General features: G+C 65.6%; 55 protein-coding genes and 6 pseudogenes (1 of these 61 only partly in view). 34 read left to right on the top strand and 27 right to left on the bottom strand.

All coding sequences use genetic code 11. The annotated features are described in order from the left end of the window. Together BST40_RS09060 and BST40_RS09055 are read left to right on the top strand one after the other, a co-directional pair. On the top strand, nucleotides 1-342 hold the final stretch of the coding sequence (locus tag BST40_RS09060) for a sensor histidine kinase (protein ID WP_183155003.1). The gene continues 1344 nt to the left of window position 1, outside the view; the window shows 342 of its 1686 coding nt (coding positions 1345-1686); the start codon falls outside the window, past its left edge; the stop codon is at nucleotides 340-342. Beyond that, nucleotides 324-989, top strand: a complete 666-nt coding sequence (locus BST40_RS09055; RefSeq protein WP_075546756.1) for a response regulator — start codon at nucleotides 324-326, stop codon at nucleotides 987-989. Before BST40_RS09060 ends, BST40_RS09055 begins: the two co-directional genes overlap by 19 nt. A gap of 89 nt (nucleotides 990-1078) precedes the next feature. Here the strand turns inward: BST40_RS09055 and BST40_RS09050 are convergent. Then, nucleotides 1079-1468, bottom strand: a pseudogene (locus BST40_RS09050) (hypothetical protein); the annotation flags it as partial. 152 nt (nucleotides 1469-1620) lie between these two features. Next, nucleotides 1621-1932 (bottom strand): PE family protein, encoded by a 312-nt coding sequence (locus BST40_RS09045; RefSeq protein ID WP_241780228.1) that lies wholly within the window; start codon nucleotides 1930-1932, stop codon nucleotides 1621-1623. Nucleotides 1933-2489: 557 nt separating this feature from the next. Between BST40_RS09045 and BST40_RS33160 the strand changes: the two genes are divergently transcribed. From BST40_RS33160 to BST40_RS09030, 3 genes are all read left to right on the top strand, one after another. Then, on the top strand, nucleotides 2490-3134 hold the full coding sequence (locus BST40_RS33160; RefSeq protein ID WP_075546753.1) for a PE family protein: 645 nt from the start codon (nucleotides 2490-2492) through the stop codon (nucleotides 3132-3134). Nucleotides 3135-3304: 170 nt separating this feature from the next. Then, the gene (locus tag BST40_RS09035; protein WP_075546752.1) at nucleotides 3305-3586 is read left to right on the top strand and encodes a hypothetical protein; all 282 of its coding nucleotides are present in this window, start codon (nucleotides 3305-3307) and stop codon (nucleotides 3584-3586) included. Between the two features lie 27 nt (nucleotides 3587-3613). After that, nucleotides 3614-4033: an NYN domain-containing protein gene (locus BST40_RS09030; RefSeq protein ID WP_075546751.1), complete on the top strand. Its 420-nt coding sequence runs from the start codon at nucleotides 3614-3616 to the stop codon at nucleotides 4031-4033. 136 nt (nucleotides 4034-4169) lie between these two features. Here BST40_RS09030 and BST40_RS09025 read toward each other — a convergent pair whose 3' ends face one another. The 3 genes from BST40_RS09025 to pcaDC form a co-directional block, all read right to left on the bottom strand. Then, a complete protein-coding gene (locus tag BST40_RS09025; RefSeq protein ID WP_075546750.1) occupies nucleotides 4170-5360 on the bottom strand; it encodes a 4-hydroxybenzoate 3-monooxygenase in 1191 nt (396 codons plus the stop codon). A gap of 306 nt (nucleotides 5361-5666) precedes the next feature. Further along, entirely contained in the window at nucleotides 5667-6224 is a 558-nt protein-coding gene (locus BST40_RS09020; RefSeq protein WP_075546749.1) for a chorismate--pyruvate lyase family protein, read from the bottom strand. A 337-nt stretch (nucleotides 6225-6561) separates the two neighbouring features. Next, complete coding sequence (gene pcaDC, locus BST40_RS09015) at nucleotides 6562-7725, bottom strand: bifunctional 3-oxoadipate enol-lactonase/4-carboxymuconolactone decarboxylase PcaDC (protein ID WP_075546748.1); 1164 nt, start codon at nucleotides 7723-7725, stop codon at nucleotides 6562-6564. A 158-nt stretch (nucleotides 7726-7883) separates the two neighbouring features. Here pcaDC and BST40_RS29340 point away from each other — a divergent pair, with 158 nt between their 5' ends. Further along, the gene (locus BST40_RS29340) at nucleotides 7884-8756 is read left to right on the top strand and encodes a DMT family transporter (RefSeq protein WP_075546747.1); all 873 of its coding nucleotides are present in this window, start codon (nucleotides 7884-7886) and stop codon (nucleotides 8754-8756) included. A gap of 139 nt (nucleotides 8757-8895) precedes the next feature. Here BST40_RS29340 and tpx read toward each other — a convergent pair whose 3' ends face one another. Beyond that, on the bottom strand, nucleotides 8896-9393 hold the full coding sequence (gene tpx, locus BST40_RS09000; protein WP_075546746.1) for a thiol peroxidase: 498 nt from the start codon (nucleotides 9391-9393) through the stop codon (nucleotides 8896-8898). 119 nt (nucleotides 9394-9512) lie between these two features. On the opposite strand from tpx, the gene BST40_RS08995 reads away from it, so the two are divergent. From BST40_RS08995 to BST40_RS08975, 5 genes and pseudogenes are all read left to right on the top strand, one after another. Further along, nucleotides 9513-10463 (top strand): GlxA family transcriptional regulator, encoded by a 951-nt coding sequence (locus BST40_RS08995; RefSeq protein WP_083154050.1) that lies wholly within the window; start codon nucleotides 9513-9515, stop codon nucleotides 10461-10463. A gap of 19 nt (nucleotides 10464-10482) precedes the next feature. After that, complete coding sequence (locus BST40_RS08990; protein ID WP_075546744.1) at nucleotides 10483-11226, top strand: DJ-1/PfpI family protein; 744 nt, start codon at nucleotides 10483-10485, stop codon at nucleotides 11224-11226. A gap of 805 nt (nucleotides 11227-12031) precedes the next feature. Further along, a complete protein-coding gene (locus BST40_RS08985) occupies nucleotides 12032-13003 on the top strand; it encodes a hypothetical protein (protein ID WP_131808283.1) in 972 nt (323 codons plus the stop codon). Between the two features lie 340 nt (nucleotides 13004-13343). After that, nucleotides 13344-13484: pseudogene (locus tag BST40_RS31060) on the top strand (SDR family oxidoreductase); the annotation flags it as partial. Continuing rightward, nucleotides 13465-13890 carry a hypothetical protein gene (locus tag BST40_RS08975; protein WP_131808282.1) on the top strand — a complete coding sequence of 142 codons (426 nt, stop codon included), beginning with the start codon at nucleotides 13465-13467 and terminating at the stop codon, nucleotides 13888-13890. The pseudogene BST40_RS31060 and the gene BST40_RS08975, both read left to right, overlap by 20 nt. Nucleotides 13891-13893: 3 nt before the next feature. On the opposite strand, the gene BST40_RS08970 is transcribed toward BST40_RS08975, so the two are convergent. Both BST40_RS08970 and BST40_RS08965 read right to left on the bottom strand, forming a co-directional pair. Next, on the bottom strand, nucleotides 13894-14667 hold the full coding sequence (locus BST40_RS08970; protein WP_075546741.1) for a YqjF family protein: 774 nt from the start codon (nucleotides 14665-14667) through the stop codon (nucleotides 13894-13896). A gap of 95 nt (nucleotides 14668-14762) precedes the next feature. Further along, nucleotides 14763-15131: a SpoIIAA family protein gene (locus BST40_RS08965; RefSeq protein ID WP_075546740.1), complete on the bottom strand. Its 369-nt coding sequence runs from the start codon at nucleotides 15129-15131 to the stop codon at nucleotides 14763-14765. 128 nt (nucleotides 15132-15259) lie between these two features. Here BST40_RS08965 and BST40_RS08960 point away from each other — a divergent pair, with 128 nt between their 5' ends. From BST40_RS08960 to BST40_RS08950, 3 genes are all read left to right on the top strand, one after another. After that, a complete protein-coding gene (locus tag BST40_RS08960) occupies nucleotides 15260-15787 on the top strand; it encodes a hypothetical protein (RefSeq protein ID WP_240316410.1) in 528 nt (175 codons plus the stop codon). An 83-nt stretch (nucleotides 15788-15870) separates the two neighbouring features. After that, nucleotides 15871-16602: a peroxiredoxin gene (locus BST40_RS08955; RefSeq protein WP_075546739.1), complete on the top strand. Its 732-nt coding sequence runs from the start codon at nucleotides 15871-15873 to the stop codon at nucleotides 16600-16602. 255 nt (nucleotides 16603-16857) lie between these two features. Further along, the gene (locus tag BST40_RS08950) at nucleotides 16858-17709 is read left to right on the top strand and encodes a bile acid:sodium symporter family protein (protein WP_241780230.1); all 852 of its coding nucleotides are present in this window, start codon (nucleotides 16858-16860) and stop codon (nucleotides 17707-17709) included. Here BST40_RS08950 and BST40_RS08945 read toward each other — a convergent pair. Together BST40_RS08945 and BST40_RS08940 are read right to left on the bottom strand one after the other, a co-directional pair. Continuing rightward, nucleotides 17706-18383, bottom strand: coding sequence for a GAP family protein (locus tag BST40_RS08945; RefSeq protein WP_075546775.1), 678 nt, complete (start codon nucleotides 18381-18383; stop codon nucleotides 17706-17708). The genes BST40_RS08950 and BST40_RS08945 overlap by 4 nt on opposite strands. 43 nt (nucleotides 18384-18426) lie before the next feature. Next, nucleotides 18427-20754 (bottom strand): arylsulfatase, encoded by a 2328-nt coding sequence (locus BST40_RS08940; RefSeq protein WP_075546737.1) that lies wholly within the window; start codon nucleotides 20752-20754, stop codon nucleotides 18427-18429. A 145-nt stretch (nucleotides 20755-20899) separates the two neighbouring features. On the opposite strand from BST40_RS08940, the pseudogene BST40_RS33155 reads away from it, so the two are divergent. Further along, nucleotides 20900-21055 (top strand): annotated as a pseudogene (locus tag BST40_RS33155) (HNH endonuclease signature motif containing protein); the annotation flags it as partial. A 295-nt stretch (nucleotides 21056-21350) separates the two neighbouring features. Here BST40_RS33155 and BST40_RS08935 read toward each other — a convergent pair. Further along, nucleotides 21351-23219, bottom strand: coding sequence for a fatty acyl-AMP ligase (locus tag BST40_RS08935; protein WP_083154048.1), 1869 nt, complete (start codon nucleotides 23217-23219; stop codon nucleotides 21351-21353). Nucleotides 23220-23373: 154 nt separating this feature from the next. Between BST40_RS08935 and BST40_RS08930 the strand changes: the two genes are divergently transcribed. The 5 genes from BST40_RS08930 (at nucleotide 23374) to BST40_RS08910 (ending at nucleotide 28869) form a co-directional block, all read left to right on the top strand. Then, nucleotides 23374-23757, top strand: a complete 384-nt coding sequence (locus BST40_RS08930) for a hypothetical protein (protein WP_075546735.1) — start codon at nucleotides 23374-23376, stop codon at nucleotides 23755-23757. A 34-nt stretch (nucleotides 23758-23791) separates the two neighbouring features. Beyond that, nucleotides 23792-25201 (top strand): TIGR00366 family protein, encoded by a 1410-nt coding sequence (locus BST40_RS08925; protein ID WP_075546734.1) that lies wholly within the window; start codon nucleotides 23792-23794, stop codon nucleotides 25199-25201. Then, complete coding sequence (locus BST40_RS08920; RefSeq protein ID WP_075546733.1) at nucleotides 25191-26105, top strand: aminoglycoside phosphotransferase family protein; 915 nt, start codon at nucleotides 25191-25193, stop codon at nucleotides 26103-26105. Before BST40_RS08925 ends, BST40_RS08920 begins: the two co-directional genes overlap by 11 nt. Before the next feature lie 97 nt (nucleotides 26106-26202). Beyond that, the gene (locus BST40_RS08915) at nucleotides 26203-26562 is read left to right on the top strand and encodes a hypothetical protein (protein WP_075546732.1); all 360 of its coding nucleotides are present in this window, start codon (nucleotides 26203-26205) and stop codon (nucleotides 26560-26562) included. 3 nt (nucleotides 26563-26565) lie between these two features. Continuing rightward, entirely contained in the window at nucleotides 26566-28869 is a 2304-nt protein-coding gene (locus BST40_RS08910) for a hypothetical protein (protein WP_075546731.1), read from the top strand. A gap of 7 nt (nucleotides 28870-28876) precedes the next feature. Here the strand turns inward: BST40_RS08910 and lipD are convergent, their stop codons facing one another. From lipD to BST40_RS08895, 3 genes are all read right to left on the bottom strand, one after another. After that, entirely contained in the window at nucleotides 28877-30148 is a 1272-nt protein-coding gene (lipD, locus tag BST40_RS08905) for a lipase LipD (protein WP_075546730.1), read from the bottom strand. Nucleotides 30149-30223: 75 nt separating this feature from the next. Next, a complete protein-coding gene (locus BST40_RS08900) occupies nucleotides 30224-31393 on the bottom strand; it encodes a serine hydrolase domain-containing protein (RefSeq protein WP_082275362.1) in 1170 nt (389 codons plus the stop codon). 136 nt (nucleotides 31394-31529) lie between these two features. Beyond that, on the bottom strand, nucleotides 31530-32282 hold the full coding sequence (locus tag BST40_RS08895; protein ID WP_240316651.1) for a lysophospholipid acyltransferase family protein: 753 nt from the start codon (nucleotides 32280-32282) through the stop codon (nucleotides 31530-31532). A gap of 215 nt (nucleotides 32283-32497) precedes the next feature. Between BST40_RS08895 and BST40_RS08890 the strand changes: the two genes are divergently transcribed. Continuing rightward, nucleotides 32498-32965, top strand: coding sequence for an SRPBCC family protein (locus tag BST40_RS08890; protein WP_075546728.1), 468 nt, complete (start codon nucleotides 32498-32500; stop codon nucleotides 32963-32965). A gap of 15 nt (nucleotides 32966-32980) precedes the next feature. On the opposite strand, the gene BST40_RS08885 is transcribed toward BST40_RS08890, so the two are convergent. From BST40_RS08885 to BST40_RS08870, 4 genes are all read right to left on the bottom strand, one after another. Then, nucleotides 32981-34162, bottom strand: coding sequence for an LLM class flavin-dependent oxidoreductase (locus BST40_RS08885; protein WP_075546727.1), 1182 nt, complete (start codon nucleotides 34160-34162; stop codon nucleotides 32981-32983). Between the two features lie 107 nt (nucleotides 34163-34269). Beyond that, nucleotides 34270-34680, bottom strand: coding sequence for a hypothetical protein (locus BST40_RS30035; RefSeq protein WP_158083999.1), 411 nt, complete (start codon nucleotides 34678-34680; stop codon nucleotides 34270-34272). Nucleotides 34681-35190: 510 nt separating this feature from the next. Beyond that, nucleotides 35191-37491 carry an isocitrate lyase ICL2 gene (gene aceA, locus BST40_RS08875; RefSeq protein ID WP_083154046.1) on the bottom strand — a complete coding sequence of 767 codons (2301 nt, stop codon included), beginning with the start codon at nucleotides 37489-37491 and terminating at the stop codon, nucleotides 35191-35193. A gap of 158 nt (nucleotides 37492-37649) precedes the next feature. Then, a complete protein-coding gene (locus BST40_RS08870; protein WP_075546725.1) occupies nucleotides 37650-38372 on the bottom strand; it encodes an MBL fold metallo-hydrolase in 723 nt (240 codons plus the stop codon). 164 nt (nucleotides 38373-38536) lie between these two features. On the opposite strand from BST40_RS08870, the gene BST40_RS08865 reads away from it, so the two are divergent. From BST40_RS08865 to BST40_RS31535, 4 genes and pseudogenes are all read left to right on the top strand, one after another. After that, nucleotides 38537-39541 carry a synaptic vesicle VAT-1 family membrane protein gene (locus BST40_RS08865; RefSeq protein ID WP_075546724.1) on the top strand — a complete coding sequence of 335 codons (1005 nt, stop codon included), beginning with the start codon at nucleotides 38537-38539 and terminating at the stop codon, nucleotides 39539-39541. A gap of 72 nt (nucleotides 39542-39613) precedes the next feature. Beyond that, complete coding sequence (locus tag BST40_RS08860; RefSeq protein WP_075546773.1) at nucleotides 39614-40060, top strand: SRPBCC family protein; 447 nt, start codon at nucleotides 39614-39616, stop codon at nucleotides 40058-40060. 91 nt (nucleotides 40061-40151) lie between these two features. Continuing rightward, complete coding sequence (locus BST40_RS08855; RefSeq protein ID WP_075546723.1) at nucleotides 40152-40754, top strand: YbhB/YbcL family Raf kinase inhibitor-like protein; 603 nt, start codon at nucleotides 40152-40154, stop codon at nucleotides 40752-40754. Between the two features lie 153 nt (nucleotides 40755-40907). Continuing rightward, nucleotides 40908-41095, top strand: a pseudogene (locus tag BST40_RS31535) (TetR family transcriptional regulator); the annotation flags it as partial. A gap of 8 nt (nucleotides 41096-41103) precedes the next feature. Here BST40_RS31535 and BST40_RS08850 read toward each other — a convergent pair. After that, nucleotides 41104-42072 carry a DUF732 domain-containing protein gene (locus BST40_RS08850; RefSeq protein ID WP_083154054.1) on the bottom strand — a complete coding sequence of 323 codons (969 nt, stop codon included), beginning with the start codon at nucleotides 42070-42072 and terminating at the stop codon, nucleotides 41104-41106. A gap of 392 nt (nucleotides 42073-42464) precedes the next feature. On the opposite strand from BST40_RS08850, the gene BST40_RS08845 reads away from it, so the two are divergent. Continuing rightward, nucleotides 42465-43424, top strand: a complete 960-nt coding sequence (locus BST40_RS08845) for an NAD(P)H-dependent flavin oxidoreductase (RefSeq protein ID WP_083154044.1) — start codon at nucleotides 42465-42467, stop codon at nucleotides 43422-43424. 50 nt (nucleotides 43425-43474) lie between these two features. Here BST40_RS08845 and BST40_RS08840 read toward each other — a convergent pair whose 3' ends face one another. Continuing rightward, nucleotides 43475-43813: a hypothetical protein gene (locus BST40_RS08840; RefSeq protein ID WP_241780226.1), complete on the bottom strand. Its 339-nt coding sequence runs from the start codon at nucleotides 43811-43813 to the stop codon at nucleotides 43475-43477. A gap of 179 nt (nucleotides 43814-43992) precedes the next feature. Further along, on the bottom strand, nucleotides 43993-44205 hold the full coding sequence (locus BST40_RS08835; RefSeq protein ID WP_075546719.1) for a hypothetical protein: 213 nt from the start codon (nucleotides 44203-44205) through the stop codon (nucleotides 43993-43995). A 224-nt stretch (nucleotides 44206-44429) separates the two neighbouring features. Between BST40_RS08835 and BST40_RS08830 the strand changes: the two genes are divergently transcribed. From BST40_RS08830 to BST40_RS08820, 3 genes are read left to right on the top strand one after another with little or no spacing between them, the layout of a single operon-like run. Continuing rightward, the gene (locus BST40_RS08830; protein WP_075546718.1) at nucleotides 44430-44921 is read left to right on the top strand and encodes a carboxymuconolactone decarboxylase family protein; all 492 of its coding nucleotides are present in this window, start codon (nucleotides 44430-44432) and stop codon (nucleotides 44919-44921) included. An 18-nt stretch (nucleotides 44922-44939) separates the two neighbouring features. Next, nucleotides 44940-45581 (top strand): nitroreductase family protein, encoded by a 642-nt coding sequence (locus BST40_RS08825; protein ID WP_075546717.1) that lies wholly within the window; start codon nucleotides 44940-44942, stop codon nucleotides 45579-45581. Next, the gene (locus BST40_RS08820; RefSeq protein ID WP_075546716.1) at nucleotides 45581-46075 is read left to right on the top strand and encodes an SRPBCC family protein; all 495 of its coding nucleotides are present in this window, start codon (nucleotides 45581-45583) and stop codon (nucleotides 46073-46075) included. Before BST40_RS08825 ends, BST40_RS08820 begins: the two co-directional genes overlap by 1 nt. A 54-nt stretch (nucleotides 46076-46129) precedes the next feature. Here BST40_RS08820 and BST40_RS08815 read toward each other — a convergent pair whose 3' ends face one another. After that, nucleotides 46130-46441, bottom strand: a complete 312-nt coding sequence (locus BST40_RS08815; RefSeq protein WP_131808281.1) for a hypothetical protein — start codon at nucleotides 46439-46441, stop codon at nucleotides 46130-46132. Nucleotides 46442-46784: 343 nt separating this feature from the next. Between BST40_RS08815 and BST40_RS08810 the strand changes: the two genes are divergently transcribed. Then, complete coding sequence (locus tag BST40_RS08810; protein ID WP_083154042.1) at nucleotides 46785-47249, top strand: Rv1352/Rv1906c domain-containing protein; 465 nt, start codon at nucleotides 46785-46787, stop codon at nucleotides 47247-47249. An 18-nt stretch (nucleotides 47250-47267) separates the two neighbouring features. Continuing rightward, the gene (locus BST40_RS08805) at nucleotides 47268-48230 is read left to right on the top strand and encodes an FAD-dependent oxidoreductase (RefSeq protein ID WP_075546713.1); all 963 of its coding nucleotides are present in this window, start codon (nucleotides 47268-47270) and stop codon (nucleotides 48228-48230) included. On the opposite strand, the pseudogene BST40_RS08800 reads toward BST40_RS08805, so the two are convergent. Further along, nucleotides 48227-48653, bottom strand: a pseudogene (locus tag BST40_RS08800) (anti-sigma factor antagonist); the annotation flags it as partial. The gene BST40_RS08805 and the pseudogene BST40_RS08800 overlap by 4 nt on opposite strands. 274 nt (nucleotides 48654-48927) lie before the next feature. Here BST40_RS08800 and BST40_RS08795 point away from each other — a divergent pair. After that, nucleotides 48928-49719: an enoyl-CoA hydratase/isomerase family protein gene (locus BST40_RS08795; protein WP_075546711.1), complete on the top strand. Its 792-nt coding sequence runs from the start codon at nucleotides 48928-48930 to the stop codon at nucleotides 49717-49719. A gap of 4 nt (nucleotides 49720-49723) precedes the next feature. Here the strand turns inward: BST40_RS08795 and BST40_RS08790 are convergent, their stop codons facing one another. Next, the gene (locus BST40_RS08790; protein ID WP_075546710.1) at nucleotides 49724-50125 is read right to left on the bottom strand and encodes a phage holin family protein; all 402 of its coding nucleotides are present in this window, start codon (nucleotides 50123-50125) and stop codon (nucleotides 49724-49726) included. Nucleotides 50126-50140: 15 nt separating this feature from the next. Then, nucleotides 50141-51208 carry an amidohydrolase family protein gene (locus BST40_RS08785; RefSeq protein WP_075546709.1) on the bottom strand — a complete coding sequence of 356 codons (1068 nt, stop codon included), beginning with the start codon at nucleotides 51206-51208 and terminating at the stop codon, nucleotides 50141-50143. 73 nt (nucleotides 51209-51281) lie between these two features. Here BST40_RS08785 and BST40_RS08780 point away from each other — a divergent pair, with 73 nt between their 5' ends. Then, the gene (locus BST40_RS08780) at nucleotides 51282-52544 is read left to right on the top strand and encodes a sialate:H+ symport family MFS transporter (protein WP_089025074.1); all 1263 of its coding nucleotides are present in this window, start codon (nucleotides 51282-51284) and stop codon (nucleotides 52542-52544) included. Here BST40_RS08780 and BST40_RS08775 read toward each other — a convergent pair. Both BST40_RS08775 and BST40_RS08770 read right to left on the bottom strand, forming a co-directional pair. After that, on the bottom strand, nucleotides 52541-53809 hold the full coding sequence (locus tag BST40_RS08775) for a competence/damage-inducible protein A (RefSeq protein WP_449288812.1): 1269 nt from the start codon (nucleotides 53807-53809) through the stop codon (nucleotides 52541-52543). The two genes, BST40_RS08780 and BST40_RS08775, sit on opposite strands and share 4 nt — an antisense overlap. A 201-nt stretch (nucleotides 53810-54010) precedes the next feature. Next, nucleotides 54011-55282 (bottom strand): annotated as a pseudogene (locus BST40_RS08770) (PE family protein); the annotation flags it as partial. Between the two features lie 74 nt (nucleotides 55283-55356). On the opposite strand from BST40_RS08770, the gene BST40_RS08765 reads away from it, so the two are divergent. Beyond that, nucleotides 55357-55647 (top strand): hypothetical protein, encoded by a 291-nt coding sequence (locus BST40_RS08765; protein ID WP_083154040.1) that lies wholly within the window; start codon nucleotides 55357-55359, stop codon nucleotides 55645-55647. Nucleotides 55648-55707: the final 60 nt, after the last annotated feature.

The following is a 55707-nucleotide window of genomic DNA, read 5'->3' as shown; positions in this document are numbered from 1 at the left end:
GACGCCGCCCGCGTGAGCCAAAACGCTCCCAGAGAAGTGGAAATCGAGCTCCTGCAAGAGGGTTCGACGTTGCACGTCACGGTGGCCGACAGTGGCGACGGTGTGGCGCCCGAATTCGTCGAGCAGCTGTTCACCGAGGGCACCACGACGAAGCGGGACTCCGGAATACCGGGCGGGCGGGGCATCGGGCTTGCGTTGTCACGCCAGATCAGCCGTTCCCGGGGCGGCGATCTTTGGCTGTCGAGCCGGGGCGACCCGGCATCACCGCTGCGAGGCGCAGAGTTCATCGCCCGGCTGCCGGGCGTGCTGGCCGAGGAGGGGCAATGGGTGGCTCAGACCTGACCGTGCTGGTGATCGACGACGACTTCCGCGTCGCCAACATGCATGCCGGAGTCGTTGCCGCGATGCCGGGTTTCGCGGTGACCGGTACCGCCAACACCGTTGCGGCCGCGCGCGAGGCACCTGCCGTCGACCTGGCGCTGGTAGACGTCTACCTGCCCGACGGCTCCGGAATCGATTTCGTTCGCGAACTGCGTTCCGACAGCATGATTTTGACCGCGGCGACCGAAGCCGAGACCGTCCGCGCAGCCATGGCCGCGGGCGCGTTGAGCTACCTCGTCAAGCCGTTCTCGACCACCGAGCTTGCCGCCCGGCTGTCCGGCTACGCTCGCTACCGCAAGATCCTGGCGGGCGCCAACCTCAGTGCCCGCGACGTCGACGCGGCGCTGGATGCGCTTCGCCCCCGCCTGGCCCAGGCCCAGTCCTCGGCAACCGCGGCCTCCCCCACCAAACAGCTTGTGCTGCAGGCGTTGAAGAAGTCACAGACACCCATGTCGGCGGCCGAAGTATCAGCAGCCATCGGCATATCCAGGGCCACCGCACAACGCTATCTGGCGGCGATGAACTCCAGCGGCGACGTGAGCGTTGGGCTGCGCTACGGCGCCACCGGCCGGCCCGAGCAGGAATTCGCGGCGATCGTCTCGCGCTGAGCGGGTCAACAGACCAATACGGCGGCGGCCTACGCGGCCCGTCCAGCGGTTCGGAGGCCGGCCAGCCCGTGGTTGCGGCCCGGCTGGTGGGCGAAGTAGTCGGCGTCCGTGCCGTCGGGCCGGGCCGCGGCCGGATCGATCGCACCGAGATTGGATGCCACGACGGTGCCCGGGCCGCCGGCCGCCACCGTGACCAATCGCTTGGCCAGTCCCTTGGGCAGTAGCGGCACTAGCGGCATGAGTGCCCACCGCGCGCTGGGCTCGTGGCGGTGGCGGATCAGCGCTTGTTTGATGGTGGCCCGGATGTCCCGTAGGTCTGTCGGTGCGGGTAACTGCTCGACGGTGATGTCGGCGTTGGTGACCGCGTTGGCCCGGGTATCGCCGGGGATCCGTTCATTGACGGGCATCGCCAACGTGAGCGAGCCATTTTCGGCGACCCGCCCCACCCGTTGTGCGAACCGAGCCGCCACACCGGTCACCCGACGGCCATTCTTGGACGCCGCAGGATGCAACCATGACTTTATTCCTGTCTGATTTCGGGTGTGATTCGGAAATTATTTGGTGACCGGAAAATTGGGTTCGCCAAGAAATGGCCGATGGTGATTGCGTGACAATCGACCGGCCCGCGGGCTCACCAGGCCAGCCACGGGTTGGTCATCGGAAAGAGGGCCAGCAGTACGCTCTCGGCGGCCGCTTCATCGACCTCGGTGTAGGACTGGGCGACTTGCCTGAACGCCGCGCCGGTTCGCATCAGTTCTTCCTGCGCAGCCTGGTTCAGTGCCAGTATCGAAGCTGCTTGGGTGCAGAACCCCGCCACCGCCTGCGCGGAGACCTCATCCGCCCCGGCGGGAGCGAGGCCGGTCACCGAACTCGCCGCTGCGGCGGCGGCCTGCAGGGAGCGGATACCAAGATCGGCCATTTGGCTACCGATGTCGGCCACCACCGGATCAAATGATATGGGCTGCATTAACGTACTCCTCGTCTGCTCGTGTCGAATTCGTCTGCCCGGCGGGAAAGTGACAGAACGGCAACTCGAGAATGGATATTCAATCCGCACCCATTGACCTTTCGCGCTGCTGATCGCGAATGTCTTCGGTGCTTGTGAGACCGAATTTAAGACGTCGCTGCGCTGGTGTCGCGCTTGTAGGCGATACCCGGCATAAGTGACGATTTCCGGCTTGTGCGCATTATGCTCAAGCACGGTGCCGGTAGCCGGAGCCCGGTGATTGCGCCGCGCGACAGCACAGCCGGCGTGGTGTGCTGCGTCACAATTGGCCCCAGCGATTCCGGCAACATGCCCAACGGCGCCGTCACTAAACCGTCCTGAAAAGAAAGTGCCTGGCTAGGGCTCCACGAGGCCTTAGAATTGAACAATCGTGCAGCGCAGCTGTACCGGAGTTTGCGGCAGCAGCCGCGCCACGGGCCCCGCTGATCGTTGAGTTGCTAGGCGGTCACGACCACGGTCATGTCCGCGCACAAATACATAGGAGCAGCAGGCAAATGGACACCATGTCACACGACCCGTCGGCAGGCGATATTGGTTCGCAGTTGGTCGACATCGGCAGCCAGGGCATCAGCGCGGGCAGCACTGCGGCGATGACGGTGCTGACTGGCCTGATCCCCGCAGGCGCTGAGGAGGTCTCGGCGCAGGCGGTGATGGCGTTTGCGCAGGAGGCCGCCTCGATGTTGGCGTCCAACGTAGCGGCGCAAGAAGAGCTGATGCGGACCGGTTCGGCGCTGACCAACATCGCCCGGATGTACGGCGACGCCGACGACAGCGCCGCCGACGCCCTGGCCTTCCGTGGTGCGGCGATATCCCGTTCGGGCGCGGGTGGCGCCGGGGCAACGCTTGCCCCGGGACTCATGGGCCCCGGGGCAGTACAGGCAGCGGCTGAATCGGTGGCGCGCGCGCCGCTGATGTCGCAGATGGTGGAAGCGTCATCGTCGCCGATGGCGTCGACCGTTGCCAACGCCGGATCGTCGGCGATGAGCGGCGCGGCGCCGCTGAGCAGCGGAATGGGCGGCGGCGCACCGGCCGGCGGCGCCTCCAAAGCAGGTCTGACGTCAGCTACCGGACCCGCGGATCAGGACGAACGCGAACGCGACGAGCAGGCCGACGCGCAATCCGGTGAACGCCTGGCCTGACAAGCCCCGTCGGTCCCGCAATAATTCCCTAGCTGACTCCGCGCATCCGTGGCGAGCGCTCGGCCGACTGCATGCGGTAGTCAACAGTCGCACGCCACGGTTCTGTTTGCAGCGCATCTCCTACGCTTGCGCTGTCCCGTGGTAGCGCAGGAAGCGAAAGAGAGGGCGTAGTGACCAACCCGGACATGGCCACCATCTTGCGGGAGATGAAAATCCCGGAGCGGTTGACCGGCAGCCAGGCGCTGCGCGACTTCTTGCTCATCTACATCGATGACCAGGAGTCGCTGGCGAACAACCCGGAACGACTCAAGCAGTTGAACGGCCTACTCATACTTTCGCACCTGGAGGTGGTCAACGCTCTCGGGTCGCTGGAATCGGCCGCCGCTGAGCAGCACGTGGAGAGGTTCCGCAAAGAGATCAACCGAAAACACCGGAAACGCTGGTGGTTCTAGCCTGGGTCATGCATCGTACGGTGAGGTGTGCGCTGGATCGTCGACGGTATGAACGTGATCGGCAGTCGCCCGGACGGTTGGTGGAAAGACCGTCACGGCGCCATGGTCGCGCTGGTGGGCAAGCTGGACCGGTGGGCCGCTGACGTGCGCGGCGCGCGCGGTCACGCGGTGACCGTGGTGTTCGAGCGGCCCCCGTCCAGGCCTATTCGCTCTTCGGCGGTAGAGGTGGCATATGCACCCGAAGCCGCTGCCAATTCGGCTGACGACGAGATCGTCCGGCTGGTGCAAGCCGACGCTCAACCGGATGCGATTGCCGTCGTGACGTCGGACAAGGCGCTGACCGACCGGGTCCGGCAGTTAGGCGCCACCGTCTACCGGGCGGAACGTTTTCGAAGTCTCATCGACCCGCCCGCCCCCGGACCCGAAGGCCACTGCCGGGTTCAATGACGACGCGCACCGCAGCACGGGGTCCAACCAGGGTGGGTGGTGACGTTCACGCCGACCCCGGCCCATTGGCCTTCGCGATGATCCGTCTCGACCCATGCCGCCCGAAGGGCGACTGGCCGGTGGGTCTAAATGCCGCTCATCTAAGGACATCGCGCCCAGTTAGCGGCAGGCCGGTGTAGTTCTCCGCCAGCCCTATCGCGGCGGCGTCGCTCGAGTACAGCCATTGCAGCTGAGACTGCTGTAACTGGGTGTCGAACGGGTCCCCGGTGGTGTGCAGCATGGTCGTCATCCACCATGAGAAGTGGGTATATCGCCACACCCTGCGTAACGCGGCCAAGGAGTAAGCGTCGGCCAGTTCGGGCTTGTTCCTTCTGACCAACGCGCTTAGCGCGGGAGCGAGCAGCGCGACGTCGGCGATGGCCAGGTTCAGTCCTTTGGCTCCGGTGGGCGGCAGGATGTGGGCGGCATCACCCGCCAGGAACAACCGGCCGTACCGCATCGGGGCCTGCACATAGCTTCGCATCGGCAAGACGCTGCGCTCAGCAATCGGGCCGGGGCGTAGCGACCAGCCCTCGATGCCGTCACCGAGTCGGCGTGCAAGGGCATCCCAGATGCGTTGGTCAGTCCACAAAGCGATGTTGGTGTGGTTGGGTACTTGCAGATACAGCCTGCTCACCGTGCTGGAGCGCATCGAGTGCAGCGCGAAACCTTCCGAATGCCACGCATAAATCAGTTCGTCGGTCGACGGTGCCACATCGGCCAGGACCGATAGCCACGAATAGGGGTAGACGCGCTCCCAAACCTGTTTGGAGCCGTCGGGTACGGCCACGCGGCTGGGTCCCAGCGACCCGTCGCACCCGACGATCGCATCGGCGTCAAGCCGGTGCGGCACCCCGGCGCCGTTGATGAATGTGAGATACGGCCGTTCGGTGTCGATGTCGTACAAGGTGGCGTCGGCAACCTCATAAAAGATGTGTTGACCGTCGGCCTGGCGGGCGGCAATCAGGTCGCGCTGGAGTTCGGTCTGTCCGTAAACCCACACGCTGCGCCCCACCAGGTTGACGAAGTCAAAACGCTGGCGTTGGCCTTCGCACTGCAGATAGATTCCGCCATGCTCGATTCCTTCCTGCGTCAGCCGCCGGCCCAGCCCCACCGACTGGAGGAGCTGGACGGAGCCGTGCTCCAGGATGCCGGCGCGGATGCGCCCCAAAACATAGTCCCGGGAACGGGTTTCGATAACCACGGAGTCGACGCCCTCGGCGGCCAGCAGGTGTGACAGCAGCATGCCGGCTGGACCGGCTCCAACGATTGCGACCTGGGTGCGCACGGTTCAAGTCAACAACAGGGTGGACAACTTACAAAGAACGGGAGCGCAGGTCTCGGCCTTGACGCGTCGCCGGGCAGCATCACAGCTGGACATTCTGTTGGCCATCGGCACTTCGGCACGCGGGAATTTGCGCATATCGCGTCGCTGAACGACCTTGGTGGTTTACGTGGGCGCCGGAAGACGCGGAATGCTATTCGCCCTGGCAGTAGTGCACCGGCGCAAGCGATTTCAGAGCGACGGCAATCTGTGACGGCGATCGATCTTCCATACCGAAACAACGGGAATGGAATCTCGCTGGATGGTGCGCTAACTCGCCCAATTTTGCATAGGGCGACCGTGAAAGATCCCGGGCAGAAAATACTCAGTAAGAACGATAACCGACTGACCGTCTACGATCATGTGATACCGCCGTGCAATGACCGGTGCATGTCGTTTTCGTTTGGAAGTTGAGACCAGCCATGCGGGCAACTCCGCCACCCACACTTCAGCCGTCTCCTTGAACATTTCCAGGCAACTAGCTACCATCAGCTCGCCAATGGGATGGTCCGTCTCCGTTAGTGTTGTCAGAATCGTCGTTGGTAGGAGATCCATCGCGATCAAGGCTTCGGCGGCTATAAATTCTTCGCCGGAACGGAGGCCTTTGAGTATTGTTTGGCGCTGCAGAATTCGGCTATCTGGTAGTCGCTCTAAGTCAGGTATTTCAGGCGCGGTGGGATGAATCTGTTGACTGATAATATCCACAACGATCTCATCATTCGTGATGATCTTGAGGATCCTCGTCAGAGTGCCGTTCGTCGCTAAAAGGATTTGCAAGTCACGGTCGAGCTTTCGTATCTCTATGTCGGACAACATGGTTCGCGTCATATCTGTTCTCCTGCGACCAGCCCAAATACATAAAACCCGCCTGCGGGCTCGATATATTGAGCGCATTCTTGGCTTGCCGGGAAATTAACTAGAACTGCCGTCGTCACACTCGCAATTCGCGACGGATCACTGGTGCGGTTAACGGCAATCAGCGTCAACAGGATTGATGCAGCTATGATACGTCGCCGGGAGCAAACTCGCAAGCTAAGCAACGGACCCATAAAGGTTGAACTCAAGCGCTCGATAGCAGCGCATTCGACAACATCGGCGGGTACCGGGAAAGGCCTTTGATCACGAAGACCTGCCGATCGGCGACCGCATCGGAAATTGCGGTGTGTCATCGCGTGGCTTCAGCTGCGTCGTAGTCGGCGAGCACCTCATTGGCGATGCGAAAAGCGTAATTCACCTCCGGTACACCGACATAGATCGCCAGATGTAGCAACAGCTCCTTGATCTCGTCGTTGGTGAGGCCATTCCGTCGTGCGGCCCGAAGATGCATGGGCAAATAGTCAGGGTGTCCGCAGGCGACCAACGCGCTCAACGTGATCATCGATCGGCTGCGCCTATCCAGCCCGGGACGGGTCCAAACGCTGCCCCACGCATAGCGGGTGATCATGTCCTCGAAGTCGGCGGTGAAGGCTGTCTTCTCGGCCATGATGCGGTCAACATGTGCGTTGCCGAGGACCTCGCGCCGCACGGCAATGCCTGCCTGATAGGCGTTGTCCCGGGTATCGATACGGCTGAGTATGAGGTCAGCGACTTGCTCAGGTGCTTCGACGGGGGCCAGGTGACCAACTTCATCGAGGACCACCACCCGGCCGTCGTTGACCCCGGACACTAGCGGGCGCAAGCATTCCGGTGGCGTTACACAGTCCTCGCCACCCGCGACCGCCAGGACAGGTGTGCTGATGTGCGATAGCCGGCCGGTGACATCGAAGTCTGCCAGCGCCTCGCATGCCAGAGCATAAGATTCGGCGTCGGTCACGCCGAGCACGTCGAGCAGCCTTGCGACAACCGCCGGCCGACGCTCGACGAACCTGGCGGAGCACCAGCGCTTAGGTGCGCACTCTGAGAGCGCGCTGATACCTTCTTCCCGAACCCGCGCCGCGCGGGTTTTCCAATCTTCGGGGGTGCCGATCGTCGCGCCGGTGCAAAGCAATGTCGCGGAAGTCAACCGGTGAGCCGCATCGAGGAGTAATTGAAGTCCGACCGCCCCGCCGATGGAAACCCCCGCGTAGTGAAAAGTACCCGCATCGGCGATCTCGTCGGCCAACGTCAATACCCCGTTCGCCAGCTCGGCGATGGTGAACGGTGATGTGGCTGCGGGGCTGTTTCCGTGGCCGGGCAGGTCCCAACCCACCACGCGCACGTAGTCAGCGAGCCGTTGGGCCGCGGCCGCCCATAGGGTGTTCGCCGACGTGCCGAGGGATGGTCCGAGCAGTAGCACGCCTGCGTCGTGGGGACCGCCGAAATCTGTTGCGATCAGGCGTGGGACCGGCACGTCGCCTCCTTGAGCGTTCAACCGTCGAAACTCGCTGTCGACCGAGTCGATTTTCCCAAAAGTTATGGCGTCAGGCATTGATTCGCTTGTTTTTGAGGTATCCGCGCAGGGATGCTAGGCGTGTGACGCGGGGTTTGCTTGCTCGACGTGGTGGCAGATTGTTTGTCTGGCAGCTCAACCTTGGTTTGTTGGCCATCATCTGGGGTTGCAGTTTCTTGTTCATCAAAGTTGCCTTGGCGGATTTGTCGCCGGCCGAGATCACGCTCGCTCGCTGCCTGCTGGGGGCTCTTGCGGTCGCTCCTGGTGTCGTGGTGATGCGTCTGGCGCTACCACACACTCAGCGATTGTGGATGCACCTTTTCGTCGCCGCGCTTTTCCTCAATACCGCGCCGTTCTCGCTGTACGGGTACGCCGAGCGGCACGTGTCGTCAGCAGTGGCTGGAGTGGCAAACGGCACGTCAGCGCTATTCACCGTGCTGTTTGCGTTTACCGTGCTGCATGACGAGCGCGCAACGGCACACACCGTATTGGGGATCCTCATTGGCCTGACCGGTGTGGCGGTGGTCCTGCGGGTGTGGGACGGTGTCCATGCCGACACTGGCGGTGTGTTGGTGGCAGTCGCCGCAGCGGCCTGTCAGGGCTTCGGGTGGGTTTATGTACGCCATTTCCTCCGTCACACCGGCTATTCGCCGCTGGTGCTCACCGCTTGTCAGCTCAGCCTTGCCAGTGCGCAATTGATACTGATTTGCCTCGCGACGGCGCCACGGATTCCGACAATGAGAACCACCACCCTCGGTGCCGTTCTGGCGCTTGGCGTTCTCGGCACGGGGCTTGCATATGTCTTGCAGCACAGCATTATTCGTGATGCCGGAGCCACTGCCGCTTCCACCGTGACGTATCTGATCCCCGTAGTCGCCGTTACCGTTGGCGCCATATTTCTGCACGAGCCTATTGGATGGAGCCTGCTCGGGGGTGCGGCGCTGGTACTACTTGGTGCGGCGCTGACGCAGCGTCGTCGGCCAACCGGCTGATCGAGCGCCAGACGTTCACGGCTGGGCGCTCGCGCAGCCGACGATTTTCGTTGACAGCCGCCGACAAATGCAGAGGATCGACATACTCGCCGCAACCGATCCGGCCAGCCGGGTGGTCAGCGGCTAGGGCGTCGGGCGGTCAGCCGCTGACTGCCGCGAGCGCGGCGTCGTAATCGGGCTCCTGCCCGATTTCCGGCACCAGCTGGGTGTAGGCCACCTTGCCGTCGCCACCGATCACCACGATGGCTCGGGCAAAGAGGCCGGCCATGGGGCCGTCGGCGATGGTGACGCCGTAGTCCTCGCCGAAGCGGTCCCGAAACGCCGAGGCCGTGGTGACGTTCTCGATCCCCTCGGCACCGCAGAATCGCTTCAGCGCGAATGGCAGGTCTTTCGACACGCACACCACCGTCGAGCCGGTTGCGGCGACCCGCTCGTTGAAGGTCCGCACGCTGGCCGCACACACCGGCGTATCGATCGACGGAAAGATATTCAGCACGACGGCCTTGCCGCGGAACTGGTCGCTGCCCACGGCGCCGAGGTCGGCGCCGGTCAACGTGAACGCGGGGGCCGAAGTTCCGACAGCGGGCAGTTCGCCGACAGTGTTGATCGCATTTCCGTGCAGGGTTATCTGTGCCATGAGCACAGTCTGCCAAGATCGGGATCGCGGCCTGTGACCAGGTCTGCCGCGGACCCATGTCCTAATTTGTGGGGTGTAGGGCGTAGACGCCATGCCGTTGTCTGGCCAACACTGAGTCCATGGCCCGCAAAGTGCTGATCGTCGGCTACTCCGGGGTTCAGGCGCTCGACGTGGTGGGACCGTTCGAGGTCTTCGCTGGCGCATCGCTGCTGACCCACGGCGGCTACGACGTCACGCCGGTCTCCCCCGGCGGGCAGCCGGTGACCACCGCAACCGGCCTTGCTCTGATGACCGAGCCGCTGCCGGATCCGAGCGCACCCGTGCACACTGTGGTGCTGCCCGGCGGTGCGGGGGTTGATGCCGCACGCGGCAACCTCGAGTTGGTGGAGTGGATCGCGGCGGTTGCGCGAACTGCCGACCGTCTCGTCACCGTCTGCACGGGCGCGTTCTTGGCGGCGCAGGCGGGATTACTCGACGGTCGACGGGCCACCACGCACTGGGCCTTCGCCGACCGGTTGGCCCGCGAGTTCCCCGCCGTCGAGGTGGATCGCGACCCGATCTTCATCCGCAGCTCCGAGACAGTATGGACCGCCGCGGGGGTGACGGCGGGGATCGACCTCGCGCTGTCGCTGGTGGAGGATGATCACGGCACCGAGATCGCGCAGACCGTCGCCCGCTGGCTAGTGCTGTATCTGCGCCGCCCTGGCGGCCAGACGCAGTTCGCGGCTCCGGTCTGGCTGCCGCGGGCCAAACGGTCCTCGATCCGGCAGGTGCAGGAGGCCGTCGAAGCAGAACCGGGTGGCGCCCACCGCGTCGACGACCTGGCGCGCCGCGCGGCGATGAGCCCACGCCATTTCACCCGGGTGTTCACCGATGAGGTCGGTGAAGCGCCGGGCCAATACGTCGAACGCGTCCGCACCGAAGCCGCGCGCCGGCAGCTGGAAGAGACCGACGACACCGTGGTGGCCATCGCCGCCCGCTGCGGGTTCGGCACCGCAGAGACTTTGCGGCGCTACTTCATTCGCCGGGTCGGCATCTCGCCGGACCAGTACCGCAAAACCTTCGCCTGACACATCAAGGAGAACACCGATGACCCAGATCGCGATCGTCACCTATCCGGGATTCACGGCGCTGGACATGGTGGGCCCCTACGAGGTGCTGCGAAACCTTCCGCACACCGAGGTGAGGTTCGTCTGGCACGAATCCGGACCGATCACCGCGGACTCCGGAGTGCTGGTGCTCGGGGCCACCCACACGTTGGCCGAAACACCCACGCCCGACGTCATTCTGGTGCCGGGCGGGCCGTCGACGCCGGTGCATGCGCGCGACGAGAAGCTGTTGGACTGGTTGCGCCGGGCTCACCGGACTGCCGGCTGGACCACGTCGGTGTGTTCCGGCTCGGTGATCCTGGCAGCCGCCGGGCTGCTCAAGGATCGACGCGCGACGTCGCACTGGCTGACCATTCCCGCGCTGAAGGCATTCGGCGCCATCCCCGTCGCCGACGAGCGGATCGTGCGTCAGGACAACGTCATTACCAGCGCGGGTGTGTCCGCGGGACTCGACCTGGCGCTCTGGCTGGCCGGGGAAATCGGCGGCGAAGGTCGCGCCAAGGCGATCCAGTTGGCGATCGAGTACGACCCACAGCCGCCGTTCGACTCCGGCCACATGTCGAAGGCGTCGGCCACCACCAAGGCCGCGGCGACGGCTCTGCTGTCCAAAGACAGCGCCACACCGGCCAACTTGACGGCCGCGACGATGCTCGCCTGGCGGCAGGCGCTGGCGGCGGTCCGGTCGCGCCGACGCAAGCGGCAGCCGGCGGTTGTATCGGGATAGTCGTGTGCCTCCGGGATCGCCATGGCGACGTGATCATCGAGAGATGACGTCGGCGCCAGGTAGTTTGATGTTGGTTTGCTTGAACGCCACCTGAAGATCCTGCACACTCACAGCCCAGCGGGATGCCCAATGTCGCCGTTCTTGCATGGGTTGACCCTTTGCTGGGTTGCCAAGCTTGGCTGCTTGCGAATCTTTGGCTAATGCACACCTGGTGGATACAGCCAGACGTCGGTTTGGGGGAAGCGTCGTGTCCCCCGATCGGGGGACAGCGGTTCGGTATGTCGGCGGATAGTTGCTCCGCGCTGACCTGTTTATGCTCGTCTAGATTTTTATTGATGAGATCTTGTTCGTGCGGACGGTCAGCCTTTGGTATATGGTGGCGCCGGGCTGGCACCGAATAGTATCGACAATGCAAAGGATTCGATGCGAGTAATGCCTGGATGGGGCCGCCCGACGCCAGCCGCGATGACGGCAGCGATTGCACGTCTGGAGCCGAGTTATCAGCGTTCCGATTTCAATACTCGTGTTATCATCCTTGCATTTAAACTGGGCCGGAATGAACATAGTATTGCTGACGTTAGACGCCGGCGCGAAGACGATTCGTGCTAATGTTTAGCGGCTGTGCGGAGCAAATTTACAGCTCGCGCGCAAGATCTCGTAGCGGAGATAATTAACCGCTGACGCCGGGGCGGAAATGACTAGTATTGTTGGTTCGATTCGCGCTGGCCGCCCATGTTGGAGCGCTCAACTTTGCGATCAGAATGCAAAACCTGCACGATCAGACTTCTGGAAGAGGTCATTGAAAATGATTGAACAACCCCATAAATCGATGCCGAAAGGCGACGTCTCTTACGCGGACGCCGCCGCGGGGCGCATGAAGGCCAGGCGGAGCAAGCTGCAGCGGCGCACGCAGGCCGCCACTGCCGCACTTGGAGCTCTGGCCCTGGCCAGCGGGGTCACCGCCGCCCTGGATGCGATCATCGCCGCGGACAGCGGCAGTTCTCATATCGGCGTGGGCCGGCTCGCCATCACTTTGGCCGCCCGTGATGGCTTCAAACTTGATAGCTGCACAAGCGCCACCAGCGATCTGACTGATAGCTCCACGACTAATTCGACGCAGAGTGACGCCACCGCCACGAACACCCAGGACGTCGATGTTGCCGATACGCCCGCCGCAACCGCTCAGATAGGCAATGGTGGTACTGAGCTGCCGACTGTGCTCGAATACCGGCCGACAATAAATCTCCCGGCGGACCACTACGATTACGATGATTCGTCCGATGACGAAGGCGGGTCAGTGAATCCGACTGAGATCTCGAATGTTCCGGCCGACAACTTTCACCCGCTACCCGACCCGGAAAGACCCGAGAACAGCGATTGGATACATAATAGCGGCGAGCAAAACATGGAAGCACGATTCAACGAATTGCCGGTCTATCGACCGCTTAACAACCTTGCGTTGGACCCGAATTCGTATGTCTACATTCCGGAAAGGGCCGGTTATGTACACATAGAAGACCTCACTCAGCTTATGCGTGATGCTCAGAATGAGGCAATAGTTAATCATTCGGCGGATAATGACGATCTGAATCGCGACATGATTATAAATGGCTTCAAGGTGGATCCGGTATTCGCCGACTATTTGCGCACCATGCAACAGGAAGACCCAATTGAATTGTTAACGCAGTTCTCAAACCAAACATTGCCAATCCCGGAAAATCACGAGTTCATATATTGGCCTGAGGGCGGAGACGAAGGCCCTCAGCCGGGTCCCTGATGCTGGCCAACCGTCTATTCAGGTCTGCTTCTCCGGGACGCCCGGTGTGCCCCTGATCGCGCAGCCGGTCGATACAGGCGCGCAGGCATAACTCCTACGATTCGAACAGCGTTACCGCGGTGAAGTTTCGGGGGCCAGGATGTGGTCGGTGGCAAGCCGGCCGCCCGCCCCTACCGGACACACTAGAGCCCGCGTCGATTGGCGGTCAGGGCTGGAGGGATGACGAATTGACTTACCCGGCAAGCGGGCTCTGATCACCGGGGGCTGCGCCGGCATCGGCAAGAAGGTGGCTCTGGCGTACGTTCGAGGCCGGCGCCAAGTAGCCATTGCCGCAAGGCGTTTGTGGAAGCCCAAAATACCGCTCGGCCGCCTGCGCCGTACGGATGAACTCACCGGCCTCTACCTGGACTTGGCCAGCGAGGCATCGAGTTACATGACGGGCTCCGATATTGTGATCGACGGTGGATATACCTGCCCCTGAGGCGAGCTTCGGTTGCGCGGTATGCGGCAACGTTGCGGGACGAGTGCGGCTCGCCGGACCAGCCGAACCGCTCGGTGACAAATCCCGGCCGGCCCTCGAGGCGTTGGCCGGGCTGGATGCCCTGGTTCGCCCGCATGGCCAAGCGCGGGTCGTGGTGCAGACCTTCTTCGGCGTGGCCACTCAGCCCCTTTCGGCCGACCGCGCCGACGCCGTGGCCGAAGCGATCGCCGGCGCGAACGCGTCCGCGCTGTATCGCGTCGGCTACGCTTACGCACCCTTCCATTGCCCGGACTGCGCGGCGTCCTACTGCGGAGAGCATTGGAACTGGCGCGAATTCGACGACGACCCGTTCAGCGGCATCGAAGGCGACTGTCCCCGTGGGCATTTCCACGTGCTGGCCTATTGAACCTCACCCGACGAGGCAGCGACGTCCGAAACGCGTTCGCATATCAGGTGAATACAGGGCGCGCAACCGCGGGCCGGCGGGTCGCACCCCGCTCGCGTCGCGCAGTTCGTCATCCAGTTCGACGATCTCGGCGGCGTGCAATGGCCACGTTTCATGCTCATTCGGTACCCACCACGTCCGGCCGCCGTGGCGAGTGTGGGCGCCCCAACGGGCGGTCAGCCAGATCTCCAACGGCGTGGGGTCGACCACCTCGCCAATTTCGATGGTGAGCCGGCTGCGCAGCCCGCGCCGCGGCCAACGGCGCACACTGTCATACGTAATCCGTTTGCCGCAGCGTGTCATTCGCATCCTGGCCCAGGTATAAGGGACGCCCAGGCCGATCCGGGTGACGGGCACGACCGCCAGCCGTGCCGTTTCCAGTGACCGGAAAAGGACGCCGTGGCGACCGGCGTCATCGATCGAGTAGAGCCGGATGTTGGTCTCCTGAAAGCTGCCGAAATACGGCAGCGGGAGTGCGGTGCCGAGCTTGGTGCCGGTCATGGCAAAAGGGACCAGCGCCACGTAGGTCATCCCATCGGCGAAGACGTCGGGTCGGGTCCCGGGTGGATACAGCTGCGCGACACTGTCGGGTAACACCGGCCAATGGACGAACGTCAAATCGGTCCAGAGCTGGTCGAAGGTAACCCGACCGGTCAGCGGCGGGGCGGTGACCGGGTACCCCGCCAGGGCCGAATTCTCATCTGGCGCTTGCGACGACGGTGCGGGTGTGGCGGACATTCGACCATCGTGGCACGCGGGCCGAACGGTGGGACGGATTCGCGAAAGCTCATCAGCGGGGCCGGCGTCGTCAGTTCAGATCGGGAGCCGATGGTTTAGGAGCCGTCGATAATCCATTTTCGTGCTTCGTCGGTCTGTGCGGCGGGAAAGTGACGAATCGTTGCCGCCACGAAGTGTGATGTCAGATGCTCGGCGACATCTCCTAGATGAGAGTCGGTGACCACGGCGACCTTTTTCACGTGCTTGTGGTGATCCCGGATGAATCGGAAGTGGGTAACCATCGCCCCGAAGCTGTCCCAGCCGGGAAACCCGGGAGCATCGATGATCAGCCCGGCCAGGTCGCCCGCCGCCTCGATATGGGGGTCAACCGTCTTCGCGAGTTGGTCGAAGTCATCGCTGTCGAGCGCGGATTTGGGCCGCACCAGCAGGATCGAGTGGTCGGTGTCCAAGTCGTATTCGATCATGTGCTACTCCTAGGTGACGTTCTGTGACGAAGCTGAACGGTCCCGAGTTCGTGCTGGCGACGTCGTCCATGATCGCCGTCGCCGCAAGTCGTGGATAAGAGGCCAAAGTCCCCTTTATGTTGGCCGGTATGGCTATTTCACGGTTTCGGAGCGCGGGCTCGTTAATCGCCGCGGTGGCGGTGTTGATCGGCGTCGCGGTGGCCCCGGCCGGACGCGGCACGACCGATCCGGGGTGCGCCAACGGTCAGCCCGACGCCGTCCCTGCCGGCAAGGGTCAGCAGGTGATCGCCGACTACTTCTCGGCAATCAACAACCACGACTACATCACCGCGTGGGGATACCTCGGCGGTCCGCTGCGTGCCAATTACGGTGCCACGGAACCGGATCGGGACAGCACCGGGCTGGCGACGTTCTCGTCGATCATGAGTGAGCACGTGAAATGCGTACGAGTCACCAACATCGCCCACGCCACGAGCAGCGACCCGGACATCTCGGCGTCGCTCGGAATCCAGTGGTACCGGGTGACATTCGACGCCGAATACCTCGCACCGTTCGAGGCGGGCGCGGGCACGCTGCCGCCGTTCTACAAGACCCATGCCGACCCCCATGAAGGAGCGCCACCGCCGCTCATCGTCAACCAGGGCACCAGCCCCTGAGTCTTCGGGCGGGCAGGGGCGGACGATCGGAATATACCCCTATGGGTATTTGTTGAGCTGTTTGAACCACCGAAAGGACCACGATGACCGTCACCGACACTCCCGCCGCCGCTGCAGCCTTGCCCCGGATCGGGGAACCGGCGCCGGCTTTTACCGCCGTCACCACGCAGGGCCGGATCAACTTCCCCGCCGACTATGCCGGCAAGTGGGTGATCTTCTTCTCCCATCCAGCGGATTTCACGCCGGTGTGCACGAGCGAATTCATGACGTTCGCGTCGATGCAGCAGGAGTTCGCGGCCTATAACACCGAGCTGGTCGGCTTGTCCGTGGACTCGCTGTACAGCCACATCGCCTGGTTACGAACCGTCAAGGACAAGATCAGTTTCCGCGGTATGCATGACGTGGAAGTCGGTTTCCCGCTCGTCGAGGATGTCTCGATGCAGGTCGCGCAGAAGTACGGGATGATCATGCCGGGCGAGGACACCATGAAGGCGGTGCGCGCGGTCTTCATCATCGACCCAACGGCCATAGTCCGCGCGATCATCTATTACCCGCTGAGCCTCGGACGCAACTTCGACGAGCTGTTGCGAGCGGTCAAGGCACTGCAGACGGCCGATCGCTTCGATGTCGCGACGCCGGCCGATTGGCGCCCCGGCGACCGGGTGATGGTGCCACCAGCGGGTTCGTGCGGCACCGCCAAGGAGCGAATGGATGGTCACGTCGCGGGCGTCGAGTGCGACGACTGGTTCTTCTGCACCAAGGAACTCAGCGCCGACGACGTCGAGTCGGCGATTCGAGTCGATGGCCGTGCCTGACACGCCGAGTGCCGGCGCGTCCGAACGGCACGTTCCCTCCAGGCCATGGCGGCGGACTTGCCGGGAAGTCCCGGACGACGATCCGTCCGACCTGGGCTGTCGAGACCCGGATCAGCCGGCAGCTGCACCCTCGAATGTACTGGGACCGAAGACGTTTCGTATCGGACCGGCCGCGGCCTGACGGCGCTGCGACACCGGTTTCGGGATTGCGGCGCTGGCGGCACCGGGGGTCATGGCAGGCTGTGCGTCGTGACAATGGCAGAAGCGGCGAAGCTCGCCTTTCAGATAAGCCTGTTCGTCGTGATCCTGGGTTACGGGTTGACCGCGCAGTTCGCCGATGTGGGTTACCTGACGCAACGTCCGGGACTGCTGGCGCGGTCGCTACTCTCCGTTCTCGTCGTTGCACCCGGGGTGGCGGTGCTGCTGGTCCAGATGATGGATCTGCGGCCGGAGGTTGCCATTGCGCTGGTGACGTTGGCGATCTCACCGTTACCGCCATTGTTGCCCCGGCGCGGGGAAAAGGCCGGTGGACAGGTCCAGTTCGGGCTGGGCCTGGTCATCGTGCTGGCGGTGCTCGCCGTTCCGGTGCTCGCCGTGGCTGCGACCTTGCTGGGCAACGTATTCGGGCATCAGTACGTGGTCAGCCCGTGGGCGATCGGCAAGCTGATGCTGGTGTCGGTGTTGGCGCCGCTCGTCGCCGGAATGACGATCGGGGCGGTCTGGCCGGCGGCGGCCAAGCGTATCGCGGGTCCCATCGAGAGCGCCCAGCGCTGGGTGCTGCCGGTGGCAATGATCGTGCTGTTGATTGCCACGGCGCCGCGGATGTGGAAGCTCCTGAGCGGATCCACCCTGGTCGCCATGGCGGTGTTTGTCGTGGCCACGTTGCTCGTCGGGCATCTGCTCGGTGGGCCCGATCGGCAGTTTTCGGCGGTGGTGGCGTTCGCGAGCAGTTGCCGCCACCCGGCAACGGCGCTGACCATCGCGTCGGCGAATTTTCCCGACACCGACGAACACGGGGCGGTTGCGCTCTACGGCCTGATCACCGCCGGCGTCGGCATCCTCTACATCCGTTGGGTGCGGCGGCACGAAGCTGCCTCGCCCGGTTAGAGAATTCCCAAGCCGTGCAAGGCTTTCCACCCGAACCAGAGTCCGAAAACCGTTCCCACCACGACCATGATGGGCCGGTTGTTGGCCTGCAGCCAGCGCAGGATCCGGTCCAGCAGGGTGCGCGACTGGGCAGGGAATAACGCAGCCATCGCGATGATCAGCAGATTGGCGCTCATGGCCAGCAGCACGAATGCGATGTAGGAGGCGATATTGGCGGTCCGCGGCAAACCCGCGCCGCCGATCACGCTGATGGCCGCCAGGGTGAACACCCACGCCTTGACCGAGACCGTGATCACACCCGCCCCGATGAAGAAGGCCTTGATCGGTGTCGCCGACATGAGCATCCTCATCCACTTCGGTGGCGGCGCCTCGGGATCGTCGTCGCTCAACAGCTCGCGCGCGGCGGTGACCAGAAACAGCAGGGCCACCACCAACAGCACCGTCGACACAATCCAGTGGTGCGGGTGACTCGTGTCAGCGCTGCGCCCGCGGGCTCCCCAATGCAAGATGGTGCCGAAAATGAGGCCCTGCAAAAGGCGGGTGCCGATATGCCCGGCGACCCAGGCGCCGGCCGTCCGCAGATGCGAGGGCGTGCCCAGCAACATGATCGTGATCGCGATCTCGATCGGTTCCACGACGCCGCCGAGAATCAGCGGGATGAGGCTGCTCCACATGGCGGTCACCGGCTGAGGATAGCGAGTCGTCGCGCCATCCCGGCTACTGCGAGCCCAGCGCGGCGCGCATCTCGGCTTCGGCGATCGCGGCGGCGAGATCGGCCGGATGCGGGTCGACGGTGGCGTCGATGCGATCGATCCGGCCGGTGAACCGGAAGTCGTGCCCGTACGGTGCGACCGGCGACCCGGTATCGACGCCGACATCCAGCGTTTCGCCGCTCATCGAGAACCGGAACGGGACGGTGCGATCCAGCCGGCCGTTCACCACAGCGTCGTCGTCGACCAGCAGCGTCACCGACGCGCCCTTGCCCAGTCCCTCGCCGTCGTAATCGAACGAAAGCCCAAGATTCACAGGGCCTTCGGACAGTGGCCCGGGTGCGGTGACTGTGGTGAGTTCGTGACCCAGATAGTTGTAGGCAAAGCTGGGAACGCCGTCATGCAGATAAAGGCTCCAGCCGGCCATCGCCCCGCCGACAGAAATGATCACCCCCTGAGCACCCCCGGGAGGGATGTGCAACTGTGCCCGCAGCGTGAAGGATGTGCTGGTGTAGCTCAGCGTCACCGGTTCGGGAATGCGTACCTGGCCCGGGTAATAGGTGACCGAGGTGCGATCACCGAGCAGGCTCGGCCGGTTGACGGGCAGCGCCCGCGCCAGCGTGGCATCGCTGAGCGGGTAGACATCGTACTTGCGTGCTTCGGCGTCGAAAACGGCCTGCAGCTCGGCGAGCTTGTCCGGGTACTGCTCGGCCAGGTCGACGCCTTGGCTGAAGTCGTCGGCCAGATGGTAGAGCTCCCAGCGCTCGGCCTCGCCGAACGGAATGTTGCGTTGGGCGCGGATCCAGGGCAGTCGCCCATGGAAGCAGGACGCTATCCAACCTTCGTGGTAGACGGCGCGATTGCCGAAGATCTCGAAATACTGTGTAGTTCGGCGGCTTTCGGCGTCGGCGTCGTCGAACGAGTACCGCATGCTGACGCCTTCGATCGGCTTCTGCTCGATGCCGTTGACGCGCTCCGGCATCTCGATGCCGGTGACCTCCAGGATGGTCGGGACGATGTCGATGACGTGGTGAAACTGGCTGCGCTGCTCCCCCGTTGCCCGAATGCCGCATGGCCAGGAGACAGCGAGCCCGTTGCGGGTGCCGCCGAAATGGGATGCCACCTGCTTCATCCACTGGAACGGCGCGTCGAGTGCCCAGGCCCAGCCGACGTTGTAGTGGTTCTCGCAGCGTGCCGTGCCGAAATCGGCCAGGTGCTCAAGCAGCCATTCGGGGTCTTCGGGTAGCCCGTTTTGAAACGCCGGCGAGCTCCAGGCACCGTGCAGGGTCCCTTCCGCCGAGGCGCCGTTGTCGCCGCACACATAGATGAACAGTGTGTCGTCCCATTGGCCCAACTCGTCGATGGCGTCGACGACCCGTCCGATCTGGGCGTCGGTGTGGGCCAGGAAACCGGCGTAGACCTCCATCAGGCGCCGGGCCACCGGCTTGTATCGATCGTCGTAGTCCGCCCAGGCGGGGATCTGCTCGGGCCGAGGGGTCAACTGCGTGCCGGGCGGGATGATACCCATCTCGATCTGGCGGGCGAACGTCTGCTCCCGCAACGCATCCCAGCCGCCGTCGAATTGGCCGGCGAACCGGTCCGACCACTCCGGCCACACCTGGTGCGGACTGTGTGTCGCCCCGGGCGCCAAGTACACGAAAAACGGCTTGTCGGGCGCCGATGTCTGTTGTGTGCGGATCCATTCAATCGTCTTGTCGGCAAGGTCCTCGGTGAGGTGATAGTCGTCGCGCCCCAGATACGGCTCGACGGGTGTGGTCTGGTCGTAAAGCGCCGGCTCGTACTGCGACGTGTCGCCGCCCAGGAAACCGTAGAAGCGCTCGAAACCGAGGCCGGTGGGCCAGCGATCGAACGGGCCGGCGGGGCCGGTCTCCCAGGTGGGGGTGAAGTGCGCCTTGCCGAAAAGCGCGGTGCTGTAGCCGTTCATTTGCAGGACCTGTGCGACGGTCGCGGTGCTCTGCGGCAGCACGCTGTCGTAACCGGGGAATCCGTAAGCGATCTCGCAGATGGTGCCCATGTGGGCGCTGTGGTGGTTGCGTCCGGTCAGCAGCGCGGCGCGGGTCGGGGAGCACAGCGCGGTGGTGTGGAACTGGTTGTAACGCAAGCCGGTTCGTGCAATACGTTCGAGCGTGGGCGTCGGGACCGGGCCGCCGAACGTGGATGCGGCGCCAAACCCGACGTCGTCGAGCAGCACGACCACGACATTCGGAGCGCCGGCGGGTGGATAGGTGATCGTCGGCTTGACGGGTGTGGATTCGGCGGCCGACGGGTTGATGACTCCGCTGAACTGCTCAGTGCCGCGTGGTAGATCAACCACTATGCCTCCGTTGGTCGTCGGGTGGAGCTCTTCTTATAGCCGAGCCGTCCGGTGGGTTCGGATTCACATCGTTCACCGGGCCACTACACCGTAGTGGCTGGAGGCTTTGCGGCTCTAAGGGTTCACGTTCGAATTCGTGGGAGCCGACAACGGCTGGGCCACCCGCAAAAATACCCACGGCGACACCGCATGGCTCCCTCCAACCCATCAAGATCGCGGCCAACCCCGCACCAACACCATGCCCCACCCCGAAAAGCTCCTCCGCGACGGCGACGACGACGAAGTCGCCGAATCCCCATAGCCGACACCACATCCCACACATACGCTGTTCGCCGGTGGATGATGTTGCACTGCAACGTCATACGTGTGCTCAGCCCACAGCGCGAGGCAACTAGCGGCTCCTCGTGAGTATGTGACGTCGTCGCCCTAGTCGCGTGCACACGACGTGCAGGTCCGCAGCGTAGTCGCCGCCTGCTTTGGCATGCACCAGCGACAACGGCGGGTATCGCACGGCCTGGTCGAACCTCATGGCTTAGAAGTGTTGCGCAACAAATAATTTCGTGAGCCGAGGCGCCAGGTCCGACGCTAGAGGGAAACTAGTGCGCTCCCAATACGCCGCTGAGGTATTGGGCACGACAGGCCCGGCGAGCCAGCTTGCCGCTGGTCGTGCGCGGAATGGCCCCGGCGGGGAGGAAACGCACGTCGGCAGCCGAGAGCCCATGGCGTTCGTCAACCGCGGCCCGGATCGCCGCGATCGCCGGTTGCGGATCGGCGTGGCTGGTGCCCGCGGCACGTTCGGCAATGATCACCAGCCGGGGACGGGTGTCGTCTGGATCGTCAGCATCCGGCAGCTCGTTGGCGGGTGCTGCGAAAGCCGTGACATATCCGCGCCGGACGATGGGCGATGCCGCCGCGACGGTCGCCTCGATGTCCTGCGGATAATGGCTGTGGCCGTCGATGGTGATGAGATCGGCGATCCGCCCCGTGACGTACAGTTCGCCGTCGAGGTAGACGCCCAGGTCTGAAGTCCGCAGCCAATTCCCTTCGAGCGCAGCGCCGTTGGCGCGGCTGTGCTCGTGCAGCGCCGATCGCAGCCTGGCGCCGAAGGTGTGGCGCGTTTCGTCCGGGCGCCCCCAGTAGCCGCGGCCGATGTTGTCTCCCTGCAGCCAGATTTCGCCGACTTCGCCATCCGGCAGTTCGGCACCGGTGTCGGGGTTGACGATCACGGCCCACAGGCTGCGAGCGACATGACCGCACGACACCTGCACGACGGCGTTGGGGTGATCCGCCGCGACCGGGACCGCACGCCCGCAACCCAGTTGCTCCCGGTCGAGGTAGACCACCGTCGTTTCGGCGGTGTGGTCGATGGTCGCGACGAGCAGCGTCGCCTCGGCGATGCCGTAGGAGGGTTTGAACGCCGTCCGCGGAAGTCCGTAGGGCGCGAACGCTTTGTTGAATGTCGTAATCGCCTCGATGCTGACCGGTTCGGATCCGATGATCAGCACGACGTTGCGCAGGTCGATATCCTCGCCCGCCGCGGGCAGGCCGCGCTGGGCGGTCCACTCGTAAGCGAAGTTCGGCGCCGCGGTGACGACGCGCCCGGTCCGCGACCCCGCTGCCAGCGCATGGATCCACCGCTGCGGTCGACGGACGAACGCGGTCGGCGACATCAGGGTGGAGTGCCCGCCGTATACCGCCGGGAAGCCGATCATGGACAGGCCCATGTCGTGGTAGAGCGGCAACCAGCTGACGCCGTGAGTGTTGCGGTTGAGCAGGTCGATCGACAGGATCATCTGCACCAGGTTGGTGCCGACGGCTCGGTGAGTGATCTCGATGCCGACCGGCGGGCGGGTCGAGCCCGAGGTGTACTGCAGGTGGGACACGGCGTTCATGTCCAGCTCGACCGGACTGAACTGCTCCCCTGCCGAATCCGGTATCTGATCGATGACGATGACGTCCGGCTTTCGCAAATGCGGACGGCTGGCCAGAAAGCTCTCCACGGCGGCTTTCGCTGCCGCCGTCGTCAGGACGACCGTGGGCTCCGAGTCGCGAAGTGCGGTGTCGAGACGTTCGGCGTGGCCGGGCAATTCCGGGGCAAACAGCGGCACCGCGATACTTCCGGCCTTGATCGCCGCGTAGAAACCGGCAACATAATCGATGCCCTGCGGCGCCAGCACAGCGACCCGGTCGTCGTTGCCGGCGAACTGTTGGATCTGGGCACCGATGGCCGCCAGTCGCACCCCCAACTGCGCCCAGGTCACCTCCAGGGCCTGCCCCTCAGCGGAGCGGGTGTAGTCCAGATAGCGATACGCGATGGAGTCACCGACATTGGTGATATTGCGTTGGATGAGCGAGATCAGAGTGGTGCCGGGCGGCAAGGCGATACTGCCGTCGGCTGCCAGGCAGTCGCCGATCTCCAGCAGGCCTTCTGGTGCCCGGGAGCCCTGCGGGGAACCGTCGTTCATACGCGGCAGTCTATGCACCGGCGCACGGCCGACACGGCAGGCAGCGTGTGGCCTCGGCCACCGACCGGGTGGCTCGATGGAACTCGCCGGCGGCAACCGGTCAACTAGAGTCCGTGCGGAACCCGCCCGCCGATCGCATACGCCAGGAGTAGCCATGGACCCCGTCGACCAGCGCGCCCGGGCCGTCACCCGCGACGAGGCGCTGAGCCGTGTGCTGGCATATCGCGAACGTGGCCGGTCCCGGCCGACGGTGGTGCGCGCATCCCTGGCCGTGCTCGCCGGCGCGTTGCTCATCGCATCCATCCCGCTGATCGTGCTGCTTCCCGAGCTGGGTATCCCGGCCCTGCTGGTCGCATTTCGGCTGCTCGCGGTCGAAGCCGATTGGGCCGCGCGCGCCTATGCGTGGACCGACTGGCGCTTCACGCAGGCGCGTGCGTGGCTGCACCGTCAGTCCGGATTTGTGCAGGCAGCCGTCATCGGCGCATTGCTGCTGGTGGCCGTCGCTTTGGTGTGGCTGGTGGTCGACGAGTTGGTCTAGGCGGACCGAGGCAAGTCTAGGCGAGGGTGACCCGATGACGACGGAACGGGACCAACAGGCCGGGCGGCGCGGTTTGATGCAGCCCCTCACCGCGCTGTGCGTCCGGTATGTCGAACGTCTGATGCCGGACCCGTATTTGTTCGCGGTCATCCTGACCCTCCTGGTGGTCGCGCTGGTGGCGCTGCTGGTCGACGGCGCAACACCGGGCGGCGTGCTCAAGGCGTGGCATGGCGGCGTGTGGGGATCGCAGAACATCTTCACCTTTGCGTTTCAGATGGTGCTGATCCTGGTGATGGGCTATACGCTCGCCGAGGCGCCCATTCTCAAGCGGGCCATCATCGCGATGGCGAGCAAGCCGACAAACCAGGTCGGGGCGGCTCTGCTGTGTTTCGGTGTCGGCGCCGTCCTTTCGTTGTTGAACTGGGGCCTCGGTCTGGTCGCGGGCGCGCTGGTCGCCCGTCAGGTTGCCAAACGGCTTGCGGGCGCCCATTTCGGTTATCTCATCGCCGCGGCGTTTATGGGTTTCATCGTCTGGACGCAGGGACTCTCGTCGTCGATTGCGCTGGCGAACACCGATGCCGGCAGTCCCATCAACGTGATACACAAGCTGACCGGCATGGTGGTGCCGCTGAAGCTGACGATTTTCCAGCCCTACAGCTGGGTGGCCGTGATCGTGGTGCTGGTGCTGCTCGCGCTCGCGATCCGGCGGATGGAACCGACCAGGCCCCTCGAGCCCGACCCGGCCGTTTTCGAGGACGAGGACCCCGAAGTGCCTCCGCCCGCGGGCAGCCGGACATTCGCCGAGTGGCTGGAAAATCTGTGGATTCTCAACCTTGCCGTCTTCGCCGCCGGGATCACCTACTTCTGGCTGAGCGGGTTTGGGCTCAACATTTCGTCGATGGTCATGCTGTTCACCGTCACCGGTGCGTTGCTGCACCGCACCCCGATCCGGTTCATCCGGGCGTTTTCCGGCGCGGCGAGAGTGTCTGGCCCGCTGCTGCTGCAGTACCCGCAGTATGGCGGGATCGTCGGTCTGCTGGGTTATGCCCCCACTGGATCGGGCAAACCGCTGCAGACGGTGCTGGCGGCGGCCCTGGTGACCGGCGCCAGCCAATACACCCTGCCGTTCTTGACCTTCGTCGGTTCGATCATCATCTCGCTGTTCGTCCCGTCCGGCGGCGGGCACTGGGCGGTGCAGGGGCCGGTCGCGGTCGACTCGGCACTAGCGATCGGTCAGCACACACCGGCCTACCTCGGGCTGATCTCGATGTCCGTTGCCGTTGGCGAAGCGGTCGCGAACATGATCCAGCCGTTTTGGCTGCTGCCGCTGCTGGCCATCGCGAAGCTCAATGTCCGCCAAGTGATGGGGTTTACCATCGTGGCCCTCCTGATCGGCTCGGCGGTGTTCGGCGCCGCGCTGCTGATTGCGCCCTATGTGCTCTGACAACACACCCGGCTTCCCGCCCGACGAGATCACCGCCCGGCTGGCGCGCCGACTCGTGGACAGTCAGTTCCCGCACTGGTCGTCACTTGCCATCACCCCCGTGGCCCACCACGGTGTCGACAACCGCACCTTCCGGCTCGGCGACGAGCTGTCGATCCGGTTGCCCACCGCAGACTGGTATGCGGATCAGGTTGCCAAAGAACAGCATTGGCTGCCGCGGCTGGCGCCGCGGCTGCCGCTGCCTATACCTCAGCCCGTCGCGATGGGCAGACCCGCATTTCACTATCCCCATCCCTGGTCGGTATACCGTTGGCTCGACGGCGCCACCGCGGCCGAGGCGGTCACCGACTGGGGCCCAATCGGGTATGCGCTGGGCCACTTCCTGCGCGCACTGCACCGCATCGATCCCGGCGACGGTCCAGAACCCGGGCCGCACAACTTCTTTCGCGGAGCGCCCGTATCGGTGTACGCCGAGGAAACCAGCACCGCCATCGACGAGCTCGGCAGTGAAATCGACGTCGCCGGCGCGCAAGCGGTGTGGGCCGCCGCCGCTGGCAGCACCCTCGCCGGCGAACCGTGCTGGTTTCACGGCGATGTGGCCGCCGACAACCTGCTGACGCAGCGCGGACGCCTCACCGCGGTCATCGACTTCGGGCTCTGCGGTGTGGGAGACCCCGCGTGTGACACCGTCCTGGCCTGGACCCACCTCGACGCGGCCAGCAAAACGATATTTCGCCGCGCGCTGGGCGTCGACGCCGCAACCTGGTCCCGCGGCCGCGGGTGGGCTTTGTGGAAGGCCCTGGTTGGTCTGCGCGGCCACCTTGAAGCCGACGACCCGCACGCTGCCGCGGTTGCCCGGGCCACCATCGACGGTGTCATTGCCGACCACGATGCTGACCGATAACGGATGCCGCCGGTACGGCGAGCTGCCCGACGTTGTGTGCCAACAGTTTTGACTGTTACCCCTTGCCAAACGCCGCAGGCTGGCATAGGCCTGAACAATGACATCGAACGAATCGCAGCAACCGAACCGCTCCGACAGCAGTGCGTTCGGCCCGGTGATCGACCGGCTCGGCCCGCGGCTGCGCGCCGAGTTCGAGCAGTTGCACCGGTCGGAGCGCACCATCCTTGCGGCGCTGGCCAAACCGGAGGTCGCCCGGCAGTTCGCCACGGACCCGCTGGCCACGTTGGGGGCGCTGAACATCGACGTCCCGCCGATCATCAAACAGCGGCTCAAGGCGGCGTCGCTGACCGGAGACGCCCCGGACCTGCACCGGCCCCGAGCATTCCGGTTGCCGAACGGACAGGTGATCACCGCCCACGTCAACATCCGATTCACCGGCTCGCCGAGGGTGGGTTAAGAGATGTCGGGGCAACAGACGCACGGCTACGACCTCGTCGTCGAATTCGCTGAACAGGCCTATCAGCAGCTACTGAGCGTCGTCTTCGACACCGGCGGCTTTCTGCTGGGCACCATTTTGGGGGGCCTCGGCATCCAACTCGACCCGGCCACGCCATTTTCGGTGACGGTCTCCTTCGACCGGCCGGGTGGTCTCCCGCCCGGCGCGACCGACGTCGTCGACATCCAGGTGCTGCTCGGCGATGCCGGCACACTCGGGGCGCTACGCATCGTCGCCAGCGTCGACGTGGACACCAGCACCAACGGAATCGACCTGGTGCGAATCGATCTCGAACAGAAGCTGTGGCTCACCGAGATCGCGGTGGCGGGGTTCCCGATCCCCGGCCTCGACGGACTGTTCGCCGCGTTCCTGCGAAACAACGTCAAGTTGATCCCGCTGGTGCCCTTCCCTGTCGACCACGCCACCAGCACCACCACCGCAATGAAGAACGCCGACGTGCACATCGTCGACGACACCTCCGCGGCCGACAAAGACGCGTCGGCGTTTTTGGTCACGTTCGGCGGCGGCAGCCCCGGCGACAAGTCGGCGTTCACCCAGAGCTTCATCACCGGGGGCGGCAACGGGGGCATCGTCGCGTCGATGGGCTGGATCTGCCGGGTCATCAGCCCGATGATCGACAGCGCGCTGAACCTGGGCGGCGCATTCACCAACTGCACGCTGACTCGCACCGTGCGCATCGACGAGGACAACGAGGTGGATCTGACCGCGTTGTCGGTCACCGCGGGAGACGACGGCGCGTTGCACGTTCAGGTCAAGATCACCAAGTCCGGCTTCTGTTATTCGGCCACCGGCACCGTCGGGGCGAAGATCACCATCGCCGTCGCCGCCGGGCAGCTCGTGGTGGCCGTGCAGGCCGACAATCCGAACGTCGACGTCGACATCCCCTGGTACTGCTGGGTGGCGGGCGCGGTGATCGGCGCACTGCTCGGGGCGCTACTGCCCTCTGTCATCTACGTGATCGTCGGCGCGGTGCTGGTGCCGCTCATCATGTACATCGCCGAAGAGGTGATCGAGGGCACCATCAACAGCGTCGCCGCCCACATCACCGACGCGCTGAATCAGCTGCTGGTCCCGGTGAACATCCCCGCGGTGGGTTTCAACATCGTCTTCAGCGACGCCCGCATCGACGACGTGCAGATCGGCTGCCGGATCCGGCCCATCGACACCGCCCCCGTTCGTGCCGCCGGCACCGTCGTGGTCCCCAACGGTTCGTCGTTTGATCTCGACAGCGGCCGGGTCGGCGCGCGCGACATGCCCAGCGGTGACCTCACCGTGCTCGGCGGACCGTTCGATCGGACGGTGCGTGCGGTGTGTGGCGCCCGCTGGGCCCGAACGGGCCTGGGCGACTTTGACGGCCTGTACCGCGCGGCCGTCTACGGCTACGCCTATGACGCGCCCAACCCGATTCCCCTTGCCGACCTGGCGACTATCGACCCCTTCGGGCTGCTGTTCGGCAATCCGTTCAAGGAATCGCTGCGCATCTACGGCGTGCGCACCAACGAAGGCAGGTGGGCGGCCGTTCAGGCGGTGGACGTGACCCCCGATCACATCCGGTTCCGCTACATCACCTGGGAGAAAGCGCTGGTTTCGGTGCAGATTGTCGGCGGATTCACTTGTCCTCCAAGTGTTTTCGGAACATTTGGCGAGGTGGCCAAGCCGGGCGCGGCGGTATTCGCGCCCTCGCCGGCATTGCGTGTCAGCGGGGTGGGGACGCAACGTGATCCCTGCAACCAGCTGCGTGCGGCGCTCGACGCCGTGGTTGTGGCTCCCCCGCCGGCCAGAGGGGCCGACAGCGTCAAGGACGCCATTCGCGCGCTGCCGCTCATCGATCGGCGCATCGGGACATTCGTCGGAACCGTGGTGCGGCCGATGCGTCCGCAGGGCCGATTCGACGCCATCGCAACCGGTTTCGGCCCGGGGCTGGAGGCGAAGTGGCAACTCGACGGCACCGCGCTCGGGGCGGCCAGCGGTCAAGTAGACCTGGGCGGCGGCGCGATCGCGCACTTCCGGATCACCGGAACCACCCTGTTGCTGACCGTGCAGGCCGGCAAGCCCGTCGAGATGCTGCTATCGGTGACCGTCGTCGACGAAGAGGCGCACGTGGCCTCGGCCGAACGGTGTGTGCACTACGAGCCGCGATGCGTGGGCCGCGGCCGCCTGACACCGACATGGAGCGACTACCGCGCGGCCTGGGCGACGAACTTTGGTGTCGTCGAGGTGCCGGCGCAGCAGCCGGTCATCGGCTGACGAGCCGCTAGGACGCGGGCTCTTGCTCGTCGGCCTCTCGGTAGGGCGCACCCAGATGGGGCACCTCGAGCGGCCCGGCGCGACGCGCGGCCGAGATGGCGCTGCTCAGCAGCGGCGCCAGCCCGGCGAAGGATCCGACATCGAACAACAGCAGTGTCAGCAGGCGGTTGTGCACGTAGCCGAACGAGCTGCCAGTGTCCGGGTCGGCCCAGCCAAGCGTTCCGCCCAGACCGATGTGGCCGTATCCCGGCAGTAACCCCGGCACCGGCGACGACTGGTAGCCGTGGTGATAGGTGAACGGAATCCCCAGGTTCAGATCCGGTGTCAGATTGGGCTTTCCGCGCAGTTCGCTGACCAACTCGGAGGACAGCAGTCGCGTCCCGTCGATCACGCCGTCGTTGGCGATCGCCCCGTACACCTTGGCCAGCCCACGCGCGGTGACCACGCCGTTGACAGCGGGAAGCTCGCCGTCGAGAAACGGCATATCGCCCTGCAGCATCGACATGATCCCCGGGAAGTAGATCGATCCGAGCAGCCCGGAGAACGACAGCCCGGCGACCTTCGGCGCGACGAAGTCGAGCACCGGCGTGGGGATATTCGCCTGGGGTAACAGCGTCTGCGCCGCCGTGGTGGGCGAATCGGCCGGCGGGCGGCCCAGATGCAGACCGTCGATGTTGAGCGGGAGCGCGAGCTCTTCACGGAACAGCTCCCGCATTCCCTTGCCGGTCACCGCCCGGGCCAGACCGGAAAGCAGCCATCCGTAGGTCACCGCGTGATACGCCATCTTCTTGTGGGTGTGGTCCAGTGGCGCCGCGGCAAGCTTGTCCTCCATCAGGAGGTGGTCCAGCACTTCCTTCTTGCCCACCCCCTTGAGGTGTGACAACCCGGCCCGGTGCCGCAGTACGTCGCTGACCGTGACTTCGGACTTGCCGTTGGCTCCGAATTCCGGCCAATATTCAGCGACCGGCACGTCGTAGGACAGCAGCCCGCGGTCGACCAGCCGGTGGATGACCGTCGCGGCCAATCCCTTGGTCGCCGAAAACACCATGGCCCCGGTGTCGGCCGTCCACGGCACTTTGCCACGCCGATCCGACCAACCGGTCCAGACGTCCACGACCTGCACACCGTCGATGTAGACCGCCAGCGCTCCGCCGCCGAACATCCGGCCGGGAAACAGCGCGTTGAACGCCCGGATGAGTCCGGCGAATCGCGAATCGCACGCGCCTTTCACGCCGGACGGCAGGCCATTGTCGGTGGTCAAGACGGACGGTTTCGCCATAACTGAATGATTATGCCTACCGCGAGCGCGGCGCATGGGAATGATGCATCGGGTTGAAATAGAGATCGACCGAAGCTACATCCACAGACGCGCCAGTGCGTCGGCCATGGTTTCGGGGTCCTGCTTTTCGGTGTTGCAACTGACGGCCACCGAGGTCCGCCGGTCGCTGCTGACGCGGAAATCGGTGACGAACCCCGCCCAGCTGCCGCTGTGTTCGAGCGTGCCGTCGGCCCGCGAGAAGATGCCTGCGCCGTAGCGGTCGCCGCCGCCGGGCTCGGTTTCCACCGCCCCGGCCAGCTGCTCGTCGAGCAGTTTGGGGCCACCCACGGTGCCGGTTCGGTAGTTGTCCGCCCATCGCACGAGCTGGCTGGGCGTGGTCTGGATGGCCCCGTCGCCGATCTGTTCCCATGGCGAGTCCAGCACCCGGAACTGGGAACCGTTGTCGCCCTTGTCATACGACACGGCCTTATCGGCAATCTTGCCGACCGGATCGACCACCATGGCCAGCCCGAGCGGTTGGAAGACCTCGGTGCTCAGGAATTCCGGCAGCGGATGGCCCGACACCCGCCGGACGATCTCCCCCAGCAGAAGGTAGTTGGAGTTGGAGTACTCGAAGTGGGCGCCCGGGCGAAACCCCAGCTCCGGCGCCGCCGCCAACGCTTGCAGCGCTTGCGCCTGGGTAGTCCGGTCGGTTGATTGATATCCCTGTTCTTCGAGCAGCCCGATGTAGTCGGGTATGCCGCTGGTCTGGTGCATCAGTTCGGCCACCGTCACGGTGGCGGCCCAGTCCGGTAGGTCGGGAACGTACTGGGCCAGCGGGTCGCCCAGGGCCAGTCGTCCCGCATCGACCAGCAACAGGATCGCGGTAGCGGTGAACTGCTTGGACACCGAGCCGATGTCGAAAACGGTGTCGGCGGTGATCTTGGTGCCGGTCGCCAGGTCCGCGATACCCCGAACCCCCGTCCAGACCACTTTCCCCTCTACGCCCACCGCAGCAGAGCAACCCGGCTCCTCGGCGTTGACGGCGCCGTCCAACAGGGCCTGGCTGCGGACCTTGACGCCGGAGTTGGCGGCGCTGGTCGCGGTGGTGGTCGAGGAACTGACGACGGTGTGCGGGCCGGCACACCCACCGAGCAGCAACGCGACCGCCAACAGTGGCCCCAATCCGAGTCGCTTGCCGGCACGACGTACCCGCTTGTTGGCGGGCTCGACCGGAATCGCGCGGTGCGACGGAGACGGCGACATCTCAGCGGGACCGCTCGTCAAGCCGGGCCACTCACGTTCCCTTCGTCATCGCCGTCACGGACTCGCCGCGTCCGACGGGCCTGCGAACGGATTGATCCGCTGAAACCCATCGAAATCGGTTTGGCTGCTTGGTATTTCAAGCGTCTGAACGGAAGAGCCGGCCCACCAGGGATCGGTTCGGGTCGGCTTCGCGCTCGGCGAGCATCAGTTCGATGCCCTCCTCGATCGCGGCGGCCGCACGCTCGCGGACCTTGCGGGCGGCGTTGTCGTCGGCCTCGTGTCCGGCGAACTCGGTGGTGTCGATCGGCTCGCCGAACCAGTAGTACTGCCGCTCGGGTCGCGGTACCGGGGTCAGCCCCACGCCCCGAACCAGCGGTGGGCCGTCGGGGGTGCCGAGCAGCTTGGCGGCCAGGAACTGGCTCGGCGCCAGCAGGGGGGAATCGGTGTCGAGCACGATATCGATGCCGTGCTCGGCCCCCACCGAAGCGAACGGCACGATCGGATACCCGTGCTGAATTGCCAACCGCGCGAACCCGAGTCGGTTCTTCCAGACCAACTTGTATTGCTCGTTGCGGCGCTTGTTGACCTCACGGGCGCCGCCGGGAAACACCATGACCAGTTCGCCGCGACGCATCAGCTCCGAGGCAATCTCGCGGGTGCCTTCGACGACTCCCATCCGCGTCAGCATGTCGCGCCACCCGGGAATCTTGAAGTGGGCGTGGTCTCCGAGGGATCGGACCAACCTGCCGCGCTCCCAGAGCTCGGCGGCCAGCAACGGCGCGTCGACCAAGCCGAGCGTGTTGTGGTTACCCACCAGCAACGCTCGTTCGGTCGGCACATTCTCGATGCCATAGACCTTGGGCTTGATCAGTATTCGCAGCGGCTTCATCAGTCGTAGCGCCGCATCGACGTCAGCTTGGGACAGCGCGGCTGGAACTGAGACAGTTTCGGCGTTCGGCACACCGTGAGTATGCCCCGGCGCCGCCGCCGCGGCATTGTTTTCGCTGCCCTGCGACTGCCCGAGGCCGGTCCGCTGCTGGTCCGCAGGCGGTGTCGCGGTAGGGTACCCGTCAGCCAGGTCAGTTGTCGGGGCGGGAGTCGGATATGGCGGGACGGAAGTTCTCCTTCGATGTCACCAAGTCCAGTAGCGCGCCGGCCGCGACGCTGTTCCGGCTCGTGACCGACGGTGGTCGATGGTCGTCGTGGGCCAAACCCATCGTCCTGCAATCGAGTTGGGCGCGCCAAGGTGATCCGGCGCCCGGCGGCGTCGGAGCGGTCCGCAAGGTCGGCATGTGGCCGGTGCTGGCGCAGGAGGAGACCGTCGAGTACGAGCAGGATCGCCGTCACGCCTACCGGCTGATCGCGCCCCCGACACCGGCCAAGGACTACCATGCGGAGGTCGTGTTTACGCCGAATGCGTCGGGCGGCACCGATATCCGCTGGAGCGGCTCGTTTACCGAGGGAATCCGCGGAAGCGGACCGGCGATGCGGGCGGCGCTGGGCGGCGCGGTCAAGTTCTTCGCGGGTCGGCTGGTCAAGGCGGCCGAACGCGAGTCCGGTACCGCGCCGTAGCATTGTGGGCTTGGCTCAACGACTTTCGGGTGGTGCGGTCGAACCGACCTCGTCTTGATACTTCTTGGTCATGTGCTCGATCGCCTGTAGCTGGGTGCGTGCGAGGTCGTCGCGCACCTCGCCGGCCTGCGCGGCGGCGTCGAGGGTCGGTTGCGCCTGGCCCTGGAAATGCGGCATCACTTCGGCGGCGAACAGTTCGGCGGAGCGTCGGGTCGCCGCCGGGTTGGCCCACTCATGACCCATCTGCAGCATGCAGCCGAATCCGCCGGACTGCTCCCACAGCCGCTGCACCTGCGCCCGCGCCCGCTCGGGCGTGCCGATCACGCCGGCGCCGTTCTCGTTGATCATGTCGATCATTTCGTCGAGCCGATCACCCGCCATGGTCATCTGCGGGAAGGCGGCGACCTTCTGGAAATACCGAAACCAGGGCTCGATACCGAATTTCACGTCGGCACGGGCCTGCTCGTCGGTCTCGGCGAGGTGGAAGGGACCTACCAGCGTCCAGTCCTTGCGGTCCACCCGGGTGCCGAACGCCGCGGCGCGTTCCTCGACGATGCCCCAGTGATAGGACAGCGCGTTGAACCCCTCGATGGTCAGCGTCGCACCGATGGACAACAGCCCAATGCCGTGCTTGCCGGCCAGCCGCGCGCCGGTCGGCGACGCGACCGCGGCGACCGCCAGCGGAATGCCGCCTTCGGAATACGGCGCAAGCTGCAACTTGGCGTCGAAGAGTTGGTGCGTGGCGGTTTTGGCGGTCACGGTCTCCCCCACCAGCAGCCGGACGACGATGTCGAGGTTGGTTTCCAGAAGCTCCCGGGTGTCGGTGGGCGTCAACCCGATCATGGACGAATCCGTGGGCAGCGAACCCGGACCCATACCACCGATCACCCGGCCATGCGTGAGGTGATCCAGCAGCATCAACCGGTCGGCGACCCACAGTGGGTTGTGGTAGGCCAGTGAGATGACCCCGGTGCCGAGCCGGATCCGTTTGGTTCGTTCCGCGGCGGCCGCGATGAAGATTTCGGGCGAGCTGATGATCTCGCTGCCCGCCGAGTGATGCTCGCCGATCCATGCTTCATCGAAGCCGAGGGCGTCGAGATGTTCGACGAACTCCAGGTCGCGTTGCAAGGCCAGTGTTGGGTTGGTGCCCGCGCGGTGGAACGGGGCGATGAAATATCCGAACCTGAGCTTGGCCATGTCGATGCTCCCTTGCGATCCGCCTGAGGCGAACCTTAACCGTTGCCGACCGGTCTTAGCCGTGTACTCAGCTTAGGCAGCGACGGGATTCAACGACGGCGCGCTTATCACGGATAGCCGCCGCAGATGTTGCCGATGCAGCCGCCTCCGCCACCCGGTCCGCCGCCGCCTCCGCCGACACCGGGAATGGTGCCGCCCCCACCACCGGGTCCACCGCCGCCGGTGGGCCCGCCCGGGATGCTGCCGCCACCGCCGCCCGGTCCGCCGCTGCCGGTGGGCCCGCCCGGGACACCCCCGCCACCGCCGCCGGGTCCGCCCGTACCACCCGGTGCTGGTGACGTTTCGGACGGCGGCGCGCTGGCCGGGGCTGTTGTTGTTGTTGTTGTCGTTGTTGTTGTCGTTGTCGACGGCGTCGTGCTGCTGCTTGGCCCTTTGTTGCCGCCGCCACAGGCAACGGCCATGACCAGCATGGCTCCCCCGCCCAAAACCGCGAACGCTGTCCTGGCTTCAGTTCTCATCAGAACCCCTCTCGTCGCCCGGTGTTAGGTCCCATACCCCGTCATTGGCAATGGGAAACTCGTCACGAATGCGCTTCGGCGCCACGGATGGCGGGTCAATATATCGGAAATCACGTGCCTGTCGGTCCGTGGCCGGTTTTCACCACTTGAAACTGATGCGCGGACGATCTAGGCGTCGAGCCGGCGCCGTCGAACCGCGGAGTCCAGCCGCAAATAGCAAACGACAACGCTGCCAATGTTTATCGGCGCCGGGCGGGCAACGGCACTGACGGCGGGGGATCTGCCGCGAAATCACGTCGTGCACTGATCGGAGAGAACCGAATCGTGCAGCGGGCGCGCGCCCGCAATTCGCGATTATTCGCGCCTTTCACTGAGATTGACGTCAGCGCAACGTCCATTCGAACTCTGCGCGCCGGCGTGAATCCCGCCGTTTGCCTGAGTGATTGACGTCCGACATCGGCACCGTGTCGGGCCGCCAATCGATGTCGGGGAGCCGTTCGGACGTGCGTCCTACCCTTCCTTGGTGATCAACTTCCGCAGCGCCACGCGGTCGGGCACCAGCAGTTCTTCGATACGCGGCTTGTTCACCTCGGCGACGATGATCTCGCCGACGTCTTGATTGACCTCGCTGAAGATGCCGTGTGACTTCATCTTTGAGGTCTGATACTGGTTGTCCTCGGTCGGCGTGACGTAGTAGACGGCGTCGGCCTTGAACCGGTGGACCAGCCAGAGGTGGATCAACGTCATCAGCCGCTTCTGCCGCATCTTCTGGGCGAAGGTGTTTTGATCGCGCACCGTGAGGATGCTGCGGCCGTGCCGGTCCTTGATGGGGTCGAAGACGACGTTGGCCAGCGGCTCGTCGTCGTTGCCGTAGATCCCGAGTTCGAGCACATCCGAGCCGGCGCGGCGGGGCCGCAATTGCACCCGCAGCTTCTCACCGAGCCGGTAGTGGTCGCTCCACAGTGCCAGCCATTCCTCCAGCAGCTTCTTGGGCACCTCGGTCTGCACCAGGTGCTGGTGCTGGGTGGAGCCCTTGCCCATCGCCTTGGTGGTCGCGGTGCGCCCGGACGAGGCGGCCAGTGCCGCGTCGCTGCGCGGCCCGCCGACCAGGGTCTGCGGCGTCCGGTAGGGCGACTCGACCAGGCGCATCTTGCGCTGCAGGCGGGCCAGCGCAAGCATGCCGTCCTGCTGCAGCGAGGTGGCGAACTCCTCGGCCGCGACGCCGTCGATCTGGTGTCCGCCGTAGGTGATGAAGTTGAAGACGAAGCCCATCTTGCCGAGCTCCACCGGGAACTGCTTCATCTCCTCGTCGGTCATCCCGGTGGTGTCCCAGTTGAACGACGGCGAAAGGTTGTAGGCCAGCATCTGGTCGGGGAACTCGGCGTGGATCGCCTCGGCGAATTGGCGGGCATCGGCCAGATCGGCGGTCTTGGTTTCCATCCAGAGGATGTCGGCAAACGGCGCGGCCGCCAGCGATTTGGCGATCGCATACGGAATGCCACCGCGGACCTGGTAGTACCCCTCCGGGGTCTTGGCCAGCTCGCAGTCCCACCCCGGGTCGGCGCCCAACTCCTTGGCCTTTGTCCGTGCGGCGTAGAGCGAGGCGCGACTGGCGAACGCCCGCCATTCCTCGGGACTCATGCCCACGGATTCGCCTTCACTCTCACCGAAGGCGAGGACATCGGCCACGGCTTCGCCGTACGTCATCAGCCCGGCGTCGTCCTCCCAGGCGGCCACGAACCGCGACTCCACCTGGTCGAAGAGGTCGTCGATCGACGTCATGCCGTTTTCGCGCCAGGTGTTGACGGCATCGGTGATGACGCCCATGATGCCTTGACGCTCGAGCCAGGCGGTGGCCGTCGCGTACTCGCCCTCGGCGAGCGCGTAGAGAAGGTGGCCGTTCAATTCTTTGACGCCCAGCTCGTAGAAGCGTCGCAGCATCGCCAGGAAGCACGCTTTGTACGAGGGAATGTTGAGGTTGGTGGCGCCGAGCAGGAACGGCTGGTCACGCTCGTCGGCTCGGCTGTCGATCAGGTTGGCCGCCTCGGCATCGGTGCGCGCGACGATGATGCCGGGCACCCCCATGACGTCGAGTTGGAAGCGGGCGGCGTTGAGGCGCTTGATCTGTTCGTCCGACGGCACCAATACCTTGCCGCCCTGGTGACCGCACTTCTTGGTGCCGGGGCGCTGGTCCTCGATGTGGTAGCCCGGCACGCCGACCTCGACGAAACGGCGGACCAGGTTGCGCACGTGCGGATCACCGCCATGACCGGTGTCGGCGTCGGCGATGATGAACGGCCGAAAGTCGTACACCGGGGCCGCGGCGCGCTGCTGTTCGGTCATGTTCAGCCGCAGATACTCCTGGTTGCGGTCGGCGGTCAGCAGTGCGCGCACCAGAACGGCGGCGTCGTCGGGCACCTGGCTCAGCGGATAGCTGGCCAGGTCTGGGCCGGGATCTTCGGTGGTGGAACCCTTGGCTGACGTTGCCCATCCGCCGAGGTAGATCGCCTCGATCCCCATACGCTTCATGCTCACCGCCTGCCCCGGCGAGTAGGGGCCGAAGGTGGTGATGCTCTTGTGTTCGGCGAAAAGCTCGCGCAGGCGCTGGTAGAAAGCTGCCGCCGCGGTGCGGGCCACGGTGTAGTCGACCGGGATTGTGCCGCGCTGTTCTACGACTTGCCGGGCAGTGTAGAGCCGGATGATGCCGGTGAAGCGGGCGCTGTCGAAGTATCGCTGCGTCTCGGCTGTCTCTTTGTCGAAGTCTTGCTCGAATGGTGTACGGACCGCAGTGTCCGTTTCGGCGATAGCCATGGGCTTGCGCTCCTTTGTGCGCCCGATTCCGCTGACGCAGAGAGTGTATCCCTGGATTGGGCAGTTAATTCACCGGCTGACCGGGTGGTTATCCACCCGGTCCGAGACGCGGCGGCGAGTCCGCGCGGCCGGTGCCCGGCACGTCCGGGATCGCGAGGTCAGTGTGGCTCGCGGCGAGCCGGCTCGTTCAACCAATCCCGCTGACGCCGGACGAACTCGGCGTCGACGACGCTGCCGTGGCCGGGGACGTAGCTGGCCTCGGGTCCGCCGAGTGCCAGTAGCCGATCAAGCGTCGCAGGCCAGGCCGCGACATCGGAATCGGCGTCGATAAAGGGATCAGCGGACTCCTCGACGAGGTCGCCGGTGAAGACCACGACCGGTTCGGCGCTGGCGGCTGCGCTCGGGACCACCACCACCAGATCCGCGGCGGTGTGTCCGGCGCCCGGGTGGGTGACCGTGACGCAGCGGCCGCCGAGATCGATGACCGCGTCGTAGATACCCCGCCCAGGTGGCCGCAAGGCGGCGATCGCGCGGTCGATCTGCGCCGCGTCGGCGCCGTATTGCAGTGCATGGGCGCGCAGCCGATCGGTCGCCGACGACAGATAGTCGATCACCTCGGGAGCGGCGTATATCTGGGCGCCGGCGAAGCCCGCTGATCCCAGGACGTGGTCAAAGTGCTTGTGAGTCAAGACAATATGCGTCACCCGGCAATGCGCGATCTGGTCGACGTCGGCCCGGACCGCGGCCGCTTCCGCCAGCGTGGTGCCGGTGTCGATCAGCAGCGCCGTGCCGCGGCCCACCACCAGGCCGACCGTGACGTCGCAAAACGGCAGCCGGCAGCGATACACGCTTGCGGCCAGCTGCTCCCAGCGGTAGTGCACAGCTAGCACGATAGGCCGCGAAGCTCGGCGCTGTCCCAGACATTCCGGCTTGGTAGCCGGCGACAAACGGATTGCCGGCGTGTTCAATCACAGGGGACTCCCCGCGTGCAGGGTTGCGGCAAGGCCCGGTGCTGCGATTCGACGAGCCGATTCGGAGGAACACAATGCGTGCGGTCGTTATCACCAAACATGGTGACCCGTCGGTGCTGCAGGTGCAGCAGCGGCCGGACCCGCCGCCACCCGGTGCGGGCCAACTGCGGATTGCCGTTCGCGCCGCCGGTGTGAACTTCGCCGACCACCTCGCCCGGGTCGGCCTGTACCCGGATGCACCGAAGCTTCCGGCGGTGGTGGGCTACGAGGTCGCCGGGACGGTCGAGGCCGTCGGCGAAGGCATCGACCAAAGCCGGGTCGGCGAACGAGTCCTGGCCGGAACACGATTCGGCGGATACGCCGAAATAGTCAACGTGGCCGCAACCGATTCGGTGGTGCTTCCCGAGGCGTTGACCTTCGAGCAGGGCGCCGCGGTTCCGGTGAACTACGCGACCGCGTGGGCGGCACTGCTTGGCTATGGGTCGTTGCGCGCCGGTGAGCGGGTGTTGGTTCATGCGGCCGCGGGCGGGGTGGGCATTGCGGCGATTCAATTCGCCAAGGCTGCCGGCGCCGAAGTGCACGGCACCGCCTCGCCGGGAAAGCACCAGAAGCTGGCCGAGTTGGGCGTGGATCGTGCCATCGACTATCGCCGCGACGGCTGGTGGAAGGGCTTGGGCCGCTACGACCTCGTGCTCGACGCGCTCGGCGGCACCTCACTGCGGCGGTCCTACGATCTGCTGCGCCCCGGGGGAAGACTGGTCGGATACGGGATTTCGAACATGCAGCAAGGCGAGAAGCGCTCACTACGCCGGGTGGCTCCGCACGCCTTGTCGATGCTGCGCGGCTTCAATCTGATGAAGCAACTCGAGGACTCGAAAACCGTAATCGGTCTGAACATGCTGCGGTTGTGGGACGACCGAGGCACCCTCGAACCCTGGATCACGCCGCTGCGCGAGGCTCTTGACGAGGGAACGGCCCGGCCGATCGTTCATGCGGCCGTGCCGTTCGCGGAAGCGCCGGCAGCGCACCGGATTCTGGCGGCACGGGAGAACATCGGCAAGGTTGTCCTGGTCCCCTGAGTCCTGGAACGTCGGATGGCAGCTCCGTTGATCGTTGTTTCAGCCGGCGCGGAGCTGGCTATGTTTCCTGCCATGGCCGTCACCGAGTCCCGCGAGCTCGTCATCGAGGCGACACCCAAGGAAATCCTGGACGTGTTGTTCGATCTCGAATCGTTGCCGCAGTGGTCCTCGATTCATCGAAAGGTCGAAATCCTGGAGCGCGACGATCAAGGCCGTCCGACCAAATCACGGCAAGAGGTCAAGATCGTCGGCGTCGGCGACGAGCAAGTGCTGGACTACTCGGTTCACGAGGACGGGGTGAGCTGGACCTTGGTCAGCGCCAAACAGCAACGCGGGCAGCAGGGCCGTTACACGCTGATCCCGGACGGCGATTCCACCCGGGTTCGGTTCGATCTCACCGTGGACCTGCTGGTGCCCTTGCCGGGATTCCTCGTCCGACGAGGCGCCAAAGGCGTGATGGACACTGCGACCCGAGGCCTTCGTGACCGGGTGTTAGCTGTCAAGCGGCGCGCCGGCTAAGGCGCGGCGGAGGCGCACGGACGATCGCGGGTCGGCGGCATGGCGGGTGGAACCGCTTTGTTCCGCAGGCGCTGCGCGCGACACTGTCCCTATGAAACTTGTAGCGGCGCACCTACTTAAGTCGATCGCCCCGGCTTTCACCGGGCTGGCTCTGGTGCTGGCATTGGTTGGCCACGGCGGCGACGGCAACCCCCGAACGCCTTCGTCGGCGCCGGCCCTGCTGACGGCCGGCATGACGAAGGCGGCGCCCGCCGGCGGGCCATTGACGATCAGCAGTCCCGCATTCGCCGACGGAGCGCCCATCCCAGTGCAATACACCTGCAAAGGGGCCAACATCGCGCCGCCGCTGAGCTGGTCCGCGCCGTTGGGGGCAGCGTTGGTTGTCGATGATCCGGACGCGGTCGGGGGAAACTACGTCCACTGGATCGTGATCGGAATCCCTCCCGGCGCGGGCAGCTCCGCGGATGGCCAGACTCCTGCCGGAGGCACCAGCCTGCCGAACTCGGGTGGCCAGGCCGCATACAGCGGGCCATGCCCGCCGCCGGGCACCGGGACGCACCACTACCGCTTCACCCTGTACCAGCTTCCGGCCACGCTGCAACTTCCCCCGGGATTGGTCGGGTTGCGTGCGGCTGAGGCGATAACCCGAGCCACCACGGCGCAGGCCCAACTCACCGGAACGTTCGGAGGCTGACCGACCCCGTCGGCTACCGGTCGTCCAGTGCCTGATAGGCGGCGCTGTAACCGCGAATGAAGGTGCGGGGCGCCGAACATCGATTGCATGTGGTGCGGCGCGAAGGTGATCTGGCGGATCACGATGTCTTTGAAGTTCGGGCGCTCAGCGGTCATGAGCTACGCTCGGCGATCCACGCGCGAAGCGCTGCGTCGGGTCGCGCTGAAGACCTTTGCCCGCAAGGGATTCGCGAATGTGACGGTACCGAGCTGGCCCGGGAGGCCGGGGTGACCGAGCGTACAAGATCATCTGATGGTCGCGAAGCGATCAGTGGCAGGCTGTGGCGGCAGCCGACGACATGGTCGCGGTCTTACGGCGCCAGCCTGATAACGCCCGGCGGCGAGGGGCGTGCCGGCGACGGCTGCACCGGACCTGCTCCGCCATTGCCGCCATTGCCGCCACCGCCGCTGCCACCGCCGCTGCTGCCACCGCCGGCCCCGGGCTGAGGCCCATCAGCGGGAGGCTCCACGTCTTGCGGTGCTGGCGGCGGTTCTTGTGGTGGTGGCGGTTCTTGTGGTGGTGGCGGTTCTTGTGGTGGAGCCGGCGATTGCCTTGATGGCGGCGGTGTGGCGATCGGCGCGGGCGGCGTCACGATGTGCGCGGTCGGCGGCGGTGGAGCCGGAGTCTGCGGCGGGCTCGGTAGCTGGGGATCCCCCTCGGGAACCGCCGCGATCCGCGAGGCCGGCACGGTGCCAAGTGCGGTACCGGCCGACCAGTTTCCATAGTGGTGGCCCGCCATGACAGCACCGCTATTCGTCAACGGGCGCCACGTCGCCGGCATGATGGTCACGTCCAACGCCGGCGGCGCCAGTACCTCGCATCCCACATCGACGGCGTCTCGGGTGTACGTGGTGATCCAGCGGGTCGGTTCATTCGATTGCGGCGCCGGAGTAGCCGTGATGGAAGCTATCTTGCCCCGGTCGTACGGACAGTAGATCTCCACTGCCGCACTGACGAATCGGGCCATGGTGGACGTGACGCGCCTGGCCGGGTATTGGCGCAAGGTCGGGTCCATGTTGTACGCGTCATTGCGCAGCCCGGCGACGATTTCGTCCACCGGCATGCCGCCATCGAGTTTGCGACAAACTTTGTGGGCTGCGGCGATCACGCGGGGCACATTTGAGAGGACAGGGATTTCTTTCTTCTCGAGCAGTGCCAGAAACTGATCGTCCTGATTCGGGTCGGCCGCTGCTGCGCCGCCCCCGAGAATTGCTGTGCCGGTTACCGCCACGACGGCGCTAACCAGGGCGCCGACGTGACTAGTGATGCCGCTGAACATGGCAGGGGCTTCCATTCCGCTAGAGGCGTCACTTGGCGGGCTTTGGATCGCGATTTACGCCGCACGAGTGGCTGTCTGATCAGGTTTCCCGGGATACCTCCCTATCTTTTTGTCCGCATTTCGCAGCATGCCACACATATACCCCACCTGGGTAGGGGCGAAAGACCTTTAGCCGGGCCGGACCACGGGGTGGCTTGCAGAAGCCAGCGGGCGCACTTCTCCGCCGTTAGCCTGTAACGAGTGGCTTCGGCAGGGACAGCAGGATGCCTACCCCGAGACCAGCCGGACGGTGCGGCCGCTGATGGTCACGGTCACTCAAAACGGCGAAGAGAACTGCTCTTTCGTCCTCAGCCGGGCACGTTACCCACCGGAGAGCTCGAAGGAGCGTGGCAATGTCACTGACCACCCGCCTGACCGAATTCTTCGGGATCGAGCATCCGATCCTGCTCGCGCCGATGGCCCTGGTTTCCGGGGGCAGACTCGCGGCGGCGGTGACCGCAGCCGGGGGTCTGGGTCTCGTCGGCGGCGGCTACGGCGAAGCCGACTGGCTGCAAGCCCAGATCGGCGAAACCGACGGCGCACGAGTCGGATACGGGTTCATCACCTGGAGCCTGGCCCGCAACCCCGGGTTGCTCGACAACGCTCTGGGGCAGCAACCCCCGACCATCATGCTGTCGTTCGGTGATCTGACGCCGTTCGCTGAGCGCGTTCGCGGCGCCGGAGTTCCGCTGACCGCTCAGGTGCAAACCCTGCACCAGGCGCGCCTTGCCCTGGCAGCCGGCGCACAGATCATCGTGGCCCAGGGCGGCGAGGCAGGCGGGCACGGGACGGGTGCCCGGTCGACGTTCACGCTGGTGCCTGACGTCGTCGACCTGGTAGCGCAACGTTCGCCGGAAACGCTGGTGGTGGCCGCCGGCGGCGTCGCCGACGGCCGTGGACTGGCTGCCGCGCTGGCGCTCGGGGCCGACGGCGTGCTCGTCGGCACCCGGTTCTGGGCGGCGACCGAGGCGCTGGTGTCACCGCGAGCCCAGCAGCGAGGCATCGGCGCCGGTGGTGACGACACCGTGCGCACCAGGGTCTATGACATTGTGCGGCAGCGTGATTGGCCTGACGAATACGACGCCCGGATGGTCGGCAACGCCTTGACGGCGAGGTGGCACGGCCGCGAGGCCGAATTGTCGGCCCGGTTGCCGGACGTGCTCAACGAATTTGAAAGGGCAACTGCAGCAGAGGATTTCGACGTCATCACGGTACTCGTCGGTGAGGCGATAGGACTCATTCACGACGTTCGCCCCGTCGCCGAGATCGTGCAGCACATGGTCGGCACCGCCGCACGAATCCTGAATCAGTAAAGCGGCGACCACGCCGATGTTCGCAGCAGGCGGCTCTGCCACTGGTCACATTATTTCAGCGCCTCGTACATGTAGCTGCCCGGCCCCCGGTGCTGTGGCGGAGTGTCGTTGGTCAGCAGGTGTACGAGCGCCGCATAGTTGTTCGAGTCGTCAATCTTTTGCCACAGCATCGCTTCTCGGCGCCGGTAGCTGCCGTGTGCGACCTGGAAGCATGCCTGGATGTCGAGTATCCGCATGCCGGCGGGGGCCTTCGACAGCGGCCGGTAGTAGATCTCGTCCCAGGAGCGGATGCAGTCGTCCAGCGGCGCGTAGGGCCAGCCGGTGTCCTTCATGAACAGGCTCAACGGATGGGTCGCACCGTCGGTGGGGACCGCGGCCAGGTCCACCATCTGCAGCGGTGATCAATCGACCGGGAGCAAGATCTTGCCCGTCGCGTCGTACCGGAGATTGTCGAGCTCGCGCATTGGCGCGGCCGCGGCGCCATAGGCGATGGCGACCAGTGAGGTGAGATCGGTGCTGGCGAAGTCGCGCCGCCCCGAGCACGGTCGCGATCGACAACAGACTTCCGCTATCGGAGCTTGTCCTGATAGGGCCACATGGTGTCTTCCAGGTAGAGGGTCAGCTCGTGCTCGCGCCCATCGGACGGCACCTCCGCCAACGACATGTCATGCAGCGGCGACCACGGCAGCGGCACCAGCAGTTTGGCTTCGACGTTCGTACGCAGGGCCAGGCGTTCCCATGCCGCACCGTCTTCGACGGCGGTGATGGTGACGGTGTGCACCCTTGAAGCGACATCGATCCTGCGCTCACCGCGCCACTTGGTCGGGCGTGGCGTCTCGCTCGATGCGGTGGCGGCAGGCTCGATGCCGCAAAGACCCGCGGTTCGGCCCCGCCCGCCACCTGGCCGCACACCCGGCCCAGAACTGCGAAGCACATCTGGACAGTCGTACCGAGAATCTGGTTTGCTCCGATCGGTAGTCCTATTCACCCGGCAGGAGTGCGCGCATGGCCCGACTTGACGTGCCGGACGGTGCCGGCGGCGAAGCCGCGATGATCTGGACGCTACGCCCCGAGCTCGGTGGCATGGTCGAGCGGATGATCCGCGGCGCATACCAGCAGAGCATCGTGCCGGCCGACGAGCGCGAGCTGGCCAGGATGCGTATCGCGCAGATCAACGACTGTGTCGCATGCTCGGGCTTTCGTGCGCCGTCACTGCTGGACGCCGGCCCGAGAACCCCGGCATCCGAGCTCTACGACCACGTCGCGGACTACGCCGCCTACCCCGGCTACACGCCACGCCAACGCCTTGCCATCGAGTTCGCCGAGCGCTTCGCCACCGACCACGCGTCGCTGGACGACGCATTCTTCGGGCGGTTGCGGGAGCTGTTCTCCGATGCGGAAATCCTCGATCTCACATTATGCATAGCGGTGTTCTTGGGCCTGGGGCGTTCGCTGACGGTGCTCGGGGTCGACCAGTCCTGCGCGATAGACATCTAGGAGACACATGGACTTCACGTGGACCTAGCCTCGGTCGACGAGCTGCTCACCACCACGCGATCGGTGCGCCGACGCCTCGATCTGGACCGGCCGGTGGGCCGCGAGGTGATTCTGCAGTGCCTGCGGCTGGCCACCCAGGCGCCCACCGCCAGCAATGCTCAGGATTGGCGCTGGCTGGTGATCACCGACGCCGACAAGCGTGCGGCGATTGCCGACATCTACCGCAGCGTCGGCGCCGAGTATCTCGCCCGGGCCGCTGCCACCGCATCCGATCCGCAGAACCAGCGGGTGTATCGCAGCGCGCTCGGCCTGACCGAGACGCTGGCCCGCGTTCCGGTGCATGTCATTCCCTGCCTGTGTCAGCGCATCGACGAAAGTAACCGGCTGGTCGCTGCGTCGGCCTGGGCGTCGATCATCCCGGCCGGCTGGAGCTTCCTACTTGCGCTGCGGTCCCGCGGATTGGGATCGGTGTGGACGACGATGCATCTGGCAAAGGAGAAAGAGGTGGCCGGGGTGCTCGGAATCCCGGACACGGTCACCCAGGCGGCGCTGTTCCCGGTGGCCTACACCATCGGCACCGACTTCCGTCCGGCCGCGAGGCCGCCGGTGGAGACGATCACGTATTGGGATACCTGGGAACAGCCTGTCGGAGAAAGCTGATGCAGTCCTACACCGTGCGATTTCACGTCGACGCGCCCCCGAACAAGGTGTGGCGGATACTGCATCCGCCCCCGCCGCCGAACTCTCCGCGGCCGAGGGTGCTCAGGTGGCCGACGGGCAGCATGGAGATTTTGCACGAGGGAGACGAGGCCGGCGAAGGTCTGGTCCGCACCTGCATTTTCGAGGTGCCCAAGTACCTGCTGTCCGGTGGCAAGGGGCGGTCGTTCGAGACCGTCACGGAGGCAAAGGTCAACAAGCTGTCGCGGTATGTGGCAGTCGGCGCGCCGCTGTGGTCGCGCGCCGAGGGCTATCACCAACTCGACGAACAGCCCGACGGCAGCACCATACTGACGTTCCACGAGACCTATCACGCCTATAACCCGGTGTTGCGCTTCCTCCTCGAGCGCGCGGTGCACGCCAAGATTTCCCGCGACAACCTCAAGACATATGAGCACGCGCTCGGATACGCCGGCACGGTGCGGCGACTGGCCTGAACGGCTGCCCACCGGCGCTTATTGCATACCGCTTGGGCTCACCGGACATCTGGCTCACACGAACGCGGTAATCAACGCCAAGACGGCGATGCTCCACGCGAGCGCGGCAATCAGCACGCACAATGACCCAACCGCGGCCAGCCGGTCACTGCGGTTCGCGTTTTCGTCCAGGGTGACGGCGAAACTACTGGGCATTCGCCGGAATACGTCCGGCCATGCCACCCGCGAGGCGGCCCGCTTGACACCGCTCGGGTCTTCTTGGGTACGGCGGCGTGGTGGCACCGTGGTGCCGTTGGTGACGAGCACAAAGCCCACCACAAACGACGCAACACCCACCACGATGAGCAGCACGGCAAGCCACAGCATCATGTCCTCCTTCACTGCCGGTCTGTCAGTTGTGCTGTTGACTCCAGTTGCGTTGCGACCCAACGTGGTAGTGGGTACCCTGGCCCCCGCTTGGGGAAACGACGGTCGTTGTCCGCGCCGGCCGGCGCCGCGCACGTTCTGGAAGTCGTTGGCGCACAATGCACTTGCCGAGCCAGCCTGGGCCGGCCGGCACTGGTCAGGAGTCGGCATGCCCGCGAAGTCGATGAGCCTGTTCAGCCGCGCCGCTGCAAACTCTGCCGTCGCGTCCTCGGTACGCAGGTCGGCGATTCGTACCGTGCCGGCGGTTCGAAATTAGCTGCCCGCCCCGGTAGGCTGCTGAGCTATGAGTTCGAAGGCGCCGGCCGCCGTATTTCTCGCTGCCGGGCTGATCCTCACGGGTTGGGTCGGGTCCGCAGGTGTCGCGGCTGCTGACCCGCAGCCGGCACCGCCGTCCGCCCCCAAGACGACCATCGATCACGACGGCACCTATACGGTGGGCACCGACATCGCGCCGGGCACCTACAGCTCTGCCGGGCCCGTCGGGAACGGCACCTGTTATTGGAAGCGGTTGGCCAATCCCGACGGCGCGCTGCTCGACAATGCCCTGAGCAAGAAGCCGCAGGTAGTGCAGATTCAGCCGACCGACAAGGCATTCAGGACATCCGGGTGCCAGCCCTGGCAGATCACCGGCGAGGGCACTGCGCCGGCGGAACTTCCGGGGCCTGCGGCAGGTGCCCAGCTGCAAACCGATCTGGCGATCCTCAACGGGCTGCTCGGCCCGACCGGCGAACGGGTGCCGCAGTCCTGACGGCCGGGTGACGCTGCTGTGGCTGACCGTGTACAACAGGTCGTCGTCATCGGTGCCGGCGTCAGCGGATTGACCTCAGCGCTGTGCCTGGCCGAAGCGGGATGGCCGGTGCACATCTGGACCGCCGCGATGCCGCAGGACACGACCTCGGCGGTGGCTGGGGCGGTGTGGGGCCCGGTGTTCACCGAGCCTGTCGCCAAGACGTTGGCTTGGGCGGCGGAATCGCTGCGCGTGTTCGGCGAACTCGGCACAGACCCGTCCACCGGAGTTCGCATGGCGCCGGCCCTGACTGTCGGTGACGTACCCGTGGGCGCGGCGCTGCCGCCGCAGGTCGCGTTGATCCCCGACCTGCGGCCGGCCGATCCGGCCGAAATACCCGAAGGCTTTCCGGCCGGGTTTCGCTCCACGCTGCCCATGATCGACATGCCCCACTACCTCGAATACCTGACCAAGCGGTTGGCCGCGGCCGGCTGCGAGATCGAGATCCGTCCGGTGCGGTCGCTGGCCGAGGCCACCGACGCCGCACCGATCGTGGTGAACTGCGCCGGTCTCGGCGCCGCAGAGCTGACCGGCGACGACACCTTGCGGCCGCTGTTCGGCCAGCACGTTGTCATGGTCAATCCCGGTCTGCAGCAGATATTTCTGGAACGCAACGACTCCCCGGAATGGGTCTGCTACTTCCCCCACCCGCAGCGCGTGGTCTGCGGCGGCATCAGTATCGCCGACCGCTGGGACACGACCGCGGACCCCACGGTGACCGACCGGATCCTGCAGCGCTGCCGGCGAATCGAGCCGCGGCTTGGCCAGGCCGCGGTGATCGAGACGATCACCGGGCTGCGTCCGGACCGTCCGTCGGTGCGGGTGGAGTCCGAGCCGCTCGGCCGGGCGCGGTGTATCCACAACTACGGTCACAGCGCCAACGGAGTAACGCTTTCATGGGGATGTGCGCGGGACGTGGCGCGCCTCCTCGGCGCGCAATGAGCTTCAGGCCGGCGGCGCCAGCGCGTTCTCGACCGAGGTGTACATCGGCAGCAGGCGACGCAGACCGCACGCGGCGATGGTGCGGGCCACGATCGGCTGGTTGCTGACCAGCCGCAGGTTCACACCACGACGGCGGCACCGCACCGATTCCTGCGCCAGCACGGCATACGCGCACGACCCCATGAACTCGAGGTCTCTGACGTCGATGACGAACGGCCCCGGCGCGATGGCGATGGCGGCGCTGCGGGTCACCAACCGTTGCCAGACTGTCTCGTTACTGGCATCGATGTCACCACCGACGTGGACCACAACAGCCGAGCCACTAGATTCGGTGACCGCCCGTAGACCGCTTTGCGCGTCACCCAATTGCAAACTCAGCCGCGTGCTCGCGGGACCGGATGCTCCGAGCGCGACAGTGTCCATCTTGTGCAACGTCCCGTCCGTCGTGTGGTGCTAAGTGCTGCCGTCCTGGCTATGGGAAGGCGCGCGGGTGATCGTCCTGGCTAGGAGTGCCCTGTTTTCACAGTGGTAGTAAGCATATGTGTAACAGATCCTGAAAAAGAAGGATGTCTAAAACCAAATTTTGCGTAATTCATGACGGCAGCCATGTTCTTGGCTGTGCGACCACCGGGCGCGGCGGCATCACTACTATCTGATCAAAGCTTGCTACTGCTAAGAGAAACCGGCCGATAACGCGGTGAGCATCGATTACACGCAGCATGACCACCTCGACCACATTGTCACCATCACAATCAACCGGCCCGAGGCGCGTAACTCTCTCGACATGGCGCATTTCCGTGACCTCGCCCACGCCTGGGCCGCCTTTCGCGATGACGCCAATGCCTGGGTCGCCGTCGTCACCGGCGTCGGGCACGACTTCTGCACCGGAGCCGACCTCAAGAAGTTCATCCCCGAGCTGACCGGTGATCTCCCCCGGCCCGAAGGGTGGAACAAGGACGACGCCATCCATGCGGTGTTGCATCGGTTTCCGGTCCACAAGCCGATCGTTGCCGCGGTGAACGGCACGTGTGTCGCGGGCGGATTCGAGATGCTGGGGCTCACCGACATCCGGGTGGCCGTACCCGAGGCACGTTTCGCGGTGATGGAGCCCAAACGCGGACTCTTCGCGGGCGGCGGTAGCACGGTGCGACTGCCACGCCAGATTCCCTATGCGCTGGCGATGGAGCTGCTGCTGACCGCCGACCTGGTGGACGCGCAGCGCGCGCTGGCCATGGGGCTGATCAACCGCGTGGTCGCGGCCGCCCGGCTGATGGATACCGCCTATGACTACGCCGCGCGGATCGCCGCCAACGCTCCCCTAGCGGTATCGGCAACCAAGCAATGCGCCGTCGAAGGGCTGGCACTCGACCTGGAGTCGGCATACGACAACGAGACCCGGCACAGCGACCGCATTTTCCAGACGCAGGACGCCAAGGAAGGACCGCGCGCGTTCGCCGAGAAACGACCGCCGCGATGGCAGGCGCGCTGACCGCTCAGCTATTGCGGCTGCGCGCAGCGCGGCGAGTCAGCAGCGACAATATCCAGCTCACGATCGACAACAGGATCGCCGCCCAGATGGCGCTCCACCAGAAATGGTCTATCTGCAGGCCCCAATGGGTCGTGTCTTTGGTGATCTGGGCGGTGATCCACAGCATGAACGCGTTGATGACGATGTGAAAAAGGCCGAGGGTGAGGATGTACAGCGGGATCGACAGGAATTGCACGATCGGCTTGATGAATGCATTAACCAATCCGAAGATGACCGCGACGACGAAGATGATGCCCACCCGCTGCAACGTCGTATCACCTCCGACAAAGCGCACCCCCGGAACGCACAGGGTCACCACCCACAACGCAAAACCCGTCAACGCCGCACGCACCAGAAAAGGACCCATGCGCCGATCCTGCCATCAATTCAGCGCGTAGAAGCGCTGGGCGTTGCGGCCGCCGATCTTTTCCCGCGACTCTTCGCTGATGTCGGACCGGGTGCGCAGATGCTTTGTGCTCTCCGGCCATTCGCCGTCCCAGTGCGGGTAGTCGCTGGCGAACATGATGAAGTCGTCGCCGAGTACGTCGATCACACCCGGCAGGATCGGCTCCTCCGGCTCGCAGGTCACCCAGATGTTGCCGGCCCGCCAGTAGTCCTGGGGGTCGTGGCGCCAGCCGCCCTCGATCCAGTCGCCGCGCTTCTCGTAGTGCTCGTGCAGGCGATCGATGAAGAACGGAACCCAGCCGGCGCCCGCCTCGAGGAAGGCCACCCGCAATCGAGGATGGCGTTCGAAGACGCCGCCGGAAACCAGCGCGGTCATCGCGGTCATCTGATCGAACGGAAAGCTGATGCAGTGCACCTGGATGTAGTTGGTGAAGCGGTCCACGCCAATCTTGGGCAGGTGAATACCCGGGGCGCCGTGAATCCCGAGCGGCATCTCCAGCTCGATGGCGGCGGCGTAGAACGGGTCGAGGTCAGGATGGTCGAGGTTGCGCGTCTTGAGGGCCGGCGGAACCAGGGTGGCGACCAGCCCGAGGTCTTTGGCCTCGGCCATGATGTCGACGGCCACCTGCCCGTGTTCGATCGGGGTCACGGCGACCCCGCGTAGCCGTCCGTTGGACGGCGCGCAGAAATCGGCGATCCACTGGTTGTACAGACGCGCGAAACCGGCTGCGAAGTCAGGGTTTTCCAGGCTGGGCACGCACAACCCGAGGCTGGGATAGAGCACCATCGTGTCGAGGTGATCGCGGTCGGCGTCACCCAGCACACCCTCGGCGGTCGCCGTGTGGATATCGCCTGCCGTGGTGATCCCGTGCTGGGGTGGGCAACCGGCACCGGGCCCCGTGTCCTCCGGGTAGTTACGACCTTCGATCCGCAGCCCTGGTCGTCCGTCGCTGCTGGGTTGCACGTATTCCGGCCAGCGCTTGAGTGCTTCGATGGCCAATGACGCGTTTTCGGCGACGTGTCCGTCGGCATCGATGATTCGCATGTTCCCGAAGTTACTCGCGCGCTCGGCCAACCCCAACGTTCGCGGGATGGCCCCCGTGCTGCACGATGCTGACGTGACGACACCGGGGCTGACCGTCGACCAGCGAAACTCGTTCATTGCGGCGTTCTTGGGCTGGACGATGGACGCCTTCGACTACTTCATCGTGGTGCTGGTCTACGCCGACATCGCAAAAACCTTCCACCACACCAAGACTGAAGTCGCATTCGTCACGACGGCCACTCTGGCGATGCGCCCGGTGGGTGCGCTGCTGTTCGGGCTGTGGGCCGATCGCGTCGGCCGGCGCATTCCGCTCATGGTCGACGTGATGTTGTATTCGGTGGTCGGATTCCTGTGCGCCTTCGCGCCGAACTTCACCGTACTGGTGATCCTGCGCCTGCTGTATGGCATCGGGATGGGCGGCGAGTGGGGGCTGGGTGCCGCGCTGGCGATGGAGAAGGTGCCCGTCGGCCGGCGCGGGTTCTTCTCCGGGCTGCTGCAAGAGGGCTACGCATTCGGCTATCTGCTGGCCACCCTGGCCTGCCTGCTGGTTGTGAACTGGCTGGGCCTGTCGTGGCGCTGGCTGTTCGGTCTTTCCATCATCCCGGCTCTGATCAGCCTGATCATCCGCTACCGGGTGAAGGAATCCGAGGTGTGGGAAGCCGCGCAGGACCGGATGCGGCTCACCAAGACCCGAATTCGTGACGTGCTGGGCAGCGCCGCGATCATCCGCCGGTTCTTTTACCTGATGCTGCTGATGACCGCGTTCAACTGGATGAGCCACGGCACCCAGGACGTCTACCCCACCTTCTTGACCGCGACCACCGACCAGGGGGCCGGGCTGTCCACCGCGACCGCCCGCTGGATCGCGGTTGTCTACAACATCGGCGCCATCATCGGCGGCCTGGTTTTCGGTACGCTGTCGCAGCGCTTCAGCCGCCGCTACACCATCGTTTTCTGCGCGGTCTTGGGGTTGCCGATCGTGCCGCTGTTCGCTTACTCGCACACCGCGGCGATGTTGTGCCTGGGTTCGTTCCTGATGCAGATCTGTGTGCAGGGTGCCTGGGGGGTGATCCCCGCTCATCTCACCGAGATGTCGCCGGACGCCATTCGTGGTCTGTATCCCGGTGTGACCTACCAGCTCGGCAACCTGTTGGCGGCGCTGAACCTGCCCATTCAGGAACACCTGGCCGCATCGCACGGGTATCCCTTTGCGCTGGCGGCGACGATCGTGCCGGTGCTGACCGCGGTCGCGGTCCTCGCCATGATCGGCAAGGACGCCACCGGAGTCCGCTTCGGTACTGCCGAAAGTTCCCTATTGCCAGCGCAAGTCACCTAATCCGCGCCCCGCAAGGTGCGTCGCAGCAGATGCATGGCCACCGTGGTGGAGCGCTCGCGGATGTCGGACCGGTTGCCGGGGAGCCGCAGCGTGCGGGTGAGTGTGCGGCCATCGTCAAGCAGCACCGTGAAGCACACCGTCCCCACCGGCTTGTCCGCCGTCCCCCCTGCCGGACCGGCGACCCCGGTGATCGCGACGGCGGTGTCGGCGCCGAAGCGTTGCACCGCACCCGCCGCCATCGCCTCGGCCACCGGTTCCGACACCGCGCCGTGCGTCTGGATCAGGGCCGGGTCGACGCCCAGTAACTCGGTTTTCGCGTCGTTGGAATAGGCGACCACGCCGCCGGCCACGTAGTCCGACGAACCGGGACGATCGGTCAGCCGTGCCGAAAGCAGTCCGGCGGTGCAGGATTCGGCGGTTGCTATCCGCCGGCCAGCCAGCAGCCGGGCGATTACATCGTCGACCTGGGAACCGTCTTCGGAGTAGAGCTGTTCGCTGTGCTCCTTTCGGAGCAGCTGGGTCAGCTGCGCGTACACGTCCGCGTCGGGTGGCTCGTATCGGGTAACCATTTCGATCTCGCCGCGCCGCAAGCAGGTGGTGATCTCGAGCCGGTCGTAGCCGGGGATGGATGCCTGTGCGGCACGTAGGGTCTCGGCAAGACCGGACTCGGGCAGGCCGAACATCCGCAGGGTCTCCTGTCGGTAGACGGTTCGGCCGGCGATCGCCTCTTGTGCGGCGGGCGTCTGAATTGCCTTGTGCCACATGGGTTGAAGCTCACGCGGGGGCCCCGGCAGCACGATCACCGCCGGCCTTCCGGGCACGACGACACCCGGCGCGGTCCCCACCGGATCGAGCACCTGCGCGCCGGCCGGGACCATGGCCTGCTTGCGGTTGGCTGCCCGGACCGCTTCGAAGTCGCCCGGGTTGAAGTGGGCCATCAGCTTCTTGAGGATGTTGGCGATGGTGTTTTCGACCGCGGTGTCCAGTACCAGCGCGCGGCCACAGAACCGGGCCACCACTTCGACCGTCATGTCGTCGGCCGTCGGCCCCAGCCCCCCGCTGGTGACGATCAGGTCCACGCCTTGGTCGGCCAGGAAGCGCAGTTGTGCCTCGATGTCGGCGGGGCGGTCGCCGCAGATGGTGATGTGAGCCAGCTCTACCCCCAGCTCCAGCAGCCGATCGGCGATCCAAGGCCCGTTTCGGTCTTGGACCCGCCCGGTCAGGACTTCGGTACCGGTGACAACGATGCCCGCGCGTGCGCTCACCGGCACGAGCCTACGTACCGGCTATCGCGGTGTCGTTAGGCCTCGCCAGGCGAGGCAAAAATTGGCTCGGGAAGGCGATCGCCTGGTGTGAGAACCCGCAATGCAGGTCCTCAGCGAATACGACGCGGATGGCCGACGATCAGCCGAAAGGAACAGTGGCCGGTGCCCTGGGGCTCGGCCGCAGGCGTCCGGCGGATACTAATTGCCCGGTCGTCCTGGTTCGCCGGGTTGGCCCGGTTGCCCGGGCTGGCCCGGCTGACCGGGCTGGCCCGGTCGACCGCCGGTTCCGGGGGCGCCACCGGGGCCACCCGCCCCGCCGGCGCCGCCCTGGCCACCGAGGCCCTTGCCCCTGCCGCCGCCGCCATCGCCGCCGGTGCCGCCGTTGCCGCCGGCGCCGCCGGCGCCGCCGGAGCCGCCGTTGCCGCCGTTGCCGCCGCTGCCGACCAGCCAGCCGCCGCGCCCACCGGCACCGCCGGCGCCGCCAGCACCGCCGGCCTGGCCGTTCGTGCCGGTACCGCCGGTACCGCCGGTGCCGCCGTCACCGCCCACGCTGAAGCCGGAGGACGCGGCCTGCCCGCCGGTGCCGCCCGTGCCGCCGCTGGCACCGCCATCACCGCCGGTGGCACCGTTCCCGCCGCCGCCTGCGAAGGCTCCCGAGGCATTTTGGGGGTTGGCATTGGCGGCTCCGCCGGCGCCGCCGTTGCCGCCGTTGATGCCGGCACCCCCGGGCGTGCCGTCATCGCCATTCGTGCCGGTCAAGGTGGTGTTTTGGTCGATATTGCTGTTGCCGGCGGCGCCGTTGAGCGCGGCGTCGGTGACAGGGGTGGGATTGACGCCGTTGTTGCCGGCCAGGCCGTTGCCGCCGTGGCCGCCGCTGCCTCCGGTGCCCCATAGCCCGGCGGCGCCGCCGGCGCCGCCGTTGCCGCCCGCGCCACCGGCGATGACCGCATTCCCGCCGCGGCCGCCGCTGCCGCCGTTGCCGTATAGCCAGCCGCCGTTACCGCCGGCCCCACCGGCGGCACCGGCGCCGCCGGCTCCACCGGCGCCGCCGGTGCCGATCAGTCCGGCGTTGCCGCCGTTGCCGCCGGCCATTCCGGGGGTGGCGCTGCTGTTGTAGCCGGCGCCCCCGTTGCCGTACAGCAGGCCGCCATCTTGTCCGCTGGGGTTGGTCGCGGTGCCGGCCGCGCCGTCGCCGATCAACGGGCGCCCGAACAGCGCCTGGACGGGCGCGTTGACCGCGTTGAGCAGATTCTGCTGGACATTGGCGACCTCGGTGAGGGCATACGACGAGGCGCCGGCGCCGGTCAAGGCCTGGACAAACTGATCGTGAAACGCCGCCGCCTGCCCGGCGACCTGTTGATAGCTCAGGGCATGCGCCGAGAACAGCGACGCCACGGCCGCCGAGACCTCGTCGGCCGCGGCGGCCAGCAGCCCCGTCGTGCTGGCGGCCGCCGTCGCGTTCGCAGCCCTAAGCTAAGGGCGAGAACAAGGAGCAGATCGCCGCGCCGCTGATCGAGGCCGCCCAACGCGACGGTGGTGATGGGAAGGTGGTGCTGGTCGGGATCGCGCAGGAGAAGACCCCGGTGTGGCGGTCATGGAAGGCCAAGGGCCAAGAACACCTCGCGCATCCGCACATGGAGTGGGGTCGGCAGATGGCCTTCGTCAATCATTTCTATTTTTATCTGTGGGATCCCGACTGGGGTGGGGCGTTTTGGAAGACCAACGCTTATGCGCCGTGGCCGGTATGGCTCTGGCTCAACGGGCACACCTGGGCGCAGCGCCAATGCGAGCGGCTCGGGATCGGCTACACCGCCCTAGGCCCAATACCGTTCAGTTAAGACTACATGGGTGTAGTTTGTAGGGTATGCCTCGTGCGGGTTGGCGCAAGCCTGAGTCGG

The organism is Mycobacterium persicum (assembly GCF_002086675.1).
Classification (GTDB): Bacteria; Actinomycetota; Actinomycetes; order Mycobacteriales; family Mycobacteriaceae; genus Mycobacterium; species Mycobacterium persicum.
The sequence above is the reverse complement of the archived record's forward strand: the minus strand, read 5'-3'. Positions and strand labels throughout refer to the sequence as shown.

What these genes read in the sequence shown, in the direction of transcription:
- BST40_RS09055 (WP_075546756.1), top strand. Translation starts at nt 324, where the DNA reads ATGGGTGGCTCAGACCTGACCGTGCTGGTGATCGACGACGACTTCCGC.
- BST40_RS33160 (WP_075546753.1), top strand. Translation starts at nt 2,490, where the DNA reads ATGGACACCATGTCACACGACCCGTCGGCAGGCGATATTGGTTCGCAG.
- BST40_RS09020 (WP_075546749.1), bottom strand. Translation starts at nt 6,224, where the DNA reads ATGACGCGAACCATGTTGTCCGACATAGAGATACGAAAGCTCGACCGT.
- tpx (WP_075546746.1), bottom strand. Translation starts at nt 9,393, where the DNA reads ATGGCACAGATAACCCTGCACGGAAATGCGATCAACACTGTCGGCGAA.
- BST40_RS08995 (WP_083154050.1), top strand. Translation starts at nt 9,513, where the DNA reads ATGGCCCGCAAAGTGCTGATCGTCGGCTACTCCGGGGTTCAGGCGCTC.
- BST40_RS08990 (WP_075546744.1), top strand. Translation starts at nt 10,483, where the DNA reads ATGACCCAGATCGCGATCGTCACCTATCCGGGATTCACGGCGCTGGAC.
- BST40_RS08985 (WP_131808283.1), top strand. Translation starts at nt 12,032, where the DNA reads ATGATTGAACAACCCCATAAATCGATGCCGAAAGGCGACGTCTCTTAC.
- BST40_RS08970 (WP_075546741.1), bottom strand. Translation starts at nt 14,667, where the DNA reads ATGTCCGCCACACCCGCACCGTCGTCGCAAGCGCCAGATGAGAATTCG.
- BST40_RS08965 (WP_075546740.1), bottom strand. Translation starts at nt 15,131, where the DNA reads ATGATCGAATACGACTTGGACACCGACCACTCGATCCTGCTGGTGCGG.
- BST40_RS08960 (WP_240316410.1), top strand. Translation starts at nt 15,260, where the DNA reads ATGGCTATTTCACGGTTTCGGAGCGCGGGCTCGTTAATCGCCGCGGTG.
- BST40_RS08955 (WP_075546739.1), top strand. Translation starts at nt 15,871, where the DNA reads ATGACCGTCACCGACACTCCCGCCGCCGCTGCAGCCTTGCCCCGGATC.
- BST40_RS08950 (WP_241780230.1), top strand. Translation starts at nt 16,858, where the DNA reads ATGGCAGAAGCGGCGAAGCTCGCCTTTCAGATAAGCCTGTTCGTCGTG.
- BST40_RS08945 (WP_075546775.1), bottom strand. Translation starts at nt 18,383, where the DNA reads ATGTGGAGCAGCCTCATCCCGCTGATTCTCGGCGGCGTCGTGGAACCG.
- BST40_RS08935 (WP_083154048.1), bottom strand. Translation starts at nt 23,219, where the DNA reads ATGAACGACGGTTCCCCGCAGGGCTCCCGGGCACCAGAAGGCCTGCTG.
- BST40_RS08930 (WP_075546735.1), top strand. Translation starts at nt 23,374, where the DNA reads ATGGACCCCGTCGACCAGCGCGCCCGGGCCGTCACCCGCGACGAGGCG.
- BST40_RS08925 (WP_075546734.1), top strand. Translation starts at nt 23,792, where the DNA reads ATGACGACGGAACGGGACCAACAGGCCGGGCGGCGCGGTTTGATGCAG.
- BST40_RS08920 (WP_075546733.1), top strand. Translation starts at nt 25,191, where the DNA reads ATGTGCTCTGACAACACACCCGGCTTCCCGCCCGACGAGATCACCGCC.
- BST40_RS08915 (WP_075546732.1), top strand. Translation starts at nt 26,203, where the DNA reads ATGACATCGAACGAATCGCAGCAACCGAACCGCTCCGACAGCAGTGCG.
- BST40_RS08910 (WP_075546731.1), top strand. Translation starts at nt 26,566, where the DNA reads ATGTCGGGGCAACAGACGCACGGCTACGACCTCGTCGTCGAATTCGCT.
- lipD (WP_075546730.1), bottom strand. Translation starts at nt 30,148, where the DNA reads ATGGCGAAACCGTCCGTCTTGACCACCGACAATGGCCTGCCGTCCGGC.
- BST40_RS08900 (WP_082275362.1), bottom strand. Translation starts at nt 31,393, where the DNA reads ATGTCGCCGTCTCCGTCGCACCGCGCGATTCCGGTCGAGCCCGCCAAC.
- BST40_RS08895 (WP_240316651.1), bottom strand. Translation starts at nt 32,282, where the DNA reads ATGAAGCCGCTGCGAATACTGATCAAGCCCAAGGTCTATGGCATCGAG.
- BST40_RS08890 (WP_075546728.1), top strand. Translation starts at nt 32,498, where the DNA reads ATGGCGGGACGGAAGTTCTCCTTCGATGTCACCAAGTCCAGTAGCGCG.
- BST40_RS08885 (WP_075546727.1), bottom strand. Translation starts at nt 34,162, where the DNA reads ATGGCCAAGCTCAGGTTCGGATATTTCATCGCCCCGTTCCACCGCGCG.
- BST40_RS30035 (WP_158083999.1), bottom strand. Translation starts at nt 34,680, where the DNA reads ATGAGAACTGAAGCCAGGACAGCGTTCGCGGTTTTGGGCGGGGGAGCC.
- aceA (WP_083154046.1), bottom strand. Translation starts at nt 37,491, where the DNA reads ATGGCTATCGCCGAAACGGACACTGCGGTCCGTACACCATTCGAGCAA.
- BST40_RS08865 (WP_075546724.1), top strand. Translation starts at nt 38,537, where the DNA reads ATGCGTGCGGTCGTTATCACCAAACATGGTGACCCGTCGGTGCTGCAG.
- BST40_RS08860 (WP_075546773.1), top strand. Translation starts at nt 39,614, where the DNA reads ATGGCCGTCACCGAGTCCCGCGAGCTCGTCATCGAGGCGACACCCAAG.
- BST40_RS08855 (WP_075546723.1), top strand. Translation starts at nt 40,152, where the DNA reads ATGAAACTTGTAGCGGCGCACCTACTTAAGTCGATCGCCCCGGCTTTC.
- BST40_RS08850 (WP_083154054.1), bottom strand. Translation starts at nt 42,072, where the DNA reads ATGTTCAGCGGCATCACTAGTCACGTCGGCGCCCTGGTTAGCGCCGTC.
- BST40_RS08845 (WP_083154044.1), top strand. Translation starts at nt 42,465, where the DNA reads ATGTCACTGACCACCCGCCTGACCGAATTCTTCGGGATCGAGCATCCG.
- BST40_RS08840 (WP_241780226.1), bottom strand. Translation starts at nt 43,813, where the DNA reads ATGGTGGACCTGGCCGCGGTCCCCACCGACGGTGCGACCCATCCGTTG.
- BST40_RS08830 (WP_075546718.1), top strand. Translation starts at nt 44,430, where the DNA reads ATGGCCCGACTTGACGTGCCGGACGGTGCCGGCGGCGAAGCCGCGATG.
- BST40_RS08820 (WP_075546716.1), top strand. Translation starts at nt 45,581, where the DNA reads ATGCAGTCCTACACCGTGCGATTTCACGTCGACGCGCCCCCGAACAAG.
- BST40_RS08815 (WP_131808281.1), bottom strand. Translation starts at nt 46,441, where the DNA reads ATGCTGTGGCTTGCCGTGCTGCTCATCGTGGTGGGTGTTGCGTCGTTT.
- BST40_RS08810 (WP_083154042.1), top strand. Translation starts at nt 46,785, where the DNA reads ATGAGTTCGAAGGCGCCGGCCGCCGTATTTCTCGCTGCCGGGCTGATC.
- BST40_RS08790 (WP_075546710.1), bottom strand. Translation starts at nt 50,125, where the DNA reads ATGGGTCCTTTTCTGGTGCGTGCGGCGTTGACGGGTTTTGCGTTGTGG.
- BST40_RS08785 (WP_075546709.1), bottom strand. Translation starts at nt 51,208, where the DNA reads ATGCGAATCATCGATGCCGACGGACACGTCGCCGAAAACGCGTCATTG.